The organism is Devosia nitrariae (genome assembly GCF_030160115.1).
GTDB lineage: Bacteria > Pseudomonadota > Alphaproteobacteria > Rhizobiales > Devosiaceae > Devosia > Devosia nitrariae.
Genome location: NZ_BSNS01000026.1, coordinates 1 through 46,522, shown reverse-complemented (window position 1 = coordinate 46,522; position 46,522 = coordinate 1). Strand labels below are relative to the sequence as shown.

General features: G+C 60.8%; 37 protein-coding genes and 1 other annotated feature. Of the genes, 23 read left to right on the top strand and 14 right to left on the bottom strand.

Annotation, left to right across the window (positions count from 1 at the left end; genetic code table 11):
• Positions 1 to 112 precede the first annotated feature (112 nt).
• The 4 genes from QQK18_RS26190 to QQK18_RS26175 are packed head-to-tail and all read right to left on the bottom strand — an operon-like array spanning position 113 to position 5,584.
• Positions 113 to 2,422, bottom strand: a complete 2,310-nt coding sequence (locus tag QQK18_RS26190) for an AAA family ATPase (protein WP_284343364.1) — start codon at positions 2,420 to 2,422, stop codon at positions 113 to 115.
• Between the two features lie 60 nt (positions 2,423 to 2,482).
• Positions 2,483 to 3,391 carry a glycosyltransferase family 2 protein gene (locus tag QQK18_RS26185; RefSeq protein WP_284343363.1) on the bottom strand — a complete coding sequence of 303 codons (909 nt, stop codon included), beginning with the start codon at positions 3,389 to 3,391 and terminating at the stop codon, positions 2,483 to 2,485.
• 1 nt (position 3,392) lies between these two features.
• On the bottom strand, positions 3,393 to 4,430 hold the full coding sequence (locus QQK18_RS26180; RefSeq protein WP_284343362.1) for a glycosyltransferase family 2 protein: 1,038 nt from the start codon (positions 4,428 to 4,430) through the stop codon (positions 3,393 to 3,395).
• Positions 4,427 to 5,584, bottom strand: a complete 1,158-nt coding sequence (locus tag QQK18_RS26175) for a glycosyltransferase family protein (RefSeq protein ID WP_348523257.1) — start codon at positions 5,582 to 5,584, stop codon at positions 4,427 to 4,429. The genes QQK18_RS26180 and QQK18_RS26175 overlap by 4 nt, the downstream gene beginning before the upstream one ends.
• A 525-nt stretch (positions 5,585 to 6,109) precedes the next feature.
• Between QQK18_RS26175 and QQK18_RS26170 the strand changes: the two genes are divergently transcribed.
• The 8 genes from QQK18_RS26170 to QQK18_RS26135 all read left to right on the top strand — a co-directional run bounded on the left by QQK18_RS26170 (position 6,110) and on the right by QQK18_RS26135 (position 14,021).
• Positions 6,110 to 7,030, top strand: a complete 921-nt coding sequence (locus QQK18_RS26170) for an ABC transporter substrate-binding protein (protein ID WP_284343360.1) — start codon at positions 6,110 to 6,112, stop codon at positions 7,028 to 7,030.
• 113 nt (positions 7,031 to 7,143) lie between these two features.
• On the top strand, positions 7,144 to 8,166 hold the full coding sequence (locus QQK18_RS26165; protein ID WP_284343359.1) for an NAD-dependent epimerase/dehydratase family protein: 1,023 nt from the start codon (positions 7,144 to 7,146) through the stop codon (positions 8,164 to 8,166).
• Positions 8,166 to 9,065, top strand: coding sequence for a carbohydrate ABC transporter permease (locus QQK18_RS26160; protein ID WP_284343358.1), 900 nt, complete (start codon positions 8,166 to 8,168; stop codon positions 9,063 to 9,065). The genes QQK18_RS26165 and QQK18_RS26160 overlap by 1 nt, the downstream gene beginning before the upstream one ends.
• Positions 9,062 to 9,892 carry a carbohydrate ABC transporter permease gene (locus QQK18_RS26155; protein WP_284343357.1) on the top strand — a complete coding sequence of 277 codons (831 nt, stop codon included), beginning with the start codon at positions 9,062 to 9,064 and terminating at the stop codon, positions 9,890 to 9,892. Before QQK18_RS26160 ends, QQK18_RS26155 begins: the two co-directional genes overlap by 4 nt.
• Entirely contained in the window at positions 9,889 to 10,875 is a 987-nt protein-coding gene (locus tag QQK18_RS26150) for a zinc-dependent alcohol dehydrogenase (protein WP_284343356.1), read from the top strand. The genes QQK18_RS26155 and QQK18_RS26150 overlap by 4 nt, the downstream gene beginning before the upstream one ends.
• Complete coding sequence (locus QQK18_RS26145) at positions 10,872 to 11,915, top strand: dihydrodipicolinate synthase family protein (RefSeq protein ID WP_284343355.1); 1,044 nt, start codon at positions 10,872 to 10,874, stop codon at positions 11,913 to 11,915. The genes QQK18_RS26150 and QQK18_RS26145 overlap by 4 nt, the downstream gene beginning before the upstream one ends.
• Complete coding sequence (locus QQK18_RS26140) at positions 11,915 to 12,697, top strand: Gfo/Idh/MocA family oxidoreductase (RefSeq protein ID WP_284343354.1); 783 nt, start codon at positions 11,915 to 11,917, stop codon at positions 12,695 to 12,697. Before QQK18_RS26145 ends, QQK18_RS26140 begins: the two co-directional genes overlap by 1 nt.
• 79 nt (positions 12,698 to 12,776) lie before the next feature.
• Positions 12,777 to 14,021 (top strand): ABC transporter substrate-binding protein, encoded by a 1,245-nt coding sequence (locus QQK18_RS26135; protein WP_284343353.1) that lies wholly within the window; start codon positions 12,777 to 12,779, stop codon positions 14,019 to 14,021.
• 47 nt (positions 14,022 to 14,068) lie between these two features.
• On the opposite strand, the gene QQK18_RS26130 is transcribed toward QQK18_RS26135, so the two are convergent.
• The gene (locus tag QQK18_RS26130) at positions 14,069 to 15,277 is read right to left on the bottom strand and encodes an ROK family transcriptional regulator (protein WP_284343352.1); all 1,209 of its coding nucleotides are present in this window, start codon (positions 15,275 to 15,277) and stop codon (positions 14,069 to 14,071) included.
• Between the two features lie 118 nt (positions 15,278 to 15,395).
• Between QQK18_RS26130 and QQK18_RS26125 the strand changes: the two genes are divergently transcribed.
• From QQK18_RS26125 to QQK18_RS26080, 9 genes are all read left to right on the top strand, one after another.
• On the top strand, positions 15,396 to 16,955 hold the full coding sequence (locus QQK18_RS26125) for a polysaccharide deacetylase family protein (protein ID WP_284343351.1): 1,560 nt from the start codon (positions 15,396 to 15,398) through the stop codon (positions 16,953 to 16,955).
• Positions 16,956 to 17,065: 110 nt separating this feature from the next.
• A complete protein-coding gene (locus tag QQK18_RS26120) occupies positions 17,066 to 18,292 on the top strand; it encodes a DegT/DnrJ/EryC1/StrS family aminotransferase (protein ID WP_284343350.1) in 1,227 nt (408 codons plus the stop codon).
• A 286-nt stretch (positions 18,293 to 18,578) separates the two neighbouring features.
• Positions 18,579 to 18,634, top strand: a sequence feature (sul1 is cis-regulatory element that is thought to sense ions involved in sulfur or methionine metabolism; They are found in Alphaproteobacteria).
• A 229-nt stretch (positions 18,635 to 18,863) separates the two neighbouring features.
• Positions 18,864 to 20,381 (top strand): MBOAT family O-acyltransferase, encoded by a 1,518-nt coding sequence (locus tag QQK18_RS26110; protein ID WP_348523256.1) that lies wholly within the window; start codon positions 18,864 to 18,866, stop codon positions 20,379 to 20,381.
• Between the two features lie 10 nt (positions 20,382 to 20,391).
• Positions 20,392 to 21,450: a hypothetical protein gene (locus tag QQK18_RS26105; RefSeq protein ID WP_284343349.1), complete on the top strand. Its 1,059-nt coding sequence runs from the start codon at positions 20,392 to 20,394 to the stop codon at positions 21,448 to 21,450.
• A 422-nt stretch (positions 21,451 to 21,872) separates the two neighbouring features.
• Positions 21,873 to 22,649: a glucose-1-phosphate cytidylyltransferase gene (rfbF, locus tag QQK18_RS26100; RefSeq protein WP_284343348.1), complete on the top strand. Its 777-nt coding sequence runs from the start codon at positions 21,873 to 21,875 to the stop codon at positions 22,647 to 22,649.
• 54 nt (positions 22,650 to 22,703) lie between these two features.
• Entirely contained in the window at positions 22,704 to 23,267 is a 564-nt protein-coding gene (gene rfbC, locus QQK18_RS26095; RefSeq protein WP_284343347.1) for a dTDP-4-dehydrorhamnose 3,5-epimerase, read from the top strand.
• Between the two features lie 177 nt (positions 23,268 to 23,444).
• The gene (locus tag QQK18_RS26090) at positions 23,445 to 24,737 is read left to right on the top strand and encodes an NAD(P)H-dependent oxidoreductase (RefSeq protein WP_284343346.1); all 1,293 of its coding nucleotides are present in this window, start codon (positions 23,445 to 23,447) and stop codon (positions 24,735 to 24,737) included.
• Entirely contained in the window at positions 24,730 to 25,860 is a 1,131-nt protein-coding gene (locus tag QQK18_RS26085) for an NAD-dependent epimerase/dehydratase family protein (protein WP_284343345.1), read from the top strand. The genes QQK18_RS26090 and QQK18_RS26085 overlap by 8 nt, the downstream gene beginning before the upstream one ends.
• The gene (locus QQK18_RS26080) at positions 25,860 to 27,227 is read left to right on the top strand and encodes a UDP-glucose dehydrogenase family protein (RefSeq protein WP_284343344.1); all 1,368 of its coding nucleotides are present in this window, start codon (positions 25,860 to 25,862) and stop codon (positions 27,225 to 27,227) included. Before QQK18_RS26085 ends, QQK18_RS26080 begins: the two co-directional genes overlap by 1 nt.
• A 199-nt stretch (positions 27,228 to 27,426) precedes the next feature.
• On the opposite strand, the gene QQK18_RS26075 is transcribed toward QQK18_RS26080, so the two are convergent.
• The gene (locus tag QQK18_RS26075) at positions 27,427 to 27,825 is read right to left on the bottom strand and encodes a hypothetical protein (protein ID WP_284343343.1); all 399 of its coding nucleotides are present in this window, start codon (positions 27,823 to 27,825) and stop codon (positions 27,427 to 27,429) included.
• Between the two features lie 483 nt (positions 27,826 to 28,308).
• Between QQK18_RS26075 and QQK18_RS26070 the strand changes: the two genes are divergently transcribed.
• The 3 genes from QQK18_RS26070 (at position 28,309) to QQK18_RS26060 (ending at position 31,815) form a co-directional block, all read left to right on the top strand.
• Positions 28,309 to 29,790 (top strand): oligosaccharide flippase family protein, encoded by a 1,482-nt coding sequence (locus QQK18_RS26070; RefSeq protein ID WP_284343342.1) that lies wholly within the window; start codon positions 28,309 to 28,311, stop codon positions 29,788 to 29,790.
• Positions 29,791 to 29,934: 144 nt separating this feature from the next.
• Positions 29,935 to 31,110 (top strand): glycosyltransferase family 2 protein, encoded by a 1,176-nt coding sequence (locus tag QQK18_RS26065; RefSeq protein WP_284343341.1) that lies wholly within the window; start codon positions 29,935 to 29,937, stop codon positions 31,108 to 31,110.
• Between the two features lie 189 nt (positions 31,111 to 31,299).
• Complete coding sequence (locus QQK18_RS26060; protein WP_284343340.1) at positions 31,300 to 31,815, top strand: transglutaminase-like cysteine peptidase; 516 nt, start codon at positions 31,300 to 31,302, stop codon at positions 31,813 to 31,815.
• Between the two features lie 282 nt (positions 31,816 to 32,097).
• Here the strand turns inward: QQK18_RS26060 and QQK18_RS26055 are convergent, their stop codons facing one another.
• Entirely contained in the window at positions 32,098 to 33,336 is a 1,239-nt protein-coding gene (locus QQK18_RS26055) for a hypothetical protein (protein WP_284343339.1), read from the bottom strand.
• A 71-nt stretch (positions 33,337 to 33,407) separates the two neighbouring features.
• Positions 33,408 to 35,399: a tetratricopeptide repeat protein gene (locus tag QQK18_RS26050; protein ID WP_284343338.1), complete on the bottom strand. Its 1,992-nt coding sequence runs from the start codon at positions 35,397 to 35,399 to the stop codon at positions 33,408 to 33,410.
• A 275-nt stretch (positions 35,400 to 35,674) separates the two neighbouring features.
• On the opposite strand from QQK18_RS26050, the gene QQK18_RS26045 reads away from it, so the two are divergent.
• Positions 35,675 to 36,637: a glycosyltransferase family 2 protein gene (locus QQK18_RS26045; RefSeq protein WP_284343337.1), complete on the top strand. Its 963-nt coding sequence runs from the start codon at positions 35,675 to 35,677 to the stop codon at positions 36,635 to 36,637.
• A gap of 17 nt (positions 36,638 to 36,654) precedes the next feature.
• On the opposite strand, the gene QQK18_RS26040 is transcribed toward QQK18_RS26045, so the two are convergent.
• From QQK18_RS26040 to QQK18_RS26025, 4 genes are all read right to left on the bottom strand, one after another.
• Positions 36,655 to 38,013 carry a hypothetical protein gene (locus QQK18_RS26040; RefSeq protein ID WP_284343336.1) on the bottom strand — a complete coding sequence of 453 codons (1,359 nt, stop codon included), beginning with the start codon at positions 38,011 to 38,013 and terminating at the stop codon, positions 36,655 to 36,657.
• 22 nt (positions 38,014 to 38,035) lie between these two features.
• A complete protein-coding gene (locus QQK18_RS26035) occupies positions 38,036 to 40,183 on the bottom strand; it encodes a GumC family protein (protein ID WP_284343335.1) in 2,148 nt (715 codons plus the stop codon).
• Positions 40,184 to 40,353: 170 nt separating this feature from the next.
• Positions 40,354 to 41,508 (bottom strand): O-antigen ligase family protein, encoded by a 1,155-nt coding sequence (locus QQK18_RS26030; protein ID WP_284343334.1) that lies wholly within the window; start codon positions 41,506 to 41,508, stop codon positions 40,354 to 40,356.
• Between the two features lie 193 nt (positions 41,509 to 41,701).
• Complete coding sequence (locus QQK18_RS26025; RefSeq protein WP_284343333.1) at positions 41,702 to 42,409, bottom strand: hypothetical protein; 708 nt, start codon at positions 42,407 to 42,409, stop codon at positions 41,702 to 41,704.
• A gap of 407 nt (positions 42,410 to 42,816) precedes the next feature.
• Here QQK18_RS26025 and QQK18_RS26020 point away from each other — a divergent pair, with 407 nt between their 5' ends.
• Entirely contained in the window at positions 42,817 to 43,299 is a 483-nt protein-coding gene (locus QQK18_RS26020) for a hypothetical protein (protein WP_284343332.1), read from the top strand.
• 21 nt (positions 43,300 to 43,320) lie between these two features.
• On the opposite strand, the gene QQK18_RS26015 is transcribed toward QQK18_RS26020, so the two are convergent.
• Positions 43,321 to 43,698, bottom strand: coding sequence for a hypothetical protein (locus QQK18_RS26015; RefSeq protein ID WP_284343331.1), 378 nt, complete (start codon positions 43,696 to 43,698; stop codon positions 43,321 to 43,323).
• A 271-nt stretch (positions 43,699 to 43,969) separates the two neighbouring features.
• Between QQK18_RS26015 and QQK18_RS26010 the strand changes: the two genes are divergently transcribed.
• Positions 43,970 to 45,127 (top strand): glycosyltransferase family 4 protein, encoded by a 1,158-nt coding sequence (locus tag QQK18_RS26010; protein ID WP_284343330.1) that lies wholly within the window; start codon positions 43,970 to 43,972, stop codon positions 45,125 to 45,127.
• Here the strand turns inward: QQK18_RS26010 and QQK18_RS26005 are convergent.
• Entirely contained in the window at positions 45,114 to 46,229 is a 1,116-nt protein-coding gene (locus QQK18_RS26005) for a glycosyltransferase (RefSeq protein ID WP_284343329.1), read from the bottom strand. The two genes, QQK18_RS26010 and QQK18_RS26005, sit on opposite strands and share 14 nt — an antisense overlap.
• Between the last annotated feature and the right edge of the window lie 293 nt (positions 46,230 to 46,522).

The following is a 46,522-nucleotide window of genomic DNA, read 5'->3' as shown; positions in this document are numbered from 1 at the left end:
TCCCGCAGAACCTCGCCATCCATCGCCAGCCTCCAAAAGCCAGCGTTGAATCTGATTTGCCCCCTCGCGGGAATCCCTAGAAGACTAAATTGTCACTACGACCTAGAGCGCTTTAGCCGACGGTCTGCTTGTTCGGGTCAGGCGCAGTGACGTTATAGTAGCGGCTGTAGGTGCCGACGTACCGCTCGGCCGCGCCCGGGTCGCTGTAGCGGCTAAGCCTTGCGAAATCGACCTTGTTGAGGACGACCCCAATGATCTCGTCGGAAAGCTGGGGTTCGTTCTCGAGGATCGCCCGCACGAGGCGCCGCGGTGTGCGGCCCCATTCGGTCACGAGGATGAAGCCATCCGTCCAAGGCTCGATGGAAAGCGCATCGACCATGGGCCCGAGCGGCGGCAGATCGATGACCACGTAGTCGAACTCGCGCCGCGCCTCCTCGAGCAGCGATTGCACGGGCTGGGAGGTGAGGAAATCGTTCGAGGTCGAGCCGGTTTGCGACGAAGTGGCCGGGATGACGGTCAGGCCCGTTTCCTCGTCAATCCGGGCGATCTCGCGCCAGGACCTGCCGGCGGACATGTCCATGAGGCCGAGCGTTGCGCCCGGCGCCGTGAGCCGGCTGGCCGCCGGCTGACGCAGGTCCGCATCGATGAGGAGCACCTTGTCGCCATTGGCGGCCAGCATCTCGGCAAACGAGACCGCGAAGGTCGTCTTGCCTTCGCCCGGCAACACCGAGACGACGCCGACAGTGACGCTGCGTCCCGCATGATGGCGCTTGCGCAGCATCAACTTGGCCGACTTCAGCGTCTCGAGGAATGCGGTCGTCGGCGCATTGGACCGGCGGCCGATCACCTGATCCCGGATGTAGCGGTGGTTCTGAACCGCGGTCCCCGCCTTGCCATGCTTCAGTCCGCTCTTGTTGAGCTTCGGCAAGTAACCGAGGAAGCGCAGCCCGAGCTCGTTGCTGATCTGGCTGCCGATACGGAACGAACGCTCGCGCAGTTCGTTGACGGCGCCCGCGCCAAGTCCGAGGAACATGCCGAAGATCAACGAGCCGGCGAGGACGAAGAGCGTGCGCGGGCCGGAGGGAGCGCGCGGCAGTTCCGGTTCTGTGATGATGCGCGCACCAGGTATCGGGAAGGACTGGCGCTGGATCGACTCTTCGTAGCGCGACAGGAACGAGTTATAGAGGATGCCGAGCGCGGCGGAGCGCTGCTGCAGCGCATTGAGTTCGACCTGGGCTTGATTGGCCTGGGCGGCGGCGCGCCCTTCGGTCTCGATGCTTTCGCGCAGACCGTTTTCCTGGCGCTCGGCTATGGTGAGTTGATTGCGGTACTGCTCGTTGAGCCCGCGCAACTGCACGAAAATCTGGTCGGTCAGCGCCCGACGCTCAGCCTCGAGCACCGCAATCTGCGGATGATCGGCGCCAAATGAGGCGGTGATCTCATCGATCCTGCGCGTGACTGAAGCGTAACGGGTGCGGATGGCGGAGATCTCTTCGTCGGCGATGCCGGTGTTGGAGAGAAGGGCGACGTTGTCGGCTGCTGCTTCCGGGCCGGCGTTGATGACCGCCTGCACCTGGTTCGACAGGGCGCGCACGCGCGCGGTTTCTGCCTGAGCCAGCACGAGTTGGTCGGTCAGCGCCTCCAGACGCTGGTTGCTGAGCTCCTCATCCTCGCCCCTGGTCAGACCGCTCTCACGGCGGAAGAGCTGGACGGCGAGGGTTGCCTGGCGCTGGCTTTCGCCGAGCTCTGCAAGGCGCCCCTGCAGCCAGTCGGTGGCTTGGCGGGTCGCTTCGAGGTCGGCATTCAACTGATCCTGCACGAAAGCTTCAGCATAGGCGTTGGCGATCCGGTGAGCGAGCTCGGGGGAGGGCGCCTCATAGGCAACGCGAATGACGGCGCTGCGACCCACGCGCTCGACGACAACACCGGCACGCAAGGCGCCAGCGGTTTCCTGGACCGTCGCCTCGAGCGCCCTTGGCTCGGCCTCGGCCGGCCCGAGCAACGGGGAGAGGAGCCCCAGCAGAGTTCCCCTGATCCGCTGAGTGAAAGATGGCGGCGGGTTGAGGAACTCCTCATCCGTCATCAGGTTCTCAGCCCCGGCGACTGCGCTTGCTATACGGCTGGATTTGAGCACCTCGATTTGGTTGAGGATTTCAGCCTCGAGGTCCAAGGCCGAAGTCGGTGCCGCAACCTCGCTCGCCATTTCCTGCAGGTTTTTGTCGATGAGGATCTGGCTCGCCGAGACATAGGTGCGCGGAGCCATCAAAAGATATAGAAGGCCAAGGCCGAGGCCGAGGGCGAGCCCAAGCGTCAGGACCAGGTACTGCCGCCGCAGGATCGACAGGATCCGGTCGATGTCGATGAAACTGACGTCCGAATTACGCGGGCCAGACATCTCCGGAAAGTTGCTGCGTTCAAGCACGGGCGTGTTTCCCCTTGTCCATGCGGCAAATTTCAATCGTGTGGTGAGCGGGCGGGTGGATCATGAGGTTTCTCCCTGACCGTAGTGGACGGCTTGGCGGGCGCCGAAGATGCCGCCGAGGACGCCGATATGCATGACTGCGCGCAGGAGATTGCGGCGCCAGTGGACCGGTGAGAATGCCATGACTGCCGTCATGACGATGCAATAACCGGCCTTGGCGGCAGCGAGACCGGCCGCAGAGAAGGTCGGTCCGCCGCCTGCCGCCTTCAGGCGCATGCCGTGTGTCTGCCCGGCGCGGAGGCGCCGGTTCAACAGCCAACGCATGTCGGCGCGGTTGTCCGGCACAGGCTCGTAGACCAGGGCTTCGGGCGCCTCGACGATCACGCCGCCGAGGTCGCTCAGCCGATAAAAGAAGTCGGTATCCTCGCCGCCCGACTTGCCGAGCGCCAGATCGAAGCGCAGAGCACTGATCGGCGGGCTCCAGCGGATCAAGACATTGCAGGTGTAGCCGGTGTAGATGGACCCGGCGACGTGCACAGGAGCGGTCGAGTGAAAGTCACCTTCGATCAGCCAGCCGGGCGAGGTGGGCGCATAGACGGCCTTGACCGGACCCAGCACCGCATCGGCGTCGGTCGCTTCGGCTGCTTGCAGCAGGTGCGCGAGCCAGCCGGGCGACACAGTCTCGTCGTCGTCCACGAAGGCCAAGTACTGCGCGTCGACCGCCTCGAGGCAGGCGTTGCGCGCGATCGAGATGTTGGCGGCAGGGCTGTGGAGGTATGTCACGGGGAAGGGGAACGTTCCCGCGATCCGCTCGACCAGCGGTCGGGCGGAGGGCGTCACGTCGTTGTCCGAGACGATAACGCGCACCTCGGCATCGGACACCTCCAGGGCGGCGACCGACTTCAACGTTTCGGCCAGGTGCGGCCGGCGGAACGTGCAGATGCAGATATCGATGCTCCTGGCCGCCATGTCACGACCCCGCTCTCTGGTTGTCACCCGTCAGCGCACGCGCCACGTGCAGCCAAAACCCGGATGACCAGGCAAAGTGCATGATCATGGCGGCGACGCCAACCAGCGGCGCGCGGCTGAAGGGCAAGCCGTACTTGTCGAAATGTTGACTGGTGGCGACCGCGCCGAGGGCAAGGCAGGCGAGGCACCAGAGGGCAAGCGGGATCAGCGCGATCCAATGCATAAAGGACAGGGCGGCGAGCGCCACGGCCGGCAGTATCACCAGCGGCAGCATCTGGCGGATGCGCGGGGTCATGCGGTGCTTGAGGATGTTGCGGGCCCGGCCGCTGCCATAGCCAAAATACTGCTTGAAGAGCGTCGCGGGCGTTGCGCGCGGATAATAGGTCATCACCGTAGCGTCGGTCAGCCAGATCCTGTAGCCGGCCTTGACGAACCGATAGTCGAGTTCGGCGTCTTCGTTGAAGCGGAAGGTTTCATCGTAGCCCCCGACCGCGCGGTAAGCAGGGATGCTCATCAGCGCGTGGTGGCCGTGCTCGACAAAGCGCCCGCCAAGCCCCGTGCGATGGGCCGAGCCGCCTGTGCCGACCAGCGAGTTCTGAGCGGTTGCGACGGCCCGCTGGAAGGTGCTCTCACCGATGGTGATCATCGGCACGACGATACAGTCGACGCCGCGCTGCTGCGCGTCCCTGACGAGCGCGCGGCAATAGTCGGGCGGATATTTGCCATGCGCATCAATGCGGATGACGTATTCGGCGTCGTCGCCGAAGCGGGCGACCGCCAGATTCATGGCCGCGCTCTGGATGCGCTTGGGATTGTCAATGAACGAGACGGTCCCGTACCGGGCGGCATAATCGGCCGCGATATCGCGGGTGCCGTCGGTGCTGCCGCCATCGGCCACGACGATCGAAGCTCCCATCGCCTCGGCTTCGACCATCAACTTGTCAAGGAGGCCGGCGATGTGCCGTGATTCGTTGAGCGTCGGCACGACGATCAGGCATTCCTTGAAAGGTTCGGCCGCGGGCACGGCGTCGTCGGTCATGCAGCTTCCCTTAGTGTCTGATCCGGAGCGGTGAGAGCCTGCAGTCGGTCGACGAACATGCGGCACTCAGCGGCGTTGCAGGCGAAATGACCCTCGTCCACCGCTGCGACAGCGCGGGCAAGACCGCCTATCCGGACGGTGGTCAGCGTTCCGAGCCTGTCGAAGAGCGTTGTCTCACTGATATTGGGCAGAACGATGCCGATGCCGTGCCGCTCGACAAGGGCGGCAGTTTCGGTGCCGGCCAATGCCACGGGTACGGCGCCGTGAAGGCACCCCTCATAGATGCGATTGGGCAGGAGCCATTGCGAATTGAGCCCTTCTTCGAAGAAGTCGATCGCCCAGGCCAGATGGACCGTGGAATAGATGTCGGCAAGGTCCTGCGGATTGCGGTAAGGACCCTCGAACCGCATATGGGGCTGGGTCGCGACAAACCCGTGGAAATCGGGAAATTCGGTCAGCGCGGGTCGGCCGCGCAGGACGATCTCCACCTTGCCGTCCATGGCGTTGGCGAACCGGGCCAGGGCATCGAGGGATTTGCGACAGCGCAGGGCGCCGAACCAGCCGATGCGGATGGGGCCGTCGGTTGCCGGTTCCGATGTCAGCGCTGGATTGCTGCCGCGTGGGGCGCCGGCCTCGAAGAACACCTTGTTTTCGACGACGACCGCCGGCGGAGCGCCATGAATGTCGAAATAGTTGCGCAGGAACGCGGGCGAGCTGGTGAGGAGCAAAGCAGCGTTGCGCGTCAAATGCTGTTCGGTGCCGCGCATGGCGCGACCGATAACATCCTCGCGCAGGAGCAAGCGGTGGATGTCGAGGCACTCGTAAACGAGGGGTGGGCGCGCCGGCCAGGAGGCGCGCAGGCGTTGGGCCAGCGGAAGCATTTCGAGATTACGGGCGATGACGACGTCGGGCATGCCGACAGGCCGCAGACGTCGCACGATCGATCCTAGCGCCCGCACAACGGCCGTTATGCGCTGGCCGAAGCGCGCATCGAAGGTCTCGCCCAATTCCACATAGTTTACGACGTCGAGGTCGGGCGGGGCGGCATCGGCACGCCGAAAACCGGCGATGGCGACTTCCGCTCCGCCGGCACGCATCATGTGGATGCGCCGGGCGACGGCGGCGTCGGCGAGGTTGGGCACCAAGTAGAGCACTTTGAGCAACGTTGTATCTCCTGTCCCGAAGGGCAGTACCCTCAACTTGCGGCGGGTTTTTCAGCTCTTGCCCGCAATCGCTCGCGAACAGGTCGGCTGCCGTTTCGACAGCTTGATTTCCTGCACCGGCCCGGGCGCTGGCAGGGTCGATGCGAAGGCAATCGCACGAGACGTCGGTGAAAGTAGGGCGTGGTGGGCCGATGAGGTCAATGAGGGCTCGTGCGGGACGGGTCTGCGACCAGCGCATAACTGTCGCCCGATCGGAGGCTCGGCGTAACCTGCTGTAAAATACAAGCAATTTTCTAAGGCTCGCTGTGGCGGTCTCACATTCGTTTCCGGTCGGGCGGTGGAAGAGCGCGCTCAATTGGGGCGGCATTGTGCCCGGTGTGCGAGGGAGAGGGCACCGGAGCAATCGCGCCCATCCGATCGGGCATGTGGCCGCGGCGTCCCATCTGGTCTTGACTTACCCGGCGCTCTGGGTTTGAAGCAGAAATATGACTGTCAGTGTCAGCATTAGGACCAGCAATGATCTCCCGCCGCCTGTTTTCGCTTCTCGCGTTCCTCTCGGTCCTCTCGGCATCGGGGCTTGCTACCGCTCGCGACGTCACGCATGTCATGGGCGTGACCACGGTCCCCGATCGGCCAATGCGCGTCGTCGCCCTGACCAATGAGGCGACCGAAGACCTGCTGGCGCTGGGCATCGTGCCGGTGGGCGCGGTTCGGTCCGCCAACGCCGCCCCCTGGTTCGATCACATTGCCGACCAGTTGTCGCAAACCACGCTGGTGGGTGAGGAACTCGCCCCTGAGCTCGAGACCATCGCCGCCCTCGAGCCGGACCTGATCCTCGGCAACAAAAAGCGCCACGAGAAGATCTACGACCAGTTGTCGGCCATCGCCCCGACCGTCTTCGTCGAGAACGTCACCGGACAATGGAAGGCCAATATCGAGGTCTATGCCGAGGCGGTCGGTAAGACCCAAGAGGCCGAGGCGGCTCTCGCCGATTACATGCGCCGAGTCGACGCCCTCCGCGCCGCCCTCGGGGAAAGGGTGGATGAAGAGGTGGGGCTCGTGCGTTTCATCGCCGGGCAGAACTACGCCTACAACAACGACAGCTTCTCGGGCTCGATCCTTCGCGATATCGGCTTTGCGCGTCCGGTCGCCCAGGACAAGCCGGGGCTTGCCGAGCCGATCACCAAGGAGCGCATCCCGGAACTGGACGGCGACCGGCTGCTCTACTTCAGTTACGAGACCGGCGACGGCCTTGCCCTTCAGGAAGCCGAAACTTGGATGAGCGATCCGCTGTGGGACACCATGGCCGTCGCTAGGGCCGAGCACGTCCACGGCGTCTCCGACACCGTGTGGGCAACGGCCGGCGGCATAATGGCGGCGCACCTGGCGCTCGACGATGTCGAGCGAATCTATGGGATTGCGTCGACTCGCCGGTAGCGGACCGCCGGACCCTCCGCAGGCATTTTTCCAGAAGCCACACTGGCTTGACGTCTCGGTTATGTGGTGTAAGCTCGAGGATAATTCATAATGTGAAATAACAAGAACGGGACATGGATCGGGCGCTGTTCTCTGCCTTCGAGGATCGCATGACCTCGCCCAGCGACGTCCTGATCGAGGACCTCGCACGCATCGATGGCGACATCCTCGTGCTTGGTGCCGCCGGCAAGATGGGCCCGACGCTCTGCAAGCTCGCCCAACGCGGGCTCTCTGCCCTTGGCGGCAAGCACAAGGTCATCGCCGTTTCCCGTTTCAGTTCTCCAGAGACCCGCGCCGAGCTCGAGGCGGCGGGGATATCGACCATCTCCTGCGATCTCCTCGATGATGCTGCTGTGGGCGCGCTGCCGGCTGCCGTGAACGTCGTCTACATGGTCGGCACCAAATTCGGGACAAGCGGCGCCCCACATCTGACCTGGCGCAACAACGTCTACGTCTCCGGCCGCATCGCCGAACACTACCGGGCTTCGCGCGTCGTCGTCTTTTCCAGCGGCAACGTCTATCCGCTCCGCAAGCTCGGTGAGGGCGGCGCCGACGAGCATGTGCAGCCGGATCCGGTCGGCGAATATGCCCAGTCGGTGCTTGGGCGTGAGCGCATGTTCGAGTACGCCGCCGAGACCTGGGGAACCCGCGTTCTGCAGTACCGGCTCAACTACGCCATCGATCTGCGCTACGGGGTGCTGCACGAGATCGCCCGGGCCGTCTGGGAAGGGCGCGCGGTCGACGTCACCACGGGCTCGGTCAACGTCATCTGGCAGGGCGATGCCAACGAGGTCGCGCTGCGCAGTCTCCTCCATGCTTCGAACCCGCCACGCATTCTCAATGTCACGGGGCCGGAGACGGTTAGCGTGCGCTGGCTCGCCGAGGAATTCAGCCGGCGTCTGGGCAAGGCGGCGGCGATCGAGGGGCAGGAGGCTCCGACGGCGCTCATCAGCAATGCCGGTGCCTCTCACGCGCTCTTTGGATATCCGCGCACAACGCTCGGGCAGATGATCGACATGGCGGCGCAATGGGTTCGCGAGGGAGGCGAGCGATGGGACAAGCCCACCCACTTCCAGGAACGGCAAGGCCAGTTCTGATGAACGCCCAGACGCGCGGTCTGCCGGTTCTCGTCAAGGCGCTCACCACGCGCGAGGCGCGGGTTGGCTTTGCCTTCGTGTTGCCGGCGCTCGTCCTGTTCATCATCTTTCGCATTGGCCCGACCCTGGCCGGGCTCGTGCTCTCCTTCATGGAGTACCGCATCGGCAGGTCGAGCTTTACCGGTCTCCAGAACTTCAGCCGGCTGTTCGCCGATCCGATCTTTTGGGAGAGCCTGCGCGTTACCATGACCTATGTGGTCATCAGCGTGCCGTTGACGACGGTCGTCGCGCTGGCGATGGCATTGCTCGTCAACCGGCCAGTGCGCTGGCAGTCCTTCTTCCGGTCGGCGTTCTTCCTGCCTTACGTCACCAGCCTCATCATGGCCGGCATCATCTGGGTGGCGATCTACGGACCGAGCGGCCCGATCAACGCCGTCCTCACGCTTATCGGCCTGCCGACCGCGAACTGGCTGGAGCAGCCCGGTTCGGTGCTGCCGGCCATTGCCGTCATGTCGGTGTGGAAGAACTTCGGCTATTCGATGATGGTCTTCCTTTCCGGGCTCCTCGCCATCCCCGGCGAATATTACGAAGCGGCCGATATCGACGGGGCGGATTCGTGGCGCAAGTTCTGGTCGATCACCCTGCCGCTCCTCAAGCCAACCCTGTTCTTCGTGCTCGTCATCGAGACAATCGGAGCCTTTCAGGTATTCGACGCTGTCTACGTCATGACCAATGGCGGCCCTGTTCGCGCAAGCTACACGCTCGTCTACATGCTCTACGACCAGGGCTTCCAGTTCTTCAACTTCGGCGCGGCGAGTGCGGTCGGAGTGGTGCTCTTCATCATCATCCTCCTCATCTCGCTGGTCCAGCGCCGGTTTCTCAGCGAGCGCGCGTCATGACAGTTCGGGCGACACGTTCCATCGGCCTCACTTCAGCCGGCACCTATGTCGCATTGATCCTTGCCGCCGTCTGCACGGTCTTTCCGTTCCTCATGATGGTGGTGGTCTCCTTAAAGCCGCGCGGCATCGGCAACATCTTTCGGATGCTCAATCCCGAGGGCGTCAGCCTTGCGAGCTACGACAAGATCCTAGGCTCGGCGGACGTCTGGACCTGGACCTTCAACTCGCTCGTCTATTCGGTCGTCTCGGTGGTTCTGGTCCTGCTTTTCTCCTCCATGGCCGGCTATGCCTTCGCCAAGAAGCGGTTTCCGGGCAAGGAGGCGATGTTCTGGACGTTCCTGGCCATGTTGATGGTGCCGACCCAGGTCACCCTCATTCCGCTGTTCATCCTCCTTTCCTGGTTCAACGGCATCGACACCTATTGGGGCCTCATCATCCCCACCGTCGCCAATGCCCAGTCGATTTTCCTCATGCGCCAGTTCATCGCCGGGATTCCGGACGAACTGATCGAGGCGGCGCGCATCGACGGGGCAGGGGAGTGGCGCATCTTCTGGCAGATCGTCCTGCCGCAGACCGGGCCGATCATGGCCACCATGGGCACGTTCGTTTTCCTCTGGCACTGGAACGACTTCCTCTGGCCGCTGCTCGTTGCGCAAAGCGATGCGACGCGTACGCTGACCGTCGGCTTGGCCTCGCTCCAGTCCGAGCAGGTCAACACCAGCGAAATCATGGCAGGCACCACGCTCTCATTCGTGCCGACCTTCATCGTCTTCCTGTTGCTGCAACGCTTCTTCGTGCGTTCGATCATGACGAGCGGCCTCAAATGAGCGGTCCGGTGCGACAGGTCCTGCGCGTCAAGCAGCAGAGCGCGGCCTTTGCAGCCGAGTCTCTCCCGGCGCTCGTCTCCCGGCACGTTCGGGTGCGCACCGCCTTTTCGGCCGTTTCCATCGGCACGGAGATGACGGCCGTCACCACACGTCCCGACGGCACGGCACTCGGCTACAGCGCCAGCGGCATCGTCGATGCCGTGGGGGCGGGGGTGAGCGAGTTCCAGGTTGGTGACCGGATTGCCGTCTATGGCGCGCCCTATGTCCACCACGCCACCATCCTCGACGTCCCGGTGACGCTTGCCGCTCCCGTGCCGCCCGATGTCCCGCTCGAGCACGCCGCATTCGGCGGCATCGGTGCCATCGCCCTTCACGGCATACGCGAGGCCAATCTGACCTTCGGCGAACGCGCGCTGGTCGTCGGCCTTGGCCCGGTCGGCTATTTCGTTGCTCTCCTCCTCAGGGCCGCGGGCATGGATATCGTCTGCGTCGAGCCGGACGCCAGGCGTCGCGGGCTTGCTCAGACGGTTGGCTCGCCGGTTGTCGAGGGGATCGAAGCGGCCGACGGCCCGTTCGACGCGGCGCTCCTGACTGCCCACGGATCCGACGACCTTCTCGGTGCCTGCGGCGAGAAGCTGCGCCTGCGCGGCAGTCTGGTGGTCGTGGGGGATCTGCCCGTCACCATCTCACGCGAGGTGATGTTTTCGCGCGAAATCAGGCTCTCGGTCAGCCGCGCCGGCGGCCCGGGACGCTACGATGCGGATTACGAGGCGAAAGCTCTCGACTACCCGCTTGCCTATGTGCGCTGGACCGAGGGGCGCAATCTCGCGCTGGTCGTTCAGCGCATGGCGATGCATCTCGACCTTTCCGCCCTCGTCACCCACACCTTCCCGGCGGCGGACGCTGCCCGCACCTATGCCGAAATCTCGGCCGATCGCGGCGCTGCGCTGGGCATCCTCTTCGACTTCAAGGACATGGCATGAACATCGGCTCGTTCCTCCGGCACGGCCAGGTCATCCCGGCGCACCCGCTCGCCCTCGACGACCATGGCGTACTCGATACGCGCAGCCAGCGGGCGCTCACCCGCTACTATATCGAGGCCGGGGCGGGGGGCGTCGCGGTCGGCGTCCACACGACCCAGTTCGAAATCCATGGGAACGGCATGCTCGCCCCGGTCCTCGCGATGGCGGCGGACGAAGCGACTGGTGCCGGTCGCGGCTTCGCGCTCGTCTCGGGCGCCGTCGGCAGGACCGAGCAGGCGGTGCGGGAGGCGGAGCTTGCCCGCGATCTCGGTTATCATGCGGTACTTCTCAGCCTCGGGGCCATGCGCGAAGCGAGCCATGAGGAGCTTCTCGCCCATTGCCGGGCCGTGGCGGAAGTGTTGCCGCTCATCGGCTTCTATCTGCAGCCGGCCGTCGGCGGGCGTGTGCTGCCCTATGCGTTCTGGCGCGACTTCTTTGCCATCGACAATGTCGTTGCGGTCAAGGCGGCGCCGTTCCACCGTTACTGGTCGCTCGATGTCATGCGTGCGCTCGTCGACAGCGGCCGCGCCAAGGAGATCGCGCTCTATACCGGCAACGATGACCACATCCTTCTGGACCTGGTGTTGCCGACAAGGTTTACGCCCGAGGGCGAGACGGTGTGCTTTTCCGGCGGCCTTCTCGGCCAGTGGGCCGTATGGACCAAGGCGGCCGTGGCGTTATTCGAGGAAGCCAGGTTGCACCGGCAGGCTGGGAGCGTGCCCGCGGAGTTCCTCCTCAAGGCCCAGCAGTTGACCGATGCGAACTCGGCCGTTTTCGACGTTGCGGGCGACTTCAAGGGGTGCGTCGCCGGCATACAGTACGTGCTCCGACAGCAGGGGCTCATCTCCTCCATGCGTTGCGTCAGCGACCATGAGGTGCTCTCGCCCGGCCAGGCCGACGAGATCGAGCGGGTGCGACGCGCTTACCCGCACCTCATCGACGACGCGTTCGTTGCCGCCAATAGGGCGCGCTGGCTCGAGCCTGCGCGCAAGGCCGGCTGATGCTGAAGCTCGGCGCCATCGGTACCGCCTCCTCGCATCTGGCGCATTTCGCGCGCGAGCTTGCCGCCGATGCGCGGATCGTTCGCGCTCTGGCCTTGCCCAGCGATCCGCGTATCGTGCCCGCCGGCATCGAGCTTTGCGAAACGGCCGAGGGCTTCGCCGACAATCTCGACGGCATCCTCGTCCTCACCCGCGACGGACGCAATCACGCCGCCGAGGCGCTTCCATACCTAGCACAGGGCCTGCCGGTGTTCGTCGACAAGCCCTTGGCCTGCGACCTCATATCGGCAGAACAAATGGTACGCGCCGGCCGTGTCACCTCGTTCTCCGTGTTGCGGTTTCTGCCCGAGGTCGAGGAACTCGCCCGGGGCGGAGTGCAGCTGCGTGAAATCCGGGTCCCCGGCAACGGCGCCGGTCCCCACGCCGGGTTCTGGTTTCTCGGCATCCATGGAGCCGAACTTGCCTCGACGCTCGTTGCCCAACTCCGGATCGAAGCCGTGGGCGTGGAAGGCGGCGTTCTGACCGCGCGCCTCAACGGCGGGACCGGTCCATTCGCTGTGGTGCTCGATCCGGCCGCCAGCGGCTATGAAATTGGCCATGCAGGAGGGCATGAGGTCCTCGACGTCGAAGCCGCCTACAGGCATGGCGCAAGCCAGCTCGAGCGGTTCTTTGCCGGCGAGGATGTGGTGAGCGCCGCCGAGATGCTCGCGCCAATCGCTTTGCTCGAAGACGTGCTGACCCGGGTGCGGGCGAGATCCACCCGAACTTCCACCCTCGTATAACTTCTGGAGGAAACGATGGGCGAGGGGGTTTGTACAGAAAGTGTTTTATCGGACCCGCGGGTCCTCATGGAGGGAACAGATGAAGACGAAACTTGCCTTGTTGATGGGAGCAGCCATGCTCGTCGCGCCCCCTGCGGCTCATGCTCAGGAGGCCGTGAGCGGCACGGTAGATCTCTGGGTCTATCCCATCATCGCCGATACGGCCACGCATGAAGGGTTCTGGGATGGCCTGATCGAGAGATTCAACGCCGAATACCCGGACGTCGATGTGCGCGTCGACATCCAGCCCTGGGCCGGACGCAACGAGAAATTCACCGCCGCCGTTTCGGCCGGACGCGCGCCGGATCTCGTCTATCTCATTCCGGACCAGATTCCGCAATTCGTGCGGCTCGGCGCCCTCGAGCCCATCAGTCTGCCGGAGGAGATCGTTGCCGACTATCTGCCCGGCGCCGTGCAGGGGGCGACCTTTGAGGGTGAACTCTATACCGCACCGGTGCTGATGAGCGCGGTTGCGCCCATCTACAACAAGGCGCTGTTCGCCGAGGCCGGCGTTGAGACTTTCCCCGAGACCTGGGACGAGCTCAAGGCTATCGCGCCGAGCTTCAAGGACAGTGGTGCCTACCTCCTCCAATATAACGCTTCTCTCGAAGAGACCCTCAACCTCACCTATTATCCGCTGCTCTGGCAGGCAGGCGGGCGGGTGTTTGCCGAGGACGGCAAGTCCGTCGCCTTCAATAGTCCGGAGGGGCTCAAGGCTCTCCAGTTCGTCGTCGACATGTTCAAGGACGGCTATGCCGATCCCTCGACGATTTCGACGACGCTGCGGGGCACGGATGCGCCGATTGCGCAGAAACGCGCCGCGATGGTGCTTTCGGGCGGCAGTGACGTTGTCAAGGACATGCGCGAGCTCTGGGGGGCGGACCAGGTCGGCATCGGCGAGCCGCTGACGGATGCCGAGCAGATCACCTACGGCACCGTGGGCGGGTTCGCGATGCCCGTCAACAACAACGACAATGCGGCGGCCGAGACCTTCCTCGAGTTCCTGATCCAGCCGGAGAACCTGGCCGAATTCAACAAGATCAGCGGTTTCTTCGGTCCGCGCGCCAGCATGGGCGCCATCCACGGGGACGGTCCGTTCCTCAGCCAGCTTGAAAGCTACGTGGCCATCGCCACCCCTGGCGAAGTCCATCCCGTGGCCCGTCAGGTGATCTCGATCCTTGCCCCCGAGATCCAGGGCGCCATCCTCGGCAGCAAGACGCCGGATCAGGCCCTCGCCGACGCCGAGCGGACGGCTAACGACCTCATTGCCCGCGAAGGCCTTTGAAGCGCACGGACGCCGGCGTCTGCCCGCCGGCGTCCGCCTCGTCTGTCTTAGACATAAAAAGGATTTGCCCGCTGCTCGAGTGGCGATTCAAGGACCGAGCGCATGACGAGGGTCACGCCGCCCGCAACCCCTGCCTGTTCTCCGAGTTCGGAAACCAGGAGCCGGGTGTTGAGGGCAGGGAGCTTGAGCGCCCGCGATGCGACCGTCTGCCGGATCGTCTGCAGGAACTGGTCCCCCGCCTCGAACATCTTGCCGTGCAGCACGATGATCGACGGGTTGACGATGTTGATGATGTTGGCCAGCCCGATGCCCAGATGAACCGCAGTCTCGTGCATAAGCTTGCTGGCCGCTTTGTCGCCCTTGCCCACGGCTTCCAGGATATCCGGGATGGTGGGCTCGGCCGCCCACGCGGCGTCGAGCTGCCGGGCGCGCTGCAGCACGGCAGCGCTGCTCGCCAGCGCCTCCCAGCATCCGCGGTTCCCGCATTCGCAGAGCGGCCCATGCTCGTCGATGGTCATGTGGCCGAACTGCCCGGCCGAATAGGAACTGCCCGACAGCATCCGGTCCTCGAGGATGATGCACGAGCCGATACCGAGCGTAACGCTGACGCAGACCAGAGGCGAGTAGCCGCGTCCCGAGCCGAACCTGAGCTCTCCCCAGCCAATGAGCCGTGTTTCATTCTCGACCATCACCGGCAGCCCGACGCGGCTGGCGATAATCGAGCCGAGGTCGATCTCGCGCATCACCGGCAGGCGTGCCGAATAGTGGACGATGGAATTGTGTGCATCGACGAGTCCCGGCACACCGATGGCGACACCTCCGACCCGCTGGCGATCGACCCCAGACCTCATGAGCGCGCGCTCGATCATCTCGACCACCAACTCGACCGCTTCGTCGGCGCTTTGGCCCAGGACCGATGGCTGGGTCTCATGATAGCGCATATGCGCGTTGCCGTCGCCGACGGCGACCGTCGTCTGTTCCGAGCCGATCATGACGACGACGGCGTAGATTGCGTCGGGATTGAACTGCAGCAGGATGGGCGGACGCCCGCCGGCCTGGGTCGTCTCGCCCTTGTCGTATTCGATCAGCCAGCCGTCCTTGACCAGCTCCCCCACGAGATAGGTAACGGACGCCCTGCTGATGCCGGTGATGTCGGCAACTTCCGCGCGTCCGATGTGCTGGCGCTCGCGGACGGTGTTGAGCACCCGCATTCGGTTCATGCGCTTCAACAGCGCCTTGCTGCCGACTTTGCTCAATTGGCGGCCATCCGATGAAAAACTCCGTTCGTCGCGGTAGCTTACCTCTTATAGAAGAGTTGTGCGGAATGGGAAACGAGGTTAAAACAATATGTGAATTAACCTCGTGCGGGACATCATGAAGCTTGCCCGGATCGGCCTTTACCAGCCAGCCAGCGTCACCGGGCGGTACACGCCCTATCTCATCGAACTTCTCGAGCAGGAGCGGGTGACTCATACGGTTCTCCCGAGCCTGCCGTCGATCGGAGAATTCGATCTTGTGCTGCGCGCGGGCGGGTCGGACGCGCTTTCGTCCGACGAACTCGTCTACGTCTCGACCGGCGGCAGGCTCCTTGCCTTTTCTCTCGATGAGGGGCCGGAAGGTGCCGCCAAGGCGTTCGGGCAGGGGCATGCTGCCGTCAAAGGTCAGCCGCTGCGCTTTTTTGCCGGACGCCAGTTGCGCGGGGCCAACCTCGAGCGCGGCTCGGCGGCCGCCGCCGAAACCAGTGCCCCGCTGGTCCAGGAGTTCACCATCGGTCGCGGCCGGCTGATCCACATGACCATCGATGTTGCAGATACGATCGTGCGCCTGCAGCAGGGTGTCGGCCTTGCGAGGCAAGATCGCCCTTCGGCTCCCGATGGTACGGCCGACACCGCCGAAGGCATCCTCAAGGCCGATGACACCACGACGCTCGACTGGATCGAGGACCGGGGCAAGACCGCCACGGGCCAACCCTATTTCCCGTTCGCCCACGCCGACCGCTGGCGACAATGGCTGGTCGAGGAGATCGTCGGGATCGTTTCGCCGCGCGTGCTGCTGCGGCCGGCCGCTTGGCCGGGCGGCGCGCCGGCTGTCTTGCATCTCAGCCTCGACAGCGACGACAACGATCCCCATCACGCCGAAACGGCTCTGGCACTACTCGACAGTCTCGATCTTCGTGCCACCTGGTGCGAGCTCGAGGGTGGCTATGGCGGCGAGGTGCAAAAGCGCGTGCATGCGGCTGGGCACGAAGTCGCCCTGCACTACAACGCCCTCGCCATGGAAGGTGGCGTGTGGTCTGAGGAGACCTTCGTGCAACAGCTTGCACGACACAATGCCCATGCGCCGGTCAACGCCGTCAGCAACAAGAACCATTACACCCGCTTCGAGGGGTGGGACGAGTTCTACCAGTGGTGCGATGCCGGCGGCATCCGGCTCGACGGCACCCGTGGTCCCTCCAAGATGGGCAATCGCGGCTTCCTCTACGGCACCTCATTTCCGCATCGGCCGGCCGCTTTCGATCCTGGCGCGCCGCGCCACCGCGTTTATTCCCTGCCGTTCCAGACCGCCGACATCGACTTCGAGCCGCAGCGCTGGGGCGACAACAGCATTATCGGGCCGTTGGTCGACGAGGTGATGGCTGTCGGCGGGTGCCTGCACCTGCTCAACCATCAACGCTGGCTGCACAAATTCGCCTCCGTGCGCGAAGCGCTGACGCGGGCGCTCAGCGCTTCTCGCTCGCGCGGCATGGTGGCAATGACGGGAAAAGAGATCGCCGACTGGATCGATGCGTTGCGCGCCGTGCGTGTCACTGCCGCCGGTAACGGCATCGTCGCCGAGAGCCTTCCGGCGGACGCGGTGCTCGAAGTCCTCTCGGCCGACGGCACCCGACGGCTTCCGCCGCCCACGCCTGACGGCGCCGTGCTGCTCGCTTCCTAGAGCGAAATGCAAAAAGTGGGAACCGGTTTTTTGCGAAAAATCTTGCGACAACAAGGAGCTAGAGCGCGCGATTTGAAATCAAATCGCATCGCGCTCTGAGGGACAAGCCGATGACCGACACCCACAAGCTCGCCCTCAATGGCGGAATCCCGGTCTTTGCCGGTCCGCTCCCGACCGGTTCGCGCTTCGGTGCCGAGGAACTCGCCGAGCTCAAGGAAGCCCTCGACCAGAACACGCTGTTTTATTTCTACGGGCAGAAGGTCAAAACCTTTGCCCGCCAGTTCGCCGAAATGCACGGCGCTCCGGCGGCGGTTGCGACCTCGAGCGGTACTGCGGCACTGCACGTTGCCGTCGGCTGCCTCGACCTCACGCCCGGTGACGAGGTGATCACCTCCCCGGTCACCGATTTCGGCACGGTCATCGGCCTTCTCTATCAGGGGCTCGTGCCGGTCTTTGCCGATCTCGATCCCTCCAACGGCCTGATGACGCCGCAAACGGTGGAAGCGGTTGTGACCGATCGCACCCGCGCGGTGCTTGCCGTCCATCTCGCCGGCAACCCATGCGACCTCACTGGCCTCAAGGCTCTCTGCGAGCGCCACGGGCTCGCTCTCATTGAGGATTGCGCACAGGCCTTCCTTGCCCGCCACGGCAATTCGCTGGTGGGGACGATCGGCCGCTTCGGTTGCTTTTCGACCAACGACTACAAGCACATCTCGACCGGCGATGGTGGATTGCTGCTGGTTGCAGACGAAACCGACGCTGCCAAGGCGGCGGCCTTTGCCGACAAGAACTACCGGCGCGACCTCGGCAGCGCCATGCGGCGCATAGATCTACTCGCGCCTAACCTGCGGATGACCGAGCTGCAGGGCGCGGTCGGCATTGCCCAATTGAAGCGTCTGCCCTCGATCGTCGAGCGCCGCCAGGCTTTCGGCGATGGTCTGCGCGCCGCCCTCGAGCGCATCCCCGGCCTCACGCCCATGGCCGTACGCCCGCAAGATACCTGCGTCTACTGGTTCTTCACCCTGACCGTCGATGCCGGTGCCTTCCGCGGCGGCCGCGACGCCCTTGTCGAAGCGCTGAAGGCCGAAGGACTGCCGGCGTGCCCTGGCTACCTCGAAGAGCCGCTCTACAAGGTACCGATGCTGAGGAACCGCACCGCGTTCCCGGGCACGAACTATCCGTTCGATCTGGCGCCGCTGCGCGAGCCCGTTTTTCCCGGGGCGGAAGCCTATCTCGCCGACACGATCGTACTGCCGGTTTCGGAGTTCTATGGAGCCGACACGCTCGCCGGGTTCATCGAGGCGCTGGAGAAGTGCACGTCGGCTCTCGCCGGATAAAGAGGCGAAAGCTACCGGACCCGGTGTAACCTTCCGTTGCGGTCGGCACAAACGTCGGGGTATCGCCGCTGGGTACAACGGTCGTACAGGACCAGGACGGTCATAGGTCGCCGGGGGTAGGCGCCCGGAGAAGCCACGTTTGCGGCTGGTGCGCAGCTTGGCCAGGCTGGCCGAACTGACTAGTCCGCGGTGCCTGTCGCGCCCGTGCGCCCGCTTCACTTCTTTACCAATTGCTCAGGCCGCTCGTTGCTTGCGATCTGGGACCCTGCTAGATCATCAACAGTCGCAGGAGCCCGGTGCAAGTCCGGGTGGCTCTGCCGGCCGCCGATCCGCCGGTTAACCCCAAGCTTTGCTGAACCAGTCTCGATTGTTTCCCCAGGGGCGGTAGCCGCCGCACGAGTTAGCATTCGACCGGCAGTGTGCATTTGTGGTGGTGAGGGGCGTAGCGCCCCACTTGGCTCTCCAAGGGAGTCTGCATCAGATGACGCGCAAGTGACCGACGTCCCGGGTGATGCTACTATAGGAACACGAGTTGAGGTGCTGTGTTTGAAGCCTCCGGTCATCGCTCCCAATGCTTTTTAACTCATATGAGTTCATACTTTCATTCTTGCCGGTTGTTCTCGCCGGCTTTCTCGTACTTGGTGGTCTTGGCAAGCGCCTCGGCGTTCTGATCTGGCTCATTCTGGCGTCGTTCTGGTTCCTCGGATCCTGGCGGGTCGCCGATCTGCTGATCCTCATCGGCAGCATCCTGTCGAACTACGCGATCGGCCGGGCGATCGTTTTTTACCGGGAGCAACCGCTTGGCAAGGTCCTGCTCGGTATCGGCGTGGCCGGCAATCTCGCGCTCATTGGGTACTTCAAATACTCGGCGTTTATAATGTCCAACCTCGCCGAGGCGACCGGCATGGCTCTGTCGATACCAAAGGTCGCCCTTCCACTTGCGATTTCTTTTTATACTTTCCAGCAGATCGCCTTTCTCGTCGATGCGCGAAAGGGCCTCTTCGTCAAGACCGGGTTCGTCGACTACTGCTTCTTCGTCGGGTTTTTCCCGCAGTTGATTGCTGGTCCCCTCGTCAACTTTCGCAGCGTCCATGACCAGATCGAATCTGCGGGCACGTTTCGGCCCGATGTCGAGAAGATGGCATTCGGGCTCGCAATATTCGTCGTTGGGCTGGCAAAGAAAGTCCTGATCGCTGACACTGTCGCACCGACAGCCGACACGATCTTCGGTGCCGCCGCCGCTGGCGACGTACTGACGATGTTCGAGGCATGGGGTGGGGCGATCGCCTATACGCTGCAGCTTTACTTCGACTTTTCCGGATATTCAGACATGGCCATCGGGTTGGGCATGATGTTCGGCATCCGGCTGCCGATCAACTTCAACTCGCCCTACAAAGCCACAAGCATTGTCGACTTCTGGCGCCGTTGGCACATGACGCTTTCCGCTTTCCTGCGCAACTACCTCTACATCGGGCTTGGAGGGAACCGCAAAGGTCCGGTCAGGCGCTACGTCAATCTCTTCATCACTATGCTGCTCGGCGGCCTGTGGCATGGTGCAGCCTGGACGTTTGTGGTGTGGGGGGCGTTGCACGGAATTTATCTCATTATCTGTCACGCATGGCGCCATCTGACGGGTTCCGACGGCACCGCTTCGACAGGATGGGCCTTGACCTGGTTCTACCGCTGTCTGACGCTGCTGGCTGTTGTCGTCGGCTGGGTCTACTTCCGCGCCGCCGATCTCAATGTCGCCCATTCGATTTTGGGCTCGATGTTCGGCGCCAATGGGGTGGATCTGCCTGCCAGGCTTTCTTCCCTCGGATCCTCGCTGAGGTGGCTGGGTGTCGGCTTCCGCCCGTCGCCGCATCTTCCTTCTGTCGAGGTAATGGCGTGGATGGCGGTTCTGACCGGTGCTGTCTTGTTTGCGCCAAACACTCAGCAGATCTTTCGATACCTTCCCGATCGACTGGCTCGACGGCGCCTGCGCGGTCTCGCAGCGCACCCTGCCGTCCCCCTTGCTCTGGGCGTCGTCTTTGTTGTCGCGCTCAGCCAGATGAGTGCCATCCAGGTGTTCCTGTACTTCAATTTCTAGGAGGCGATCCTTGGACGAGTTGCTCAATCCATCTGAGGTGAAGGCAAGCAAGAACCCGCCTCGCCGACGCGCACTATCGCGGCGAAGCGGGGGCGTGGCATTCATTGTCACTTTTGCCATTGGGGCGATCGGCACGGTTCTTTTTGCAGCAGCCGCAATCGCAGCACTTGGCGCGGTCGATAGGCTGCCTGCGCCGCCCGTGAACGGGACCTGGTGTATCGATGAGAAACTGGCATGGATGCGTGCCAACCCCGAATTGCTGGAGAGCGGCGTCATCGCGGTCGGTTCGTCTGTGACCTGGCGCAATCTGAGCTTCGGCGAAATCCCCTTGAAAGAACGTGAGGCCGTCGGCGGGGTCGCCAACCTTGCACCGTGCTTTTTGCGGATCAATCAGACGCATGAGCTGACAAACTTCCTGCTCGACTTGAGCCCCGGAACACACACGGTGATCTCAGTCGTCGCGCCGCGGGATTTTGAGGCCTGCAGCACCAATGCCACGGAGTTCTTTGATCCTGAGCTCCTGGAGAGCTATCTGTCGGGCCAGGTCAGCGAGTGGTGGGTTTACTTCCGCAACCTCCGCGCCTTCACGTTCATCGGTGATGTCATCCGCCTGCCGGATCTGTCTGACCAGTTGGTCTTCGAGGAGTTCGGTTCCGGGCCGATGTTCAGGGATGAGCCCCTTCTTGTTGGTCCGGCGCGGATGGAAGCGGCCTGCTTTGACCACCTCCGGCGCATGGCGACCGATTTGACCAGCCGCGGGGTCAAGCTGGTTCTCGTCTTGTTTCCGTTCATGCCGGCCTGGGTTGAAAGTGCCGACAGCACGGGCGAGCAGCGGGCCGAGTTCCTCACCAATGTCAGGAGTTCGCTTTCCGGTACCGGCGCCGTACTGGTTGACGCAACTGGAATGACGTTCCCGAACGAGGACTTTGCCGACCCGCTCCACCTCCAATGGCCGGTGGTTCCCGAATTTACGGGATATATTTGGGAGCGCGCGTTTCAGGGGCAGGGACCTGCCTGGAGCGGGTATCAGCGAGGCGCGTCTGCATCGATAGGCCGGCCTGGGCGATGACGTCCGCCGGGCAATTGGTCGCCGCCCCAGGCTTTAAGCATATGAACGGTCCGAGCTTGAGGTCGGCGTCTCGACGCAGCAATACTTGAACCATTGCGCCCGTCGGAATGCCTCGACATCCGCTCGCGCCAAGCCGGCGCCGTTATTGGCAAGCGCAAGCAGGTAGCGGCGGGCGGTGCCGCGTGGTCTTCTTGCCAGTCGTTGCAACTGCGGATGGCTCTGTTCCAGAGCTGCGGCCCAGTCCAATTTTTAGCCGCCTGAGGCTTTGCGCGCTTGTACGGACGGGCCGTTAAGGTAAACAGGCGGCCGGCTTCAGCATCGGCAAAGGCGCCGTTGCTTTTATTGTGGAAATGAGTCGATACTTGTTTTCGACATAGGCAGCGCAGTATGACTGCCCCGGGGGAATAAATTCAGGGCTCACAATGAAAGTTGTTATTTTTGCTGGCGGATACGGTACGAGGTTGAGTGAGGAGACGTCGATCCGACCGAAGCCCATGGTTAATGTGGGCAGTATGCCGATATTGTGGCATATAATGAAGTATTACTCGTCGTTCGGCTTTGATGATTTTGTCATCTTAGGTGGTTATAAGGTCGAAGTCATTAGAAGCTTCTTTATCGGCTATCGGGCAGAGCACTCAGATTTTACTATCAATCTGGGGACGGGCGATGTCGATTGGCTGGGGGGGGCGCGCGAGAACTGGCGCGTGACGGTTCTCAATACGGGCGCGGATGCAATGACGGGCGGGCGTCTTTTGGCAGCACGTGCGCACCTGAATGAGACCTTTTGTCTGACCTATGGCGATGGCCTCGGCAATGTCGATCTGACAGCCCTGATTGCGCAGCACAAGGCGGAGCGCCCGCTTTGCACGCTGACCGCAGTCTCGCAGCCGGGGCGCTACGGTGCGTTGCGGATTGGGGATGCCGGCACGACGGTTGAGGCGTTCCGCGAGAAGGGGCAGGGCGACGGCGGGTTGATCAATGGCGGATTTTTCGTGTGCGAACCGGAGGTGCTTTCCCTAATCGATGGGCCTCAGACGGTCTGGGAAGAGGAGCCTATGGATCGGATGATCGCGATGGGAAAGTTGGGGAGCTATCATCACCAAGGCTATTGGCAGAGCATGGACTCTTTGCGGGACAAGCGGGTCCTGGACCAAGTGTGGTCAGAGGGAAACGCGCCGTGGAAGACATGGCAGGATTAGCGGTCGGGCAACAAGCGGCTGGGTTGTGACCGCTCCCTCAAGGATTTGGCTTCCATGAAATTTCACGCATCACGCCTGCCGGGGGCCTTCTCAATCGAGCTGGAGGCCCGATCCGATCAGAGAGGATTTTTTGCCCGCACAATGTGCTTGGACGAGCTGCACCAGCATGGCGTTGATGTCAGCTTTATACAGCAGAACATGTCTTACTCCGCGAGCAAGGGAACGCTGCGCGGATTGCACTACCAGAAGCCGCCCGCGGGTGAGACGAAACTGATAAGATGTACGGCAGGGGTGGTAGTAGATGTCATCGTGGATCTGCGTCGCAATTCGCCGACCTTCCTGCAGCACGAAATGTTCGAGCTCACCGCCGACAACCACCGTCAGGTTCTGGTGCCTGAGGGCTTTGCGCATGCCTTCCTGACGTTGGCCGACAATACAGAGGTGTCGTACCTGGTTTCGGCCGCGTACACGCCTAGTGCCGAGGGCGGACTGCGCTACGATGATCCGCGGCTCGCCATCCAGTGGCCGGACCCGGTCACATCGTTGTCGGAAAAGGATGCCGGCTGGCCACTCGTCGAAGAGGGTGCCGATTTCGGGTATGATGGAGTTGGGGAATGACATCCGCCTCAACGCCATTCGCACGCAATTTCAATCACTCGTTTGATCGTGGTTCAGCGGCGCTGATCAGCCGCTCCGGGGAGACTGCGGTTCAGGAAGCTCGCAAGCTGGCGTCGGCTGTTGTCTAAAAATCAGAAGCACAGATAGACGACGGGCCGATTTCTCAAGAGGTGCCTCATGTTTAGTTTCGATGTTGAGATGGAAAAGCGGGAGAAGGCCGGGTCGCCGGTGCAACTCTCCATATTCGGTGCCGGCTTTATGGGGCAGGGGATTGCTCATCAGCTGGTTCACGGTATGCCAGGCATCCGTCTCGCAATGATCTGCAACCGCACGGTTGAAAAGGCGGTCAGCGCATATGTGGATGCCGGCATCCTTCGCGATCAGATCGCCGAAGTTAACTCCGCCAGCGACGCGAAGGCGGCAATGGACGACGGTAAGTATTGCGTCACCAGTAACGCTGAACTGGCAGCCACCGCCGACGGCATCGACATCATCATGGAGGGCACCGGGCAGGTCGGCTACGGAACCGATGTGGTTCTCAACGCCATCGCGGCACGCAAGGACGTGCTGCTGATGAACGCCGAACTCGACGCGACCATTGGGCCGATTCTCAAGCGAAAGGCCGATGCGTCTGGCGTCCTCATCTCGGGCGTGGATGGAGATCAGCCTGCCGTCCAGATGAATCTCTATCGTTATGTGAAGGTTCTGGGACTCGAGCCGCTGCTGTGCGGCAATATCAAGGGGATGGAGGACCACAAGCGCACACCCGCAACGCAGGCAGGGTTTGCAGCGAAGTGGGGCATGTCCGCCGAAATGGTCACAAGTTTCGCGGATGGCACCAAGATCTCTTTCGAGCAGGCCATCGTGGCCAATGCCACGGGTATGCGCGTGGCCAAGCGCGGCATGTTTGGCTTCGAGCACCGGGAGCACATCGACACGGTCGTTTCAAAATATGACATCGACATGCTGCGCGAGAAGGGGGGGATCGTGGACTACGTGGTGGGCGCCACGCCCGGACCGGGGTGCTATGTCCTGGCGGCGGCTAAGAACGACTCGCAGAAGGTGTGGCTCGACTACGGCAAGCTCGGCAAAGGCCCGCTCTACTGCTTTTACACCCCCCAGCACCTGATGGCGCTCGAGGCTCCACTGTCGATCGCACGAGTGGCCTTGCAGCGGGATGTGGTGATCGCGCCGCTCGCGGGGCCCGTCGTCGATGTCGTTGCCATCGCCAAGCGGGACCTGAAAGCGGGGGAAACGCTGGACGGGCTAGGAGGCTTCATGACCTATGGCACGTGCGAGAATGCGGAAGTCGCGCGTAGTGAGGGTCTGCTGCTCATGGGGCTGGCCGAGGGATCGGTGCTCAAACGAGAAGTGTCGGAAGATTGCCCGATACGGATCGAAGACGTCGACCTGCCGGACAACCTTTCGGTGCAACTACGTCAACAACAGGATGCCTTCTTCAATGCATAGCACCACCCTAGCGACCGCGAGTGCGGCTGACGTGGTCGGCGCCGATCTCGATTACATCGTGGATCGGTTGCGCACGGATTTTACCGCCATGTCCGGCAAGCGGTTGCTGATCGTGGGCGGCGCCGGATTCCTCGGCCATTACATGGTGCAGGCCGTCTTGCACTGGAACATGCAAGATTTTGGTCCGCCCATCGATTTGACGATCTACGACAATTGGATTCGTGGAGTTCCGGACTGGCTGAAGCACCGGGAAGGGGACCGCAATTTACACTTGGTGACCCACAATATCATCGATCCGCTGCCTCAGTCCGAGGCCATCTTCGATTATATCGTTCATGCCGCCTCCATTGCGTCCCCGATCTACTATCGGCAGTACCCCATTGAGACCATGGATGCTAATGTCGAGGGCCTTCGCCGTCTCCTGGACTACACGCGGGATGCGAGCGCGCAGGGGCACCCGGTATCGGGATTTCTATTCTTTTCGACCAGCGAGATCTATGGCGACCCGACGCCGGAAAACATTCCCACCCCGGAAACCTATCGGGGCAATGTCTCCTGCACAGGACCGCGGGCTTGCTACGACGAGAGCAAACGCTATGGCGAAACGCTGTGCGTCAATTTTGCCCGGCAGTATGGTCTGCCGATTACGGTTGCCCGCCCGTTCAACAACTACGGACCGGGGTTGAAGATTACCGACCGGCGCGTTCTTCCCGACTTCGCGCGCGATATTTTCGACGGCCGCGACGTCCATTTGCTGTCCTCCGGGTCGCCAACGCGGACCTTCTGTTATGTCGCGGACGCCGTGGTCGGGTACTATAGGATACTCATGCGGGGTCGGCCGGGCGAAGCCTACAATATCGGTAATCCGACGCCCGAGGTCACCATGCTCGATCTCGCCAGGAAAGTCGCCGCCATTGCGGCCGAGGAGTTCGGCTATAGCGGCCAAGTGATCTTTTCCGAGAGTTCGGATCGTGAATACCTCACCGACAATCCCAACCGACGTTGTCCCGTGATCGACAAGGCGCGGTCGGAACTGGATTTTGAACCCTCGATCGACCTCGATGAGGGACTGCGGCGATCGCTTCTGTGGTACAGCGAAAACCGGGTTGCGGAGGACGCATAATGCGAGTGGCGATTATCGGAACCGGCTATGTCGGCCTCGTGTCAGGCGCCTGTCTCGCCCACAAGGGCCATATCGTCCAATGCGTCGATATCGATCACAGGAAGATCGATATGATCAATTCCCGGCGCCCGCCAATCCATGAGGCGGGGTTGGAGGATGTGCTGGCCAGTGTTGTACCCGAACGCCTGTCGGCTACCGCGGATCTGGCCGCGGCAGTCAATGGTGCGGATTTGACCATGATTGCGGTCGGCACTCCCTTCAACGGCAGCGAGATCGATCTCACCTATATCGAGAAGGCGGCCTGGCAGATCGGCGAAGCACTGGCTACCAAAGACGAATATCACGTCGTCGTCGTCAAAAGCACCGTGGTTCCGGGCACGACCGAGACCGTCGTCCTTCCCATCCTCGAGCGTGCATCGGGTAAAAAAGCCGGTATCGACTTTGGTGTCGGCATGAACCCGGAGTTCCTCAAAGAGGGCGAGGCCATTGCCGACTTCATGAACCCAGACCGGGTGGTGATCGGTGGCATAGATGACGCATCGATCGATCGGCAGGCGGAGCTCTACAGTCCGTTCCCGGGTGTCGACATCGTGCGCACGACACCCAGCACCGCCGAGATGGTCAAGTACACCTCGAATGCCCTGCTTGCCACGCTGATCTCCTTTTCGAACGAGATCGGGAACACGTCGGCAGCACTCGGTGTCGATGCGATGGAAGTCATGAAGGGGGTGCATCTGGACAAGCGGTTCTCGCCTATCCTGCCCGATGGTCAACGAGTGCGGCCAGGGATGCTCAGCTATCTCGCGCCAGGATGTGGGTTCGGCGGAAGTTGCTTCCCCAAAGACGTCAAATCCATCATTGCTCACGGACAACGATTGGGCCAGCCTATGCGTCTGCTGGAGGCAGTGGCGAGCGTCAATGCAGATCAGCCCTCGCAGATGATCAATATGCTCGAAGGCCGCTTTCGCGAGCTTCGCGGATTGAAAGTCGCCGTATTGGGCATGGCGTTCAAGCCGGGCACGGACGATGTTCGCGAGTCTCCGGCAATCGCGGTCACGCGTACACTCATCGATAAGGGTGTCCAGGTTGTCGGCTACGATCCGATCGCCAGGAGCGCTGCCCAGGCTATCCTGCCCGAGGTGGTTGAGTTCGAAGAGAACCTTGCCGCTGCGGTGGCCGATGCCGACGCAATACTGATCATGACGGCCTGGGCTGAGCTTCGTGCATTGCCGGCCATGCTCGCGGATATGGACACCCCGCCCGTTCTGATCGATGGCCGTCGGTTGATCGACAAGTCGGCGGTCCGAGACTATCTCGCTATCGGCCTGCCGACCACGCGCGAATTTTCGCCGGTCGAGCCGGCTTGACGTCGTCGCGCCGGCCGGTGCGATGTGCGGCAGGAAGATTGAGCGCCGGACGTCCAAGTCTATTGGAACGTAAGGCCCTTGGTGGAAGAAGCGGGCGTGGTGGCACTGCGGGACCCGCCTAGGCACCAGATCGATTAGTGCCCAATCGAGGGGGAGGCGATCACCGTCGCCTTCCGTCGCTCATGCTGCTCGACTGTGTCTACTGCACGGACAGATACACAGCGCCGGCTGCGAAACTGCCACCCGGATTTTTGCGGGAGGTCGAGATATTTGCTTTGGCAAAGCCAGCACTCACGAGATGGTCACGAACAACGACGCATTGTTGGCGCGCAAACTCGCGGCTCGTGTCACCGCCGTCCCTAGCCACGCACACAAGCGAGATACTGCAGTCTGAAGCTTTCGCCTGGCGGCCATATCCAGCTATCTCCCGTCCAACACTTGGCGCTAATCCGTCTTTCGTGTCGGGAATGCCTTGTAGCACGGCAGTCCCCGATATTGAGCAGTTGGACTGTGATTCCTGGGCAAGTACTGCTTCTCCGAACGCGATGCCCCCAAGAACGGACAGCGTCACTGCAATGCCTATCATGACGCGGTTCATGCAATGTCTCCTATCCCCTTCATAGACAGAAAGTTAACGGGTATTAGAATGTCACTGTCAAGTTCTGCTTCGTGTCCGAACTGGCGACAAGGCTCTATGAGCGACCTCAATCGCTTGATCGAGCGCGTGCGGCGAGCATGGGTTCACGCGAGAGAGTTACCGAAAAGGCGCCGTGACTGCATTGGACGCTCCACGCTGCTCGTTTCCGACAGCGCCGGATTCCCCTGTTCTTCCGATAACATAATCGAGCAACAGCTTCTGGTGCCGGCGTACGTCCGGGTCGATAGTTGCATTTTCACCCTGGTCACCTAGCGACGCTGCAGCACACCCTTGCAAAGGCAAAACCACCCATCGGCTCTTTCCGCAGGGCCGGCTTCACGATATTGCTTGCCAGAGATTGCCGCAGAGCATCTGGCTTACCTTCGCTTCGCAGATCAGTGTACCTGATTGGTCCTGTGGACTGACAACCTGAAGTCACACTGAATGAACTTGGCATCCCAGTTTCGAAGAAGCGTGGTCTGGTCAGTCCTTGGCAACATTGGCAACAATCTCGTCAGCTTTGTCGTTTTTGCCTTGGTGGCCCGCCTGGTCGAGCCGGGAGACATCGGGGTACTGGCTGTTGCCATGGTCTTCATCGAAATGGGCAAGGTGTTCGTCTACGCAGGCGTTCCGGACCTGATCGTCAGGCAAAAGGTCTGGGACGAGGGGTATGCCATGATGTGCTTCTGGCTCAATCTGGCGGCCGCGCTGATCTCTGCGGTCCTGGTCGTCGTGCTTGTTGGGCCGGCAGTGGAGGCGAGTTTCGCGCCCGGCATAACGCCGATACTCGCCGTGCTGGTAATCTGTTTCGTGATCGACAGCATCAGGGTTGTGCCGGAGTCGAAACTGCGGCGAAGCTTTGATTACAAAAGTCTTGCCCGCCGTGGTGTCGGCGCAAACCTGATTGCAGGCGTGTTAGCAATCGCCCTCGCGTTGCTGGGGTGGGGAGTCTGGGCCCTTGTCGTGCAGCGTGTGGCAAGCTCACTTTTCACCACAATTCTGACCTTGGTTGCAGCTCGCTGGCTGCCGTCTGGCGTTGGCTCGTGGCGTGGCTTTGTTCCGGCCCTGGGGCACGGGGCTGGCCTGGTGGGCGGATCGATGCTGAAGCTGCTTTCCGACAGGCTGCCCGATCTCCTGTTCGGCTTCTTCTTGGGACCCGCTGCTGTGGGTATCTTCAGGGTCGGAGCGCGCGGTTTCGAGGCGCTCGTCCAGTTCGCGGTCCACCCGGTTCGTTCGGCCTCGTTATCGACCTATGCGGCTGCCAATGCGCAAACGGGAAAACTTGAGAACAGCTTGCTACACTCGTTGGCAAGCGCCTCCTTATTCACGTTCCCGGTGTTTTATGGCGCAGCTGCGGTCAGCACCGAGTTTGTGCAGCTTGTGTTTGGCCCTCAGTGGAGCGCCTCCGCGGTAATTATGGCCACACTATGCTTAACCTGTCCGCCGCTTGTGCTCAGCGCGTTGCTTCAGTCTGCTCTATCGGCCCAGCACAAAACCTCAGCCATCCTGAGGCTCAATGCGGCAAACGCCACTACGACCGTTGCCGTGCTCCTCATCGGTATTCCGACACTGGGCCTTGTCGGAACAACGGCAGCCTTGACCGGGCGAAGCTATCTCGGAATGGTGTTCAACATTATGGTTACGGTCCCAGGAGTTGGCCTTCGCATGGGCGACGTATTCAGGGCTGTGTTTCCGCCGCTCGTGGGCAGCACACTATTTCTGGTAGGCGTCTCCGGCATGCAGAACTTCGTCCCCATGCCGCCGCTGTTGCAATTGTTAAGCTCTGTTGGGTTGGGTGTCGTGATCTATTTGGCCGCAATGCTGTTGCTCTTCAGGCGCTTTACGCTACGCACCTTGAGCTTTGGTGAGCAGCCGCTTTCAGCTGCTATCCGGAAGATCTTCGCTCGTTTGAACTTTAGCCGCTGAGGATATACCGGAGCATCGGACCGAGTAGTGCGAAGCGATTTTCGACTGAATCCGATGTGGCAATCCAGCTGGGCTGTGGGGAGACCGGTGGAATGATCAAACCGTGAGACGAGTTGCCGTCGTCATCGCAGCTAGTGCCAATCCATGACGAACTGCGCGACCGTAAGGCACCGAGGGGAGCTGGACGACCGGTTAGGTGTCGAGTATGAGTTACTTCCAGTAAAGCTGAATATAGAACAGGTCTCGAATATGGTTTATCTCGCACAGCAACCGCGAATATCCATTGGGATTCCAACGTATGTGCGCACCACTTACATTGGGACGGCGTTGGAAAGCTGTTTTTCCCAAACTTTTTCCGATTATGAAATAATCGTACACGACGACACTCAAGACGAATCGATAAAAGGAATTGTCGAGTCTTACGGCAGTCCTCGATTACGCTATGTGCAGAATACACCGCCCCTGGGTTTGGTGTCCAAGCTCAACGACTTACTGACGCGAGCTCGGGGGCAATGGCTGGTCATTCTATGCGACGACGATGCGTTCGAGCCTGGCTTGCTTGAGGAGTTGCTACAGCTTGCGCAGGCGCACCCGTACGCGTCTCTCCTCCGGTCGCGTAACCGCTTGATCGATGAAGCTGGACGAGAACTGACGCTGGATCTCTCATGGCCTGAAGTACTCGACAGCAGCAGCTTTTTGGAACGCTTATTCCTGCCTGGAGACCGCAATATTGCCATGAACCTGACAGGCATGATGTTCCGCCCTGCGCAGCTCCAAGCCTTGGGAGGTTTTGTCAACCTCTATCGTGCGTGGCACGTTGATCGGCTCGCCTGGGCACAATTGGGAGCCGAAGGGCCGGTGGTAAGCAGTCCGAACGTCTTGTGCAACATCCGCATACACGAAGGCTCCATTACCTCGGGCAGTATTCCTGACTACGGCAAGGCTCTGGAATCCGACCTGGTGATGAAGGGCATCGTTGAGCGGTTGATCGCAAACAAGCTCGCGGTCGCGACGAGCGAAGCCGAGAAGCAGAACCTGCATTCGGCAGGCACTGCCTTTGCCGGCTATCTCGCCCGCCATATGTCACGCTCGTTGGATCATGGGCTTCTAGCAGCCCTTGCCAGCCCGGATGCCGGTAAGCAATCGGACTTGCTGAACGTAATGGCTCAGCTGAACATACCGTCCTTTTCGACTGAGCGAGCCTACCGTGTGCTGCGCCACTTGCCGCTTTGGGCACGAAAAGCGGCCGTAGCCTGCATCTACAGGTATAAGCAGCACTGGTTTAAACGCCCCGCCAAACGGCGCAAATCTGGCGCCTAGCGCCTTATGCGGTCTGACGAAACAGAGCGCCCAGTCTAGGTCTTCGTCGTCGCAACGTATCCTGCGGAAGACGGCCGAACGCGAGGCGGCGACGCACAAATTTACGACTATTAGGAGCGTATTAACTCATCCATCGGCAACCTCACCCATACTGCAAGTATGATGGGAGTTATCGTTGTGGCAAGGTCAATGCGAGCGAGCGTCTTTTTTGCCGTTCTGGTTGGCGCCGTCTGCTCCTTGTCTCTTGCAGTTGGTGCAAAGGAAGTCAGGCCACCTTTGGGTCTACAGCTTTTCTGTTTGCAGAATCCGGCATCCTGCAAGCCATCCCATAATACGAGCCTCCGCTACTCCAACGAGGTGGGTCAGCTGCTTTTGCAGGTGAACCGCCAATTCAACAACTCCATCAAGCCTCGAGCAGATCGATTTGAAACCTGGTCTGAAACAGGCAGTTCTGGAGACTGCGAAGATTATGTGTTGGCCAAGCGCGCGACGCTGGTTCGAGCCGGCATCCCAGCCGGCGCGCTGCGCATTGCCTATACCACCACGCGCGCAGGAGAGGCGCACGCCATTCTCGTCGTCGTAACTGATCGCGGTGATTTCGTTCTCGATAATCTCAGTGCCCGGGTCTTATCGGTAGCCGAGGCCGGATATTCGATACACCGGATTTCGTCAGGCGACCTCCTTGGCTGGGTCGCCTACAACTGATCTTGCTGGATGGCTGGCATCTTGCGCCCTTTGCGCCACCCCCGTGGAACGCGTGTCCACGTGTCGACGCGCTCGTCCACCCGGTCTGGCGCGCGCATGGTGGTGCCTGAGCCTATTAGTGACTTCGCCAGACGAGCATCGCGCCGCTAAGGGTGGGGCTCCATGTCGAGAGCCTTCGATGGGGCTACGCGAGTGAGTGGCTCGATCTAAAAAACTGGACATTCGCTACGCGCCCCAACTTGGGTGCTATTCCCACCACCCCTCGTCAAAACTGTCCTTGGCTCAGCCCTGGCGGAGCCGAGAGGAATCTGCCGAACTAGCGAAGAGGTTCATGGAACGCGGAAGGCCCGAAGTATCGGTGTTTACCAGATGCACGTCCACATTATCGCCTTCCGCGTAGATGGCTATATCTGTGCTGCCGCCTGCGAGAAACCCGTTCTGCCAGACGACATGAGCAGCTCGATTGTCGCCGCCTTCGGCGCCGCTGAGCCACATGTGATGGGCTGCGCCATTGCCGCCGCGATCGGTTGGCTTGAGGCTACGGCAACCCTGCAACTGGACCGGGGTACGACTAGATCCGCCCCAGATGCGATAGTTGCGCTTGTTGCTCTCGGAAACGCAATTGATCAGCCGCGTCGCTTCCGACTTCAAATCATAGCCACCATCGGAATGGCCATATGAACGATGGTTCTGTACAACAATGTTGTAATTTCCACGTTCACTGGCAACGCCATCTCCATTCCAATACTTGTCCTGAGGACGTATATCCAAGCAGTTTGCGGTGAAGCCGCCAGCCACTTGCAGACCATTGGCGGTGTCGTGGCACTCGATGCCGACGGCGAAATTGTCACCGTACTGCTGCCCGCTATCGAGTTCGCAGTTCTCGACGAGCCAGTTGGAAGAACGTCCGTGAAAACGAATCGCCTTCTTAGAGAATCCGCGTCCGCTGAAGCCGCGGATGGTCAAGCCACTGACGGCGGAGCTGTCGTCAGTGTAGATCCCGTCGCGGATATTTGTAAACGCAATGTTCTGAAACACCATGCCGCGAGCGCGACTGCCGGACATGTCCGCCACGCGCCCCACGTTTTTGACGTTGAGGTTCGCAAGCGTCAGGCCAGAAGCACCGGAGCCGATCCTGAAGAGTGTGTTGCCGCCAAAGTCACGCGCATTGGCTTTGCCGCCGTTCCAGTTGCGCCGCGATCCGACGATCCTCGCAAAACTGGCGGCCATGTTCCGTGTACAGCCGGATATGGTGACCTGCGAGGCGTTCGACAGGTCAATCGTGTCTGCAACTTCGTACTGCCCTTCTGCCAGGATCGCAACGAGTCCTCCGGCTCCAACGCTTTCTATCAGCCCAGGAAGATTGTCGATGCTGGCGGCGTCCTCCCAAGACGTGCCGTTTCCCGAACCGCCGGGTGCAACATATGCGACATTGGCTGCGGCGCGTGGCATTCCACCGGCAATCAACCCTGCAGCGCTTGCCGCAGACGCAGCGAGAAGATCTCGGCGAGTGAACGTCATCTGGTGCTCCTGCTTAATGGCAGTATCCGTCTACGCGCGAACGCAGAGTATAAAGGCGCGTTGCGCAAATGCTAGTTGGCGGATGCCGGTCCGCTCGCTTCCAGCTCAGATTGAGCTGCTCTAGCCAGGGGAGGGGGCTGAAGGATGTAATTGCCGAGCGTAACGACCGTTCCCCTCGTCAGGGGACCCGGTGCGCAGGTAGCCTGGGCGCCAAGCTCTGCACATGTTGCGTTGAATGCTCGAATGGTCTGTCGGTCGAGACTTCCAGAAACTGGTCCAGTGTAATTGCCCCGCTCGGTGAGGCCTTTCTGGAGAATATACACATATGCTCGAGCATTCTCTCGCCGCAACATGTCGAGCACGCCCATCGCACTCCTCTGCGACAGCGTCATGAACTGCTCGCTTATCTTCTCGAGTGTCTCCGGACGTTCGCTTTGCAACGCAGTTATATGGATCCGTTCAACAGTTGCGAGGTCGGGTCCAATTTTGTCCTCGACAGCGGCGAGAAAGTCGTTGGCGGCATCCAGGTCAGGTCGCAGCAGCAGGCCGTTTCCGTCGCGGTAGAGGCCGATCAGGAAGCGGGCCGCTTCAACGTCCCCATCCAGTGCAGCCTGATTTAGCATACTGATGACCCCGCTCACGCCCTCCGCAGGGAACGCTCCATCCAGTTGAAGGCGAGCAAGGGTCGCTGGCGCCCCCGGGATGCCTCCGTTGATGGCGCCATCCAGAATGGCGCGGGCATCTTCGCGATGCGTTCGTGCGAGCGGACCGGAAACGATGGCGGAACTCACGCTCAACGCGGCGTCGGTATTGCCCACTGCCAATGCGAGATCTAGATAGCGGCGGACGTTCTCGTAATTGGCGGGAAAGGGCTCGTTGCTAGCATAGAGAACGGCAAGATCTTCTGCAGCCTCCCCGTCGCCCAGATTTGCCGCCTCTTCCAGAAGCTCCAGGGCCCTTGCCGGATCTACACTGCCGAACCGCCCGGTAAAGTAAGCCTGGGCGAGCGCGCGCTTGGCCGAGGAACTTCCAAGGCTCGACGCCTGGTTGTAGAGTGCCAGCGCCTCTCCAACATTGGCCGGCACACCACCCAAACCCGTTGCGTAGATTTCGGCGAGACGGATGGTACCAGTCACATTGCCACGATCGGCCGCAGTTTCGTAATGTTGGACGGCGCGAGTACTGTCCACGGGAACAAACTCGCCTCGGGCGAAGATATCGCCCAAGGCGATCTCAGAAGCAGCATCTCCCGCTGAGGCGAGAGCGGCCAGCATATCGATGGCGCCCGCAATATCCTGCGGTACTGACTCACCTCGCAGTTGCATGTCGGCGATGCGGCGTTCTGCGCTGACGTCTCCGTTTTCCGAAGCCTGCTCAAAGAAATCCATGGCAAGGTCGAAATCTGGTGGACTACGCCGCGACCCAGATCGCAACACATCGCCAAGGGCGACGATCGTGGCGTTCTGGTCGGACACCAGTCCCACGCTGAAATAGTCAAAGGCCTTGTCAAGATCGGCAGCAACGCCACGACCACTTGCATAGAGACCGGCCAGGACGTTTGCTGCCTCGATGCTTCCGTCGAGAGCGGCCCCTTCGATCAGATCGAAACCGCGCGCTTGGCCTTCGGCAGAAAAGTCCGTCGCCAGATAGAGCTGACCAAGCGAAACGGCCGCGCTCGTCGATCCCTGCTCAAGCGCAGCCTCGAGGAAGGTTTTGGCTTTTACGAGATCCGGTGCCAGACCAAAGCCGCCTCGCCCATAAACGTTTCCCAAAAGCAGGTTTGCTTCGGCCGCGCCTGATTTTGCCGCTTGCTCGGCCAGTTCGATGCCCTGGCGTTGTTCTTCGGTCGACGACGATGCCAGATATCTGCGGGCCAAGGCCAGGCTGGCCATGGCATCGCCTGTTTCAACACGCTCCTGGAATCGCTCTATGGCCTCGTGCTGAACGGCTTCGAACGTGTCTCCAAAACCGCTCAAGGAACCGCCGAATTCCTGCGCGCTCACGGCCATGGTGCCCAGCACGCAAATTGCGAACAGCCCGGAGAATCCTCGCGCGATCTTCATAAGTCAACACCGTTATCGAGCAGCTACTGAAACAGCGCTGCAGGGGGCCGCGAAATGAGAATTGGGGCTTGGCCCCCATTAGTCAACACATAATTGATGACAAAAAACGGAGTGGTTACCGGTCAAATCGCACTGGAAAGGCCTGGGCACAACTCTCGCAACTTGACGCTTTCTCGTCGGCAGGTTTTCTGCTTCCTCTTGGCCAAGCGGACGCTGAATGGCGGCGGAGCGCGAAACCTGCTCCAATAGCTGATATCAATGACAGGAGTAGAGCAGTGTATGGGTTTTCGGTCGTCGTTCCGCTCTATAACAAGGGCCCACACATTGAGCGCGCGGTTCAGTCCGCGCTCAACCAGACACTAATGCCGACTGAAATACTCGTCATTGACGATAGTTCGACCGACGGCGGCTACGAGTGGGTCAAAGCTCACGGTCATCGGGCATTAAGGCATGAACAGCGGACCCAGCCTGGCCCCGGGGGGTACGCGGCGCGCAATCGAGGCATCGAACTTGCGACGGGCGATTGGGTTGCGTTCCTCGACGCTGACGACGAGTGGAAGCCGGACCATTTGGAGACGTTGGCGACCGCGCTCGGCGGTCAACTGCTGCCCGACGAGTTCACGATCCTCTTTTCAGGCTACGAAAGCATCTTCGAAGGCGGTTTTAGGGAGGTCGATGCCTTCGCTCGGCGGTACGCCGGGTCTATCAAGGCCATGAATTTCGCAGAACTGATCGAAGAGTGGATTACGTTCAACAACTCCCCTGTTTGGACCTCGGCAACGGCCTGCCGCAGGTCGGCCCTGATCGAAGCAGGCATGTTTCCCGATGGCCGCTGCAAGCGCGGAGGTGACAAGGATACCTGGCTGCGCGTTGCTCATCTCGGCAAACTGCTGTTTACCGGGGCTGTTACGGCCAACTACTATCGTGATGCCGTGAATATGACGACCAACAAGGGGTATGCCAATTCGGTGCCCTGTTCTGTTCCCACGCTCGATGCACTGGCGGCGCTCCACGAGCCTCCGGCGGCTAGGAGGCTCTCGCACCTTAAGAACCTGGAGATTTTCAACTACGCGATGGTGAGTGCGAGAACCGAAGGGCTCTCTCCTGCCAGCATCGTCAATTTCGACGGCTCGACGGATCCTTGGGGGCTTGCGCTGCTCCGTATCCTGGCCACGCCTTTGGGGCAGATGGCGGCACGCAGCATGCATCGTACCCGGCGATTGTTGCGTGGACGCTGATCGTCTGGCGCACTCGTCTACGGTTGCGCGAAGCCGTGGCGCAGCGGCGCAAGCCGGCTCCCCGACATGACGCGTTTCGCCGGGACGCGTTGGTAAAGGTAATAATAGACAGTATACCCGCAGATGACGGCATAGAGGATCACGCCCTCTATGGTGAAGGTTGGCATCGTTCCCAGGCAGAGCAGGCCATAGGAGATGTGCGCACCCAGCAAATGCCATCTCTTGTCGGGCCGGGCCAACACCGCGAGTACAATGAAGTGCAGCTGCATGTAGGCGAATATCAAGGCGCCGACGAAGCCAAGCTCATAGATATAGGAGATGTAAACATTATGCGCATAGAGAGCGAAGGCTCTCTGCCAGGAGTCGGGCCCAAAGCCGAACACCAAGTGCGAAATGTCAGATCGCAGCGTGGTAAAGAAATAGTCGTTCCAGATAAGGATTCGACCAGAGAGCAGGCTGCGGTCGTCAGGCGTAAGCTCCATTGGCGGGCGGATCAGGCCTCCGCCCGATGTCAGGAGCGTTCCCAGATCCGCCATCCGCTGCGAAAATAATCCAGCAACAGTGAAGCCTATGATGAGCGCCAGCAGGAAGGCGCCGGACCGAACATAGTTGCCAAGGCGGGCGCGCGCGACGGTGGCGCTGCCGAATATGAAGTGCGCAAGCAGGATCGGCACTCCTGAAAGCACTGCCGTTCGGTAGTTTGCAAAGACTAGGGCCGCAAATATGACTGCTACGTAGATCGATCGCCGCCGCCAGCTCAGCCCCGCAGCCAAGGCCGCAATGACCAAAGCGGTAAGGAGAAGGGTAGAAAAGACGCCTTCATGGACATATCCGCCCATGAAGCTCACGGAACCGTCACTTTCGGACGCTTTCCCCAGCCGAAGCACGATGGACATCAGCTGGTAGAGGATAGGCACCACGAATGCGGCGAGCATAGCCCTGCTTGTCGAGCCGTCATTGGCTTCGGCATCTACGGCCTTGGCAACCAGGATCATGAGGGACAAGAATAGCAATTGCCTGATCAGTGCGTTGACTGTCCCCGTAAGCTCCATGTTCCAGAAGCCGCTCATCAGCAAAGCCAGGATCATGGCAAAGACGGGCAGGAAGACCTTGTAACGCAGCAGATCTCGCCAGGTGATCAGGAGGCAAAGCGCCGTAAGGCCGAGGGTCAGAAACGAATTGATACTCTGCCCGGCGAACACCGCTTTTGTGGTGTAGTCGTGAAAGAAGGTCGTGATATATCGAGCAGACAGAAGGATGTAGAGAAGCCCGCCCAGGCTGTGCAGCCTGGGTGCCAGGTACAAAGTCAAAAGCAGCCACGCCCCTAGGCCCAGCCCCAGCAAGGCGATTGGCATGCCCGAAGAACCATCGATCATCGGCGGTCTCCCCGAGCGCCTGTCAAGCCTGCGCGTAGTAGCCGCCGAAACGCCGCCGGGCCTCTGCGCGGGATTGGGGCTCCGCGTTGAGCACCGCGACGATTTCAGTGGTATCCTGCTTGGCCTCCAGCAGTTCACGAATGGTTGCCCGCACTTCGCGCTGAGAGGTGGTGCCAAAGCGCACCACATTGACGATGACGTCCACGTGCTGGGAAAGGTAGAGCGCATCGACAATCGCGCCAACGGGCGGCGTGTCAACGATGACAATATCGTACTGGTGCGCCGCCGAACTCAACAGCTTCCCAAAGCGTTCGCCAGAAACCACCTGGCCCGCTGCGCTGCCGATCAAATTGCTGCCCAGGAGGAACTCGGCACTGCTAAGCGTATCGGCGTGAACCAGGTCGCGGAAGGTGTCGCCCGATGCATTGGAGGCAAGATAGTTGGCTAGGTTGTCATTCGCAGTCAGGCCAAGCTCACGGTGGACACTGGGCCGACGAAGATCGGCGTCGATCAACAGCGTTTTCCTCCCTGAAATGGCATATGTGCGTGCCAAGGTAACGGCCGCTGTGGTCTTACCTTCCCCGGCATTCGCCGATGTCACCAGGATAATGGCTGCCTCGCCTGAAGGCTCATTGCCCCTGATACGGCGCAGCGCCTGGTCAACGCTGATCATGACGCGGCGCACGGCCTCTGCCAGCGTGGAATACGGCTGCTTGGCGACGAGTTCGGCAATGCTCCTTATCGGCTTACCATCCTCGCTCCGCCCAAGCCGCCTCTGCAGGGGAATGCTGGTAATGGCATGGAAGCCCGAAACGCCTCCCAGTTGCTCCGTACTGGTCACGCCGCCGATCAGTTGCTCGCGAACGAAAGCAACGATAAGTCCAGCGATCGTTCCAACGATTGCAGCCAAGCCAATGAGAAAGCGCGTATTGGGGAAGGATGCGCTTGTGGGGGGCGTAGCTTCGGATACCACACGGCTGTCGGCCAGCTGAAGGTAGGCTTGAGCCTCGATATCACGAAGGCGAACCAGCATCTGCTGGTACTGAGTGCGGGCAATCTCCGCATTCTGCTGAAGTTCATACATGGTGGCCAGAACCTCCGGCGGGAGATCGCTGGTCAAGATGCTCGAACGCAACTGCAACTGGAGATCAGTCTCGAGGGCTCGATTGGCTGCGACCTCAGCGCGAAGCTGCTCAAGTTGCGCGTTGGCCTGTGCGCTCAAACCATCGATGACACCAACCAGTTCGGCTCGCAAGGCCTCGGCTTGTTCAGAACCATCGACGATATCGCTCAGCTGCTGCTGAATTTGCTGCCGCTGCCGCTCAAGCTCCCGCAGAGTTCCGTTGTCCAGGTTCTGTACAACCTGCGCCCAATCCTGCGAGGCAAGCGCGGTCTCCAAAACGGTCAGCTCCTCGCCGGCCTGCTCGCGCTGCGCGACGACGTCCTCGAGCTCCACCCGTAGCTGATCGATGTCTGTTCGTCCGGATTGCTCAGCAATCGTTCGAGCACTCGAAATGATGAAGTCGTTGAAAGCTCGCTCTGCTTTTACGAGGCCTGCTCGGGTCTCGGTGACCCGATCCTCCAGTATGTTTCGTCCGGAGAGTACGCCATTGATCTTCGATTGTAGCTGCGCGCGGATATATACGTCTGCCATTGTGTTGGCGATACGGGCCGCTTTTTCCGGCGTGTTCGCGTTGGCAGAGATCGTGATGAGGTACGTCAGCCCCTGCCGTTCGACGGTGATCGCGTTCTGAAGTGCTCCAACGGCATGTATGCGCCTTTCCTCAGTCGTATATTCTTCCGGCGGCGCAATACGAAGCAGGGTGGCAATTCTTTCGCGAAGACCAGGTTGCGGTTGATAGGCAGGATCCTCCGCAAGCTTGAGCCGATCGAGCACCTCCTCCACGATGGTCTCCGCCTGGGCAATCGAAACCTCACTCTCCACCCGTGCATTGTCTGATGCGGCACTCGATGAACCGTTCGTGGGATTGAGAAGGTTTTTCTCGGAGGGGTCCACAAGGACCAACGTCGTGGCTCGGTAGATAGGGGTCAGAGACAGTATGGCAACGCTCGAGGCGCCGACGACAACGACGAGAACAGCAAGAATAAGTCCGGCCTGACGTCGAACAGTTCCAAGGAAACTGCGGAGATTGAATTCTTGCTCGTGCATTTAGAACCGTTCTATCCAGAGGTTTTGGAGCGGCACAGTACACAAGCAGCGGCGGAATTGGCTACTGCCGAGTCTTGCAACGCAGTTGCGACATAAAGTGCTGGTTAACACGGGCGGCGCCTACGACACTCGAAAATGTTTGCGTTCCCGGAGGTGAGAGCATCTTTGCGCTAAGGTACTTCTTGCGGATCCGTGTTTGCCTGTGGGCCCACGCATTGGGCAAGCGACGCAGCGGTCAGTGAAATAAGCCATATGGTCACGGCTTGTATCTCCATGCTGAAATCCACCAGCCCGTGAACGCCGACGACGGTCAAGAGACCCAAGCCCAGGGAGGCCGCAAACCAACGGCGGCGGTCTCGCACAAGGCCACGGATGAGCATCCACCCCATGGCTGCAAACAGCGCGATAGCTGCGGTGGCAATCGGCAGGCCAAGCTCCGCCGCCAATGTGAGATAGGTGTTGTGCGCCTTGTCCCAAACTCGGTCCGGCGCAACTGGCAGGGCGTGGACAGAAGGGTAAATCAGCTCGAAACTGCCACCGCCAAACCCGGTCCAGGGGCGAGCAAGTATCAGATCCACGACCTGTTGGTACAATGCCAGCCTGATATCCCACGATTGTTCGAGCTCGAGCAGTCGCTCGATCAGCGGGCCGCCTTGCAGAGCAGCCAGGCCCCCGCCTGCAATTAGTGCACTCAACAATACCCACTTCGCCCGAGAGTGCAGTCGCGCAGAAATGATGACCAGGAACGTCACCAGAACACCTGCCACCCCTGCTGTCGCACCCATTCTGGACTGGCTCGCCACTAAAGCAGCCGCTGCGACGAGGAACGCACCCAAGGTGAGAGCCAGCCGCAGCCAAATGAGATCGCCGCGATAGATTTCCCGTCTCTTGCCTACTGCCAAAAGCGCTCGGGCCAGTTGGGCAATTCCAAGGCAACAGGTCAATGCCGCAAAGGTGGCAAAGGAATTTCGATTGATGAAAGTGCCCGTAGCCGACCCGATATAGGCAAGCTTGGGATAGCCAAGTAGCGTATCGCCGCTGCGGAGCATGAACAGGGCGGCGCCGGTATGAAGCGCGCCAATGGCAAGCACTGCATCCATGAAGAAGTCGAAGCGATGTCTGTTTCGCGTAGCCTGCAGGACCAGGAAGAAGAGCACCGCATAGGTAAGCCATCGCAGCAGCATCAGAACTGTTGCCCCCGGTGTGAAACTGATCGGTTGCCACGCTGGTCGAAGTGGGAGCAGTTGCATAAGCAGGAAGGCGATGATTGTCAGGGCCAATACCGGCAGCGGTGACAACTGCGCTGCCCGAATCCGAAGTGGCATGCGACTCCACCTCAGAGACACAAAGTAATAAACTCCTATTCCGCCCACGAGCATGGCGTTGACTGACCAGAAGAGGGGGCGGTTGCTTCCGAGCGGGATCGGCGTCCAGGCGAGGAAAGCCAGAAGCAGCCACGTGAGGTGAGTTCCAGAGCGCGAGCCTGTGTACTCGAATAGAGATTCGTTCCAAGTGTCTCTAGCGACCATTCAAGCGCAGCCGCTCCTTTTCCGCCCGGGCCGCCATATTCTGAAACCGTATACGATCCGGATCGGCCAGATCAAACACGAGCAAGTCGATCCGCTGCCTGAGTTGAGGCAAGGCATGATATCGGGCCACCAGGAAAAGCCGCCCAACATCGTACCGCAGCAAAAGGCGTAGATCATCCAGATGACGTGGCCACACGTCGGGTTCGATACGGTCCGCGTTGCCTTCTACCAGATCGACCCGCAATTCGGCCTGCCACAGTTCGTAGCGACCATTGTCATAGGCTCTTCGAAGCCGTTCATTCATTCCGTTCCAGTCTTGCAGCATCGCCGCGGCAAGTGCCCCGGTGTGCCAGGCAACGGCGAATTGAGGCGAAACCAACGTCATACTGTCGGCATCCGAGAGACACCTGGACGCAATTGCCTGGTGAACCGACGTCGGCTGAGCACGACCGGTGAAGGAAGTCATGGCGACCCGACAGTCGAACAGATAGGCCAATTTGGATGAGTTCGAGAGGCCAGGGGAGATCGTGCCGCTCGATACCGCATCCACCATCGTTTGCTCGCTCCAGCCATCTGAAAAGAAGGGTGGTGCTTCGACGATGAAAACCCATAAGGCCAAGCCCATCAAACACGCTGAACAGGCGGCGTAAAGTAAAGTGGTGTTTGCGATGGGAGCAGGAACTTCGTCGCGATACATAAGGACCTTTGAATCACGGAGCGGTTCCGTCACCTATCAGTATACAAGACTGCCGCTTGCAGGATATAGAGTGGACACCCGCAGATTGCTTGATTGTACGAACACGTTAATGTGTATACGGGCTAGGGGGGGATTGCTTCCAATCTTGGGAGCACGCCCTGGCCCTGATTGCGGGCGACGACGGTATCATCATCCATGCAGTGACACTGCACGGCGGCGACAACTGCATGCTCGGCGCTAGTGGGCTCCGCCTTTCCAGCGCGGCCTTGTGCGGCACGCAGGCCCGCGAGGGATGCCTGCTTGTTGGCGGTTCCAACGAAGATGTTAACCATGTCAGTTGAACTCTCTATTGACTTTGTACTTAACCAATTATTAACTAAACGCGCGGCGTAACGCAGAGAAGTACGATGAAGAGTAGAGTTTTAACGTCGATAGCGTTTGTGGTGTTTGCGTCCCTTGCATCACCAAGCGTGGCGCAGAGCCAGACGGGTCTGGGACACGTGGTGGATGTCTGCAGTAAGATCGTCCGGATTGAGCGGCTAGAGCTTACTAACGAACCTGACGGTGCCTGCTTGGCGGTGACAGACAGCTACCTGAGGTTTGTCAAGGGTCAACAGGCCCCCGTTCGCGATCGGCTGCTGGCTGACCTTGTCGCGGAACTGTCCCACCTTCTCTTTTTGCCCAATTGCCGTATCGAGAGTGAGATTGCCAAGGCTATCTTGATGGCGAGCAGTGCTGCCGATGACGCCGAGCAGCGGGCGCAGATTGAGCTGATCTACCAGACGGTCAACGCCTGCGACTTCGTCGTGACTGCAGCTATAGCAACACCCAACCGAGTGTCGCTTGTAGACTCGCAGTCGTCGAACGGACTGCCTGCCAGCCAGAACTAGCGGGTGCACTATCATCCAGACTCAAGCTCGGTGTGCTCCACGCAGCGCCGAGCGAATGTCCCGGATCGAATGGCGCTTGCTGGACTTGGCGATGTCTGCGGCCCGCTCGATGTTGTAGCGTTTGGCGTATGCGCCGAACGCCTTGTAGTTCGGGATATTGGTTGGGTGGCCGGATAGAAGGCGATCGAGATATTCGCCGGCGAGCTCGCTGCAGAAAAGCTCATTCTCCCAATCCGGGTTCTGGACCAGCTCTCGCTCCCAGGTAATCAAATCGTTCATAGTGAACCCTAACTGGGCCGCGATGTCCTGCTGGGCCGCAAAGCGGCGATACCCTCGGCCCATTAAAAGGCGCACCTGTCTGACGGCCTCAAGCTTCCAGTTATTTCCTAGACTGCGCATTTGGCATCCTGTCCTTGGGCTTGATCAGCGGCACTCCTGTGCCTGCCATTTGCACTAGCAAATTTACATTGTCTAGGCACGCCGGGTCTTGGAAGCGAGCACATAAACCCGAGCAGTTAATCTTAGCAACAGCCAGTAGTTGAGCAGCCCCGCGGGGGCCACTATACCAAACCGGCCGCTGAGCTAGGCATGAGACCTCGTAAGCGGATGCATCGCCTGTTCCAGTGCAGGAGACACCCCTGGAGTCTGTTATCAAGAAGGCCGTAGCGTTTTGGCGAATAAGCGAACCATCGACATCATGATGATTGGGCTGAGGTCGGTGAACGGCGCTCAAGGCGGCGTCGAACGGCATGTACGCTCGCTGGTGGAGGAGTTCGACGCGATGGGGTTGGCGACCTGCATCGTGGAGAGAAGCCCGTACTCGCGCGGCGGAAGGGCTGCATTCGGGGCGCACGGCCAAATCATGCCGATTTGGTCACCGCGCAGCGCCAGCTATGAGGCGCTGGCGCACAGCGTCCTGGCAACACTGTGGGCTGGGTTGGTACGGCCACGGGTGCTGCATGTTCACGCTATCGGTCCCAGCATTGTGGCGCCGCTTGCCCGGCTCTTGGGCCTACACGTCGTTTGCACCCACCATGGCCGGGACTACGACCGCCAGAAGTGGGGTACGTTCGCAAAATTGGTGCTGCGACTGGGAGAATGGTGCCAAGCGCACTTTGCCCAGGGGCGCATTTGCGTCGCCCAATCATTGTCCCTGCAGTTGAAGGCCGAACTCGGCGTTCCGTTCACCTATATACCCAATGCCGTCAAGCTCCCTCCGCTGAGCGGCGATCCCACCATTCTGGATCAGTTGCAGTTGCAGCCCGGCAAATATGTCATCAACTTAGGCAGGCTTGTTCCTGAGAAGCGTCAGGATGACCTCATCAGGGCTTTTTCGCGTCTGGCTCGTAAAGATGTCAAACTCGTCCTCGTCGGCAGCGCCGACCATCCCAGTCAGTACAGCGAAGACCTGGCGAAGTTGGCGGACGCGGTGCCAGGCGTGATCATGGCGGGCTTCCGCCAAGGCAGCGATCTCGTCCAGTTGTTGGCCAATGCAGCGCTGTTTGCACTGCCCTCAAGCCACGAGGGCATGCCTATTGCCGCGCTTGAGGCGATGAGCCTTTCGCGCCCCGTACTGCTGAGTGATATCCCAGCTAACATGGACTTGATGCTTCCGCCGGAGTGCTACCACAAGACCGCATCCGTGGAGGACCTCGCCGAAAAGTTGGAGCATCGACTTGCGGCCCAGAGCGACGCTGGTGTGCCGGCGGTCGACTGGACCGAGGTATTGTCAGCCTATAACTGGCGCACGGTAGCTCGGCAGACCTTGGACGTTTACGATCAGGCCTCGACTGGGTTCTCTCAAGCGGTAAAGGCTAGGCGCCCGTGATGGCTTGCCAATATTTGGCGATAGTGCTGTCAAGCCCAAAGCGACTTGCGCCTGCGAGCGCGCGTGCACCGCGTTCGGCACGCTGACTGGGCAGCACGGTGGCCGAAATGGCCTTGGACATGCTTTTTGCGTCGTTGACCGGAACAAGAATGCCGAACTGGCACTCCGTGACATCGCTGATATCGAAATAGGGGCGATCGTCCAGAATTTCGGCCGGACCGGAATGGCAATTGGTCGAGACGATCGGCGTGCCGAGGCACATGGCTTCTACCAATCCGTTGGGAAAACCTTCTCCGTTTGAAGACAGCACATAGCAGTCGGCCGCTGCTATGACGCTGAACGGATTCTCACGAAAGCCGGCGAAGACGACGCGGTCCGAAATGCCCAGCTTGTCGGCATGGTCCATGAGCTCGTCCTGAAGAGGGCCTTCGCCCATGATGAGCAGCGTGCCCGTCGCACCTGAGAGGGCGAAGGCTTCGAGCAGCATCGCAAAGTTCTTGTTTGGGACCAGCCTGCCCATGCCGACGATCAGTGGACGGGCATAGTTCATTTCCATGGGCAAGGCCCCCAAGGTGCGGATCATCTCCGCATCGATTGGGTTGGAGATCACCGTGATCTTGCTTTTGGGCACGCCGTAGTTTTCCGAGAGATCTTTCGCAATGCCGGACGAAACGGCAATCACCTGATCGGCGTGCCGATAGCTCAGGTAAGTCGCGATCCGCGCCACGTTTCCCGAAATGTTTTTTGCGTGATGGCTGCTGGTGTTAACCCGCTCACTGATCACGCAACGCACCCCCAGTAATCGGCAGGCGGCGATGCTCAAGATGTTTGCCCGTGTCAGGAAACTGACGCAGGTGCTTGGCCGGATCTGTTCCAGCTTTTCCTTGAAAGGCCTGAAACCCCGAGACAGCGAGCCTCCGGTGTCGAGCTGGTGCACGATCACTTCGGGGGGCACTTGGTAGGCCTCAGGCTCGATGTCCAGGAGAACCAGGTGCAGCTCAATTTCCGGTTGCGTCTTGGCCAAACGGGTCAACAAACGGGCCATGATGCGCTCGGCGCCGCCCCCTGCAAGCGAATTGATGACGAAGGCGACCTTTTTCATGTCTCGCTGATCTCGGGCTTCAAACGTTGTGACGGTGAGTAGGCGATGCTGTCCCGTAAGAAAAGCCCCTCAACGCGACACACCTAGAGCATTGAAGGTTACCCCGATGCAGCGGCCGGATCATCGTCGTAGAGTCGCACATCCAATTTTCCTGTAAGATGTCGGCAGGAGTCTGATCGGCCCCATATGGAGATGGCAATGACCCATGTTTGCCTTGACGCGGATTCAGATGCCGCCCCCAACACTGCGACCGACTCCGCACCACGCCGACAGGCCGTGCGCGCATGACGACT

Excerpts from the sequence above, each read along its gene's own strand:
- QQK18_RS26155 (WP_284343357.1), top strand. The coding sequence starts at position 9,062 with ATGACAGTTCGGGCGACACGTTCCATCGGCCTCACTTCAGCCGGCACC.
- QQK18_RS26185 (WP_284343363.1), bottom strand. The coding sequence starts at position 3,391 with ATGGCGGCCAGGAGCATCGATATCTGCATCTGCACGTTCCGCCGGCCG.
- QQK18_RS26035 (WP_284343335.1), bottom strand. The coding sequence starts at position 40,183 with ATGCACGAGCAAGAATTCAATCTCCGCAGTTTCCTTGGAACTGTTCGA.
- QQK18_RS26040 (WP_284343336.1), bottom strand. The coding sequence starts at position 38,013 with ATGATCGATGGTTCTTCGGGCATGCCAATCGCCTTGCTGGGGCTGGGC.
- QQK18_RS26050 (WP_284343338.1), bottom strand. The coding sequence starts at position 35,399 with ATGAAGATCGCGCGAGGATTCTCCGGGCTGTTCGCAATTTGCGTGCTG.
- QQK18_RS26085 (WP_284343345.1), top strand. The coding sequence starts at position 24,730 with ATGCATAGCACCACCCTAGCGACCGCGAGTGCGGCTGACGTGGTCGGC.
- QQK18_RS26170 (WP_284343360.1), top strand. The coding sequence starts at position 6,110 with ATGATCTCCCGCCGCCTGTTTTCGCTTCTCGCGTTCCTCTCGGTCCTC.
- QQK18_RS26015 (WP_284343331.1), bottom strand. The coding sequence starts at position 43,698 with ATGCGCAGTCTAGGAAATAACTGGAAGCTTGAGGCCGTCAGACAGGTG.
- QQK18_RS26090 (WP_284343346.1), top strand. The coding sequence starts at position 23,445 with ATGTTTAGTTTCGATGTTGAGATGGAAAAGCGGGAGAAGGCCGGGTCG.
- QQK18_RS26005 (WP_284343329.1), bottom strand. The coding sequence starts at position 46,229 with ATGAAAAAGGTCGCCTTCGTCATCAATTCGCTTGCAGGGGGCGGCGCC.
- QQK18_RS26120 (WP_284343350.1), top strand. The coding sequence starts at position 17,066 with ATGACCGACACCCACAAGCTCGCCCTCAATGGCGGAATCCCGGTCTTT.
- QQK18_RS26030 (WP_284343334.1), bottom strand. The coding sequence starts at position 41,508 with ATGCCACTTCGGATTCGGGCAGCGCAGTTGTCACCGCTGCCGGTATTG.
- QQK18_RS26150 (WP_284343356.1), top strand. The coding sequence starts at position 9,889 with ATGAGCGGTCCGGTGCGACAGGTCCTGCGCGTCAAGCAGCAGAGCGCG.
- QQK18_RS26140 (WP_284343354.1), top strand. The coding sequence starts at position 11,915 with ATGCTGAAGCTCGGCGCCATCGGTACCGCCTCCTCGCATCTGGCGCAT.
- QQK18_RS26060 (WP_284343340.1), top strand. The coding sequence starts at position 31,300 with ATGCGAGCGAGCGTCTTTTTTGCCGTTCTGGTTGGCGCCGTCTGCTCC.
- QQK18_RS26145 (WP_284343355.1), top strand. The coding sequence starts at position 10,872 with ATGAACATCGGCTCGTTCCTCCGGCACGGCCAGGTCATCCCGGCGCAC.
- QQK18_RS26055 (WP_284343339.1), bottom strand. The coding sequence starts at position 33,336 with ATGACGTTCACTCGCCGAGATCTTCTCGCTGCGTCTGCGGCAAGCGCT.
- rfbF (WP_284343348.1), top strand. The coding sequence starts at position 21,873 with ATGAAAGTTGTTATTTTTGCTGGCGGATACGGTACGAGGTTGAGTGAG.
- QQK18_RS26075 (WP_284343343.1), bottom strand. The coding sequence starts at position 27,825 with ATGAACCGCGTCATGATAGGCATTGCAGTGACGCTGTCCGTTCTTGGG.
- QQK18_RS26025 (WP_284343333.1), bottom strand. The coding sequence starts at position 42,409 with ATGTATCGCGACGAAGTTCCTGCTCCCATCGCAAACACCACTTTACTT.
- QQK18_RS26160 (WP_284343358.1), top strand. The coding sequence starts at position 8,166 with ATGAACGCCCAGACGCGCGGTCTGCCGGTTCTCGTCAAGGCGCTCACC.
- QQK18_RS26070 (WP_284343342.1), top strand. The coding sequence starts at position 28,309 with ATGAACTTGGCATCCCAGTTTCGAAGAAGCGTGGTCTGGTCAGTCCTT.
- QQK18_RS26165 (WP_284343359.1), top strand. The coding sequence starts at position 7,144 with ATGGATCGGGCGCTGTTCTCTGCCTTCGAGGATCGCATGACCTCGCCC.
- QQK18_RS26065 (WP_284343341.1), top strand. The coding sequence starts at position 29,935 with ATGACGAACTGCGCGACCGTAAGGCACCGAGGGGAGCTGGACGACCGG.
- QQK18_RS26080 (WP_284343344.1), top strand. The coding sequence starts at position 25,860 with ATGCGAGTGGCGATTATCGGAACCGGCTATGTCGGCCTCGTGTCAGGC.
- rfbC (WP_284343347.1), top strand. The coding sequence starts at position 22,704 with ATGAAATTTCACGCATCACGCCTGCCGGGGGCCTTCTCAATCGAGCTG.
- QQK18_RS26110 (WP_348523256.1), top strand. The coding sequence starts at position 18,864 with ATGCTTTTTAACTCATATGAGTTCATACTTTCATTCTTGCCGGTTGTT.
- QQK18_RS26125 (WP_284343351.1), top strand. The coding sequence starts at position 15,396 with ATGAAGCTTGCCCGGATCGGCCTTTACCAGCCAGCCAGCGTCACCGGG.
- QQK18_RS26180 (WP_284343362.1), bottom strand. The coding sequence starts at position 4,430 with ATGACCGACGACGCCGTGCCCGCGGCCGAACCTTTCAAGGAATGCCTG.
- QQK18_RS26135 (WP_284343353.1), top strand. The coding sequence starts at position 12,777 with ATGAAGACGAAACTTGCCTTGTTGATGGGAGCAGCCATGCTCGTCGCG.
- QQK18_RS26020 (WP_284343332.1), top strand. The coding sequence starts at position 42,817 with ATGAAGAGTAGAGTTTTAACGTCGATAGCGTTTGTGGTGTTTGCGTCC.